The sequence below is a fragment of the Gordonia sp. HS-NH1 genome (genome assembly GCF_001418765.1).
Lineage (GTDB): Bacteria > Actinomycetota > Actinomycetes > Mycobacteriales > Mycobacteriaceae > Gordonia.
On sequence record NZ_LIYC01000004.1, the window covers coordinates 1 to 56,979 of the forward strand.

Here is a 56,979-nt window from a genome sequence, read left to right on the forward strand (position 1 = left end):
GGTCAGCATCAGTTGCGTGCGGGGACTGCTGATGCTGTCGATGCTCGCGCCGAGAGCAGCCTGGTCGAGGATCAACTCGAAGGCGTCGGCGCGGCGTTGCTCGGCGGTGCGTCGGTCGTCGGTGCCGTCGGGTTCGGTTCGTGGGCAGGAACGTTCGTCGATCATGGCCAGGGACTTCTCGCCGACGACTTGGGGGAGGTCGGCGCGGATGTCGATGCGGCCGTCGTCGGTGGTGTGGACGTTGACTGTGTTGAGGGATGCGTCGTCCGCCGCGGGGATGCCGCTGTCGACTGCTTCGGCCAGTGTGTTGGCGATCGTGCGGGCGTGTTCAAGCACCTGTGCCGGTGTCGCCCCGGAGAGTGCTCGGCCGAGGAGTTCGGTCTCGCACTCGGAGCGATCGTCGTCGGAAATGGCTGTCGCCGAGCGTTTGTCGATGTGATTCATTCCTCGAACAATGGCGTAGACGACTTCCGACGACAAGCGTCCGTCGGCGGCGTGACGTGCCAGGGCGGGCAGCGTGTGCAGGCCGTCGACGCTGCGCATGATGCGTGAGGCGACAGCTGGCGCGTGTCCCATCTCGATCAAGAGCTGCCGGGTGGTGCCACCTGCCTTGTGTGCGACTTCGAGTTCGTCGAGTTGTGCTGTGTGGGTGGTGATCTGGTGTTCGACGGTGTTGCGGATCAACCGGATCACGTTCAGTGCGTCGAATGTCGCTGTGCCCGTGGGGTCCTCGGCGGGCGGGGTGGTCTCGATGAGCTGATCGAGGAGGCTGGTGAGCTCTGGCATGGGCCCAAGTACATGAACATTCGTTCGATTTCGAGGAGTTTCCACAAGCCCGGAATCGCGAAATATTCGACTGTGCAGGCGATTTCGTCGACTGAGCGTCGATTTTCGTCGACTGTGCGTAAACCGTTGACAGTGGTGAACTTCAGTCACACCAGTTTCGAATTTTGACCCAGCAGCGGCGACCCGTCGTTGACTCTGCAACGCCCGCCTCGCCTCCCCGAGCACCGCGTGAAGCCGCCGACGCCCCCGCCGAACTCGGCGCACATCTCGAACCGCAACTACGAGTAGCGCGGACCGAACTGCCGGTCGCCCGCGTCACCGAGCCCCGGCACGATGTAGTTGACCTCGTTGAGGCCGTCGTCGACCGCGGCCACCACGAGACGGCACGGATGTCCCGAATTCTCGAGCGCGGCAACACCTTCAGGAGCCGCCACGACGCAGACCGCGGTGATGTCGGTGGCGTTGCGGGCAACCAGGAGTTCGATCGTGTGAAGCATCGAACCGCCGGTGGCGAGCATCGGATCGAGGACGAACACCGGCCGCCCCGCCAGATCCTCCGGCAGCGACTCGAGATAGGGCACCGGCTGCGCGGTCTCCTCGTCACGTGCGAGACCCACGAAACCGACATGCGCCTCGGGGACCATCGCGTGGGCCTGCTCGACCATGCCGAGCCCCGCACGCAGCACCGGCACCAGGAGAGGCGGGGACGCCAGCCTCGACCCCGTGTGCGACGTCATCGGCGTGTTGATCGCGACATCGGCGCGCGGCGCATCGGCGAGCGCCTCGTAGATCAGCATCTGAGTGAGGTCGGACAGCGCCGCCCGGAATCCGGCGTTGTCGGTGGTCTCGTCACGCATCGTGGTCAGACGCGCGGCCGCGAGGGGATGGTCGACGATCAGGGACTCCATGCCCATCACCCTATTTCCTCGGTGACGATCGCGTGCCTCTTGGGCGTGGCCGGCCCCGCCCGATCTCTCGCGCGTGCGAAACTCGATGGAACCCAACTCGGCCGCGCCGCGTCAGAATCCCATGAGCCCGTCCTCCCCGCACCCTGATCCTGCCCCCGCCCGTCCAGGCCTCGCGGCCGGCAACCGGCTGTCCGTCGATTCGACTGCGTTGCACGATTTCTCCGATACACATCGCACGAACGCCCGGATGCTCGACAGTGACGCCGGGGTCGACGACACCGGGATGGTCGACCTGGCCATCACCTTCGGACTGATCGGAATCGAGTTCCTCGCCGCCGTCGTCGAGTTCCTCGAGCTTCATCGCCGGAATGTCGCTGCCGCCGCGGCACGCGAGGAACGCGTCGGACTGACCACGAGTTCTGCCGCGACGTCCTACGCCGACTGTGACTGCGCGGCCGCCGACGGAATCACGGCACAAGGCGGGCTGACGCTGTGATCCCCGTCGAGCTCCTCATCGAACCGTTGCGTCAGCTGGTGGCCGCGCTGGGCACCGGCGTCCTGGCACCGGGCAACCCCGCGGAACGGGTCCGGGCCGACGCGTCCACCGTCGAGGAGGTGCGCCGCCGATCGGTGTCGGCCACCGAATCCGTCCACACCCGATGGGACGGGGCGGGGTCGGCCGGGGCCGATGCCGCGACCACGGCGATCCGGCAGCAGCTCGCCGAGGTCACCGGGTGCGCCACCGAGTTCGGCCGGCTCGTCGAAGACGCGAGTCGCACCGTCCACGCCGCGGCGACCGGGCTGACCGGACTCGTGGACTCCCTGGAGCGTCATGTGCGCGGCCTCGCCGGTGGACTGGCCACTCCGGCAGGACTTCTCGCGATCCTGCCGATCGCCGTCGAGCACCTGGGCCGGGGCGTGGAGATCGTGACCCGCGCCCGAGCCGAGCTCGGCTCGGACACCGAGGCGATGACCGGCCTCGCCCGGCGAACGGCGCCCGCCGAGGTCACCGGTGTCGCGAGCGGCCTCGAGCAGCTGTCGACGGCGCCCACCCCCGGCGGCATCCCGATCACTCTGCCCGATGGTTCGGTCGCATACGCACCGAATCAACGGGCGGCCACGGCGGTGCGTGCCGCGCTGAGTCAGCGCGGCGTCCCTTATGTATGGGGCGGCACCACTCCGGACGGATTCGATTGCAGCGGCTTCACCCAGTGGGCCTACCGCCAGGCCGGACTCGAGCTGCCCCGGCTCGCGCAGGAGCAGGACACCGCCGGAGTCCCGGTCTCGCGGGCGCACCTCCAGCCCGGGGACCTCGCGGTGTGGTCCGGTCACGTCGCGATGTACATCGGTAACGGTCAGATGGTCGAAGCCGGTGACCCGGTGGGCGTCTCGCCGGTACGGACCTCGAACCTCGACCAGGCGTTCGAGGGCTTCTTCCGTCCACGCTGAGAGCCGGGTGACGCTCGATCCACCAAGCCGGTGCGATGAGTTCATCGAAATGTCGTCGGCGCACCATCGACCGTCTGTGGGGGCACTACTGGATTCGCCGCCGACAATCGCTAGGCTGTGTCCCCATGGCCGGAGACATCGTCCCGATTGAGCTCGGACTCACCGACGGAAACAGCTTCACCCTGTGGGCACCCCGCTGGCGTGAGGGCGATGACGAGTGGGAGGCCTTCCTCGGACTGGACGAGGATCTGTATGTCCTGCCCGGCGTCGCCGAGCTCGCCGCGTTCATCCGGACCAACGAGGACAACGACCTCGTCGAACATCCCGCGTGGTCGACGGTGGTCGGACTGCAGGCCGAAGAACTGGTTCCCGACGAGCGTCACAGCTATGACCTCGTGGGCGTGCCCGAGCTCGCCGCCGAGGACCCGACCCCGGAGGTCATCGCCGAACTCGAGGACGCACTCGAGATCGTCCGCATCCTCGGCGAGGTCTGCGAACTGACGCCGGTCACCAAGTTCTTCAACGGCAACCCGATCCTGGGCGCCGTCACCACGGGCACCCGCAACTTCGACGGCCGCGAGGGCACCGACCTCTGGGTACGCATCGGCCGGCTGATCGCCAAGCACTGGGACGACGTGCTCGACGCCATCGACGGGGTCATCAGCACGCCGAAGGTCGACGCCAAGGCCGTCGAGACCGCGGAGGCCGAGCTGGAGGCCGCCGCATCCGCAGAGGACGAGGACGAGCCCACCGACGACGACATCGAGATCGTCGGTGCCACCGACACCGACGACGAGCCCGCGGAGTCCGACGACGACCTCGAGGACGACGACAAGGACGAACAGGCTGACGACGACTACGACGACGACGATTTCTGGGCGTCGGTCGGCATCGACCCGGTCAAGATCGTCACGAGCGCGAACGAATACCTGACACTCCGGTGCTACCTCGGCGACGATCCGGTCTTCCTCGGCAGCAAGGGCAAGATCTTCGTGTTCACCTCGGCGCGCGCACTGTCGCGGTTCCTCGCCGACGACAACACGCACGACCTCGCCGAGCTGTCCACGTTCGACGAGGTCCGCACCGAGGCCACCAACGGCTCCCTGGAATTCGACGTCATCGACGACAACGTCTACGTGCTGCCGGGGCTCGCCGACGACATCGCCGACGGTCCGCGTCGCATGGATCGTGACCAGCTCGACCTCGCCGTCGAATTGTTCACCGACGCGGCCGACTATGCCGGTGACGACACGGTCACCGAAGCCCTCGGCACCACCACCCCGCTGGGATGGTTCGTGGACTACACGGTCAACCCCGACCCCAAGCGCATGGCGCCGAGCGGCCCGTTCGACAACGAGGCCGAGGCGTGGCGCGCACTCGAGCACGACTTCGAGGCCCGCCTGACCAAGAAGGGCTGACGGGCCGGTCGGCTCCCGTTGCCACGCCGGCCACGACGGTGCTGCTCAGCCGAGCAGCACCGCGTAGCCGGGCTTGATGACGTCGTCGATGAACGCCAACCGCTCGTCGAAGTGGATGAACGCCGATTTCATCGCGTTCACGGTGAACCGTTCGAAATCTGCCCAGCCGTATCCGAACTGATCGGCGAGCAGACCGAACTCCTTGCTCATCGTGGTGTCGGACATGAGCCGGTTGTCGGTGTTGACGGTGACGCGGAATCGCAACCGTGCCAGCACGTTGAACGGATGCTCGGCGAGTGAACCGACCGCGCCGGTCTGGACATTCGAGCTCGGGCACAGTTCCAGCGGAATCCGCTTGTCCCGCACGACGTTCGCCACCTGTCCCAGCTTCGCGCCGGCGAACGACCCCGCCGCGAGATCGACCCCGGCGGGGAGTTCGATGTCGTCGAAGACGCGGACGCCGTGGCCCAGTCGGTCCGTCCCGCAGAAACCGATGGCTTCGTGGATCGACGGAAGGCCGAACGCCTCGCCCGCATGGATCGTGAACGGTGCGCAATTGGCTCGCATGTACTCGAACGCATCGAGGTGACGGGTCGGCGGATGTCCGGCCTCGGCACCGGCGATGTCGAAGCCCACGACGCCCCGCTCGCGGTAGCGGACCGCCAGCTCGGCGATCTCGCGCGACCGGGCGGCATGGCGCATCGCGGTGACCAGACAACGCACGGTGATGCTCCGGCCCTGCTCCGCCGCGACGGCCTCCCCCTCGGCGAACCCCCGCAACACGGCCTCGACGACCTCACCGAGCTCCAGGCCACCTTCGAGATGCTGCTCGGGCGCGTAACGGACCTCGGCGTAGACGACACCGTCTGCGGCGAGATCCTCCACGCACTCCCGCGCCACGCGTTGCAGAGCGCCGGCGGTCTGCATCACCGCGACCGTGTGGGAGAAGGTCTCGAGGTAGCGCTCGAGCGAGCCGCTGTCGGCCGCCCGGCGGAACCACTGCCCCAGTGTCTCGGCGTCGTCGATCTGCCTGCCGTTCTCGTCCGACGGCAGGTCCTCGTAACCCACCTCGTGGGCCAGTTCGAGGACCGTCGCAGGCCGGAGTCCGCCGTCGAGGTGGTCGTGCAGCAGCACCTTCGGGGCGAGGGAGATGTTCGCCGGGGTCAGCGTCGTCATGGAGTGAACCTAACGCGGTCGATGATCAGTGGTCGGGTGCCCGCGCCGACCGCGTGTCCAGGGGCGTCGGGTTCGACCGTCGCCGCCCCGGCCAGACACGAGCGCGCGCCGGCGATCCGGCCCTCATCCTGCGTGTGCAGGGTGAACAACGGTTGACCGGCCCGCACACGATCCCCCGGTTTCGCATGGATGATCACTCCGGCCTCGGCCGCGACCGCCTCCCCCGGTTTCGACCTGCCACCCCCGAGTCGCCATGCGGCGTCGCCCACCGCGCGCGCATCCATCTGGGTGACGACACCGTCACGCGCCGCGGTCACGGTGTCGTGATGGCGCGCCCGCGGTAGCGGCGCGTCCGGGTCGCCGCCCTGCGCGGCGATCATCGCCCGCCAGGTGTCCATCGCCCGGCCGTCGGCGAGGTGGGTTGCCGGATCGGCGTCGACGAGCCCCGCGGCGTCGAGCATCTCCCGAGCCAGGGCCAGGGTGAGCTCGACGACGTCGGCGGGCCCACCGCCCGCGAGGACCTCCACCGACTCGGCCACCTCGACGGCATTGCCGACCGCGAGTCCGAGCGGTGTGCCCATGTCGGTGATCACGGCACGGGTGTCGACACCGGCGTCGTGACCGAGTTCGACCATCGTCGACGCGAGTTCGCGCGCGTCGCTCTCCTCGGGCAGGAAGGCACCCGAACCGGTCTTGACATCGAGGACCAGCGCACCGGTCCCCTCGGCGATCTTCTTGCTCATGATCGACGAGGCCAGCAGCGGAATGGATTCGACCGTTCCGGTGACGTCGCGCAGTGCGTAGAGCTTGCGGTCGGCCGGCGCCAGGTCGGCACCCGCGGCGCAAATGACCGCGCCGACGCGTTCGAGTTGGTCGAGCATCTCGGCCGTGCTCACCTCGGCCCGCCATCCCGGAATGGACTCCAGCTTGTCCAACGTCCCGCCGGTGTGACCGAGCCCCCGGCCGGACAGCTGCGGCACGGCGACACCGAAGGATGCGACCAGCGGTGTGAGCGGGAGGGTGATCTTGTCACCGACGCCGCCGGTCGAGTGCTTGTCGACGGTCGCGAGCGTCTTCCCGTTCCGTCGCAGACCGGACAAATCCATCCGCCGCCCGCTGTCGATCATCGCGTGCGTCCAGGACGCGATCTCCCGGCGATCCATACCGCGCAGGTACACCGCCATCAGCAGTGCCGACATCTGTTCCGGCGCCACCTCGCCACGGGTGTAACCGTCGACCATCCACGCGATCTGCGCGTCGCTGAGTTCGTGTCCGCCGCGCTTGGTGGCGATGACCGACACCGCGTGGATGATCTCGCGGTCCTCGACCGTCATGAGCGGACCGCGTCGAGATCGTCGGGTCCGAAGGCGTCCGGGAGCAGATCCGCGAGCGGCCGGGGACCCTGCGGATGGTCGACGAGGAGCCCGCGCCCGCCGTGTTCGAGGAGCACCTGCCGGCACCGGCCGCACGGCATCAGCACCGCCCCGCGCGAGTCGCAGACGCTGACCGCCCGCAAAGCCCGGTCGCCGCCGTTCACCAGGGCCGCGACCAGCGCCACCTCGGCGCAGATACCCAGCCCATATGAGACATTTTCCACATTGCAACCAGCGATGACACGCCCCTCGGCGGTGATCCCGGCAGCCCCCACCGGGTACTGCGAGTACGGCGCGTAGGCGCGTTCGATCATTGATTTGGCCTTGTCCCGCAACGTATTCCACTCGATTTCAGCAACCACGTGAATCTCCTGTCGCACGGCGTCACCGGCCGTTCATCTGGATTTCATCACCGCAAAGCTTGGGTAAGGCAAACCTAAGTCGTAATGTCTTGTCGCTCAGATCGGTTCGGGCAATTTACCACCGGAATGGGCATGGGTTTAGAGTCTCTTCCTATGGGTCCATGGTCGAGTCGGAGCATGCCGATTCGACGCGTCCATCGACGATGTTGGAGGCCACTTTCCCGATGAGCACCTCGACCGAAGTCGCACCCGACCCGGTGCGCAGACGATCTCTTTATCGCGGCGATCCCGGCATGTGGTCGTGGGTCCTGCACCGCATCACCGGCGTCACGATCTTCTTCTTCCTGTTCGTACACGTGCTGGACACCGCGGTCATCCGCGTCGACCCGAATCAGTACGACGCGATCATCGAGACCTACAAGACGCCGATCATCGGCCTCATGGAGATCGCCCTGGTCGCCTGCGTCCTGTTCCACGCCTTCAACGGTGTGCGCCTGATCCTCGTGGACTTCTGGTCCAAGGGACCCAAGTACCAGCGGCAGATGCTGTGGGTGGCCATGACCCTGTTCGTCATCGCCTTCGGGGCCGGCACGGTCCGCCTGCTGCAGATCCTGTTCAGCCACCTGTAGGAGACACCAGAGATGACCACCTCGGAAGCCACCGGTGTCGCCAAGACCCTCGGCACGCAACACGACCGTCCCGCGAGCCTGGACAACCCGCGCTCGCCCCGCAAGCCCAAGGGCGGCAACTTCGAGAAGAACGCATGGCTGTTCATGCGGTTCTCGGGTCTGCTGCTCGTCGTCCTGACGATCGGCCACATGTTCATCATGCTGGCCTGGGACGGCGGCGTGCACCGCATCGACGCCTCGTTCGTCGCCGCACGCTGGAGCTCGCCCTTCTGGCAGATCTGGGACCTCACCATGCTGTGGCTGGCCCAGCTGCACGGCGGCAACGGTGTGCGCACCGTCATCGCCGACTACTCCCGCAAGGACTCGACCCGTTTCTGGCTGAACGTGCTGCTCGCCGTGTCGATGATCCTCGTCCTCACGATGGGCACCTACGCCCTCCTGACCTTCGACGTCAACAGCGTCGGCTAGAGGAGACCTAGAACATGCAGGAACATCGCTACGACGTCGTCATCGTGGGCGCCGGCGGCGCCGGAATGCGCGCGGCGATCGAAGCCGCACCTCGTGCCCGCACCGCGGTACTGACCAAGCTCTACCCGACCCGCAGCCACACCGGCGCGGCCCAGGGTGGCATGTGCGCGGCACTCGCCAACGTCGAGGAAGACAACTGGGAGTGGCACACCTTCGACACGGTCAAGGGTGGTGACTACCTCGCCGATCAGGACGCCGTCGAGATCATGGCCAAGGAGGCCATCGACGCGGTGCTCGATCTGGAGAAGATGGGCCTGCCCTTCAACCGGACCCCCGAGGGCAAGATCGACCAGCGGCGTTTCGGCGGTCACACCCGCGACCACGGCAAGTCCCCGGTCCGGCGTGCCTGCTACGCGGCCGACCGCACCGGTCACATGATCCTGCAGACGCTGTACCAGAACTGCGTCAAGCACGACGTCGAGTTCTTCAACGAGTTCTACGCCCTCGACATCTGCCTCACCGAGAACGAGAAGGGCGAGCAGGTCGCCACCGGCGTCGTCGCCTACGAACTCGCGACCGGCGAGATCCACGTGTTCCACGCCAAGTCGATCGTCTTCGCCACCGGCGGCTCGGGCCGCATGTACAAGACGACGTCGAATGCGCACACGCTGACCGGTGACGGCATGGGCATCATCTTCCGCAAGGGCCTCCCCCTCGAGGACATGGAGTTCCACCAGTTCCACCCGACGGGTCTGGCCGGCCTCGGCATCCTCATCTCGGAGGCGGTCCGCGGCGAGGGCGGCATCCTGCGCAATGCCGACGGTGAGCGCTTCATGGAGCGCTACGCCCCCACCATCAAGGACCTCGCGCCGCGCGACATCGTCGCCCGATCGATGGTGCTCGAGGTGCTCGAGGGTCGCGGCGCCGGGCCGAACAAGGACTACGTCTACATCGACGTGACCCACCTCGGCGAGGACGTCCTCAACGAGAAGCTCCCCGACATCACCGAGTTCGCCCGCACCTACCTCGGCGTCGACCCGGTCACCGAGTACGTGCCGGTGTTCCCGACCTGCCACTACGTCATGGGCGGCATCCCGACGAACATCAACGGCCAGGTGCTGCGCAACAACGACGAGGTCGTCCACGGCCTGTACGCCGCCGGCGAGTGCGCGTGCGTGTCGGTCCACGGAGCCAACCGCCTGGGCACCAACTCACTGCTCGACATCAACGTCTTCGGACGCCGGGCGGGCATCGCCGCGGCGGACTACGCGAACTCGGCCGAGTTCGCCGAACTCCCCGAGACGCCCACCGAGATGGTCGATTCGTGGCTCGAACTGCTGCTCAGCGACCACGGCCACGAACGCGTCGCCGACATCCGCACCGAGCTGCAGGCCTCGATGGACGCCAACGCCTCGGTGTTCCGCACCGAGGAGACCCTCAAGCAGGCGCTGACCGACATCCACCGGTTCAAGGAGCGCTACGCGCACATCCGGGTCCACGACAAGGGCAAGCGCTTCAACAGCGACCTCCTCGAGGCCATCGAACTCGGCTTCCTGCTGGAGATGGCCGAGGTGACGGTGGCCGGAGCCCTGAACCGCAAGGAGTCCCGCGGCGGTCACGCACGCGAGGACTACCCGGATCGTGACGACGTCAACTACAAGCGGCACACCATGGCCTACAAAAAGGGCACCGATCTCCTGTCAGACATCGAGTTGGACTACAAGCCGGTCGTGGAAACCCGCTACGAGCCGATGGAGCGTAAGTACTGATGACATCTGTTCTGGACAAGCCCGCGCCGTCCTCCGACGAGCCGCCGTTGCCACCGGTGCCCGACGAGGCCACCATGGTGACGCTCAAGATCTTCCGTTTCAACCCGGAGAACCCCGACGCCCAGGGCTTCGAGAGCTTCCGCGTCCCGGCGCTGCCGACGGACCGTCTGCTCAACCTGCTCCTGTATGTGAAGGGCTACCTCGACGGGACACTCACGTTCCGTCGTAGTTGCGCCCACGGTGTGTGCGGGTCGGACGCGATGCGGATCAACGGCGTCAACCGTCTCGCCTGCAAGCTCCTGATGAAGGACATGCTCCCCAAGGACAAGTCCAAGGAGATCACCATCACCATCGAGCCGATCCGCGGCCTGCCGGTGGAGAAGGATCTCGTCGTCGACATGGAGCCGTTCTTCGACGCGTTCCGCGCGATCAAGCCGTTCCTGATCACCTCGGGCAACGAGCCGACCCGCGAGCGCATCCAGAGCCAGGCCGACCGAGCTCGCTTCGACGACACCACCAAGTGCATCCTGTGCGCCTGCTGTACGACGAGCTGTCCCGTGTTCTGGACCGAGGGTTCGTACTTCGGTCCGGCCGCGATCGTCAACGCGCATCGGTTCATCTTCGACAGCCGCGACGAGGGCGCCGTCGAGCGTCTCGACATCCTCAACGACGTCGACGGTGTGTGGCGCTGCCGCACGACCTTCAACTGCACCGACGCCTGCCCGCGCGGCATTCAGGTCACCCAGGCGATCTCGGAGGTCAAACGCGCGCTGATGTTCTCGCGCTGACCCAATCGAACTTCTCTCTGCAGCCCGTCGACGGCCCGCACCCTCAGGGGTGCGGGCCGTCGTCGTCGGGGTCGATCGAGGTGATGTGCGGGCCGAAGACGCCGGCGACGATCGCCTCCGCGCTCCGCGCCTCCTCCTCGGGTTCGGCGGGCCAGAGCAGCATGCCCAGAACCGAGCGGATCACGAACCGTGCGCCCACCACGTCGTCGGGATCGACACCGATCAGATCCGCGGCCACCGCACGTACCGCCGGCGAGGACAGGACCGTCGGCGTCGCGTCGATCAGGTTCTCGGGCCGGAGGAACTGTCGGATGACCCGGTCGGCGCGTAGGGCTCGCAGGGTCTCGACGATCGCCGTCCGGGCACGCTCACGCCCCGTGAGGTCTGAGATCGAGGCCCGGATGGCATCGAGCACCGGCGCCGAGGTCGAGGCGAGCACGGACTCGATCAGCACGGCCCGTCCGCCGGCGTGGCGGTAGATCGTCGCCCTCGAGCAGTGCGCCCGGCGTCCGAGTTCGTCGAGATCGAACGCGTCGAGCCCGCGCCGGGCGATGAGTGCCGCCGCGTGCGCGATGAGGCGTTCGCGCGCGGCGTCTCGCCGTTCGCCGCCGACCAGCCAGTCCTCCGCCACCCATCCTCCGTTCTCATCATGAGACGAATCGCGCCTTGGTTGTGGCCACTCTCTGCTGGTCACGACCATACGTTGAGACATCGATCCGTGATGCTCAATCCTCCCGATCTCGACTTCCGGGAATCGCGTGCCATCGTGACCGATGTCGCCGACGCTGGTGTCATGGACACCACCGAGGACCCCACGACGTTCTACTCGCGCCTGCACACCGACTCCCCGGTGCAACGGATCGGGGACTCACCGTTCTTCGCCGTCGGCTCCTGGGACCTCATCGCCGAGGCGGTCCGCCGGCCCGAGGACTTCTCGTCGAACCTGACCGCCACGATGGTGTGGCACGACGACGGCACGGTCTCGGAGTTCCCCGTCGCCGGTCTGGGCGATGCGATGCACGTACTCGCCACCGCCGACGGTGCCCGGCACCGGGACCATCGCAAGCTCGTCATGCCGTCGGTCGCGCCGGCTCGCATCCGTGAACTCGAGCCCGGCATCCGCCGACTCCTCGACGAGTCGTGGACCGCGAATCTGCACGACGGCCGGATCGACTGGGTGAGCGCTGTCGCGCAACGGATTCCGATGGCGGTCGCCTGTGAACTGCTCGGGCTGCCGCCCGACGACCGAGCCGTCCTCACCCGGTGGGCGATCGCGACCAACGTCCTGATCGACGGGGTCATCACGCCGGAGCAGCTGACGACGGCGACCGCGGCGGTCGGCGAGTTGACGGCGTACCTGTCGGCGGCGTTGACCGGCGCCGGGAGCGGAGCGAGCGGGACCGGGTCTGCGCTGGTCGAGGTGGCCGCGCGCGTCGCGGACGGCCGTCTCGACCACGCTTCCGCCGTGATGATCTTGTTCCAACTGGTCGCCGCGGGCGCCGAGTCCACCACGAGCCTGCTGAACAGTGTCGTCTGGCTCTTGGACCGTCACCCCGAGGTCCTCGAGCGACTGCGCCGGGACCCTGATCTCATCCCGGTGTTCGTGGAGGAGACCCTTCGACTCGAGACCCCTTTCCGTGGACACTTCCGGCACGTCGTCACCGACACCACGCTCGGCGACACACACCTGCCCGCCGGCTCGCATGTCTTCCTGATGTGGGGGGCGGCCAACCGCGACCCGGCCCATTTCGACGATCCCGCCGCGATCGACCTCGACCCGGCGGCCCGCAGGTCGCACCTCGCGTTCGGCAAGGGCCTGCACCTGTGTGTCGGGGCCGCGCTGGCGCGCCTGCAGGCGCGACTGGCGGTCGAGCATCTGCTGCGCGTCGCCACGACCTTCCGGATCGATCTGGGGCAGACACAATGGGAGCCAGGGATTCTCGTGCGACGTTTCACCACGTTGCCGCTGACGGCCACCACCTGACGACGCATCCGACTATCCGAGGGAACCGATCAGCCGCTCGATGCGTCGAAGAGAGACCGAAGGCGACCGGCTGGTCGCCGTCGACCGGCGCTCGTCCACCGAAACGGAGTTTCCATGGCCCGCACCCTGCTGTTCCGGCTGCTGTTGACGTTCGCGGTGAGTGTGCTCGCGTGCCTCCTCGTCTTTGCACCGGCTGCGGCTGCGCCCACCACCGACACCCAACGGATCACGATCACGTTGACCTCCGACCGGCAGCACAACGGCGCGGCAGCCTGGACCGACGCGGACGGACGGTTGCGCACGCAGACCGATGTACCACTGACGCAACGAGATTCGCACGGGAACTGGTCGGCGTCCCTGGTGTACACCCGACTCGCGGGCGATCTTCCGCTCGATGCCCTCTTCCAGTCCGGCGGGCGTCTCGCGCGGTGCGAGATCCGGATCGACGGCAAGAAGGTCGCCGACCACACCGCACACGGCCCCCGCCCCACGAGTTCGTGCCGCACGGGTTGATCCCGGCCGGTTCACTCCGGCACCGCGTCGACGAGAGGAATGGCCGCCGGAACCGTACGCTTGCCACGTCATGAGCACGAGAACAGAGCAGGCCGGGGCCTCGCCGCAGCGACCGCGGGTCCTTGAGATCCGACACGCGGAATCCGAGCCGCCGGGCGCGTACGGTCCCGCGTTGGACGAGACCGCCGAGACGACGACCCTACGGATCTGGCGCGATCCCGCGTCGATCGATCTGACCGACTTCGACGCCATCGTCGTTCTCGGCGGCGCGATGGGAGTGGGTGACGCCGACCGCATCCCATGGATCGGCGACGAGCTCGACCTGCTCCGTCGAGCCCGTGACCGAGGTATGCCCATCTGGGGCGTCTGCCTGGGTGCGCAGATGCTGGCGGCGGCTCTGGGTGGGGAGGTGTACACCAGTGACACACCGGAACTCGGCGTGCACCGGGTGAGCCTCACCGATGCGGGGATGGCCGACCCGGTCTGGGGTGGTGCGGTCACGGCACCCACACCCCGCGAGATCGACACCGTGCAATGGCATTTCGACACCGTCATCCTGCCACCCGGGGCGACCCTGCTCGCGTCATCGGAATCCTGCGTCAATCAGCTGTTCCGCGTGGACAACTGCTATGGCGTGCAGTTCCATCTCGAGGCCGGCGGCGATCTCGTCACCGACTGGCTGTCACACCCGGATTCACGGTCCGCGGTCGCCGGGGTCCTGGGCGAATCCGCCACCGATCGTTTCCCCGGCGACGCGGCGGCGGAGGAGGGCATCACCGCGCCGATGGCGGATGCGGTGATGCGGCGGTGGTTGCGCGAGGTCGTCGGCCACGGGCGATCCCGCTGGTAACGTGCGGCCGATGACCTCGACGTGGACTCGTCGCACCGCGTGCGCGCTCGTCGCCGTGCTGACCTTCGGGGTCCTCGGCATGCTCGTGCGCACCGGCCCGGCGGTCGCCGTCCCGCTCCCGACCCCGCCGCCTGCCGTCACCACCCCGGTCACCGATCACTGTCCGCACAAGGTCGCGACGCCGCCCGCCGTCGACGAATCCGAGGTCGTCGCACCCGGATCGGCGACCCCTACTCCCCTCCCGGTTCCGACCCCGGCCCTCGGAGGTGACGCGCTGGCCGGTTGCGGCGTCATCGCCGACCCGGCCGCCGGCCCTGTTCCGCCGCGCCTGACCTCGGCGGGCTGGCTGATCGCCGACCTCGAGTCCGGGCGGGTCATCGCCGCCAAGGACCCCCACGGCCGTTACCGGCCGGCGTCGACGATCAAGGTGCTGCTCGCACTCGTCGTCCTCGACGAACTCGACCTCGCCGCACACGTCGTGCCGACCGCCGAGGACTGGAGTACCGAGGGCGACTCCTGCGGCATGGGGCCCGGCGGCATCTACACCGTCCGTGACCTGCTCACGGGTCTCCTACTGATCTCGGGTAACGACTGCGCCAATGCGCTGGCGCGTGAGCTCGGCGGCGTCGACGCCGCTCTCGAGAAGATGAACGATCGGGCGAAACTGCTGGGCGCGCACGACACGCGGGCCGCGAGCCCGTCCGGACTCGACGCTGCCGGGATGTCGTCGTCGCCCTATGACCTCGCGCTGTTCTTCCGGGCTGCGCTCGCCGAACCGACCTTCCGCGAGTTGATCGCGATGCGCACGTTCCGCTTCCCGGGGTATCCGCGGCGCCCGGACGTACCGGGTGACAAGGACCATCCGCCCTACGACATGTACAGCACCAACCGCCTTCTCATCGACGGGTACCCGGGGATCATCGGCGGTAAGACCGGCTACACCGACGACGCGCGCAAGACGTTCGTGGGCGCGGCCGAGCGGGACGGTCGGGCGGTGATCATTGTGCAGATGTTCGGTCTGTCCGTCGACGGCGACCTGTACTGGGATCAGGCCGAAGCGATGTTCGACTACGGCTTCCGGACCGACCCCGCCATCTCGGTGGGCCGCCTCGTCTCACCGTCGGCCGACACACCCGTCGTGTCGTCGGCACCGTCACCGCCGCAGAGCGAGAATCGTGCCGCGGCAACGGGTTCCGATCAGGCGTCGTCGACCTCGGTCCAGATCCTCATCGGCCTCGTGGCCGCGTTGGTGGCGGTCGTCCTGCTGCTCCTCGGGCTGCGGCTGTCCGGTCGGCGCTGAGCCCCCACGAGCGACCCCGCTCCAACGGTCCCGGGCGTCACCGTCGCCGGAGGACGCCGACCAGAGCGGCTGCTGCCGCGCCCACTCCGGCAGCCGCCGCGAGTGCACCCGCCCGGGGCGTCGGGTTCACCTCCACGGTCGGCGAGATCACCACCGGCCGGTGGAGTTCGGCGTCGGGCTCCTCGACCACCTGGTAGCGGCTGTTGATCGGGTCGGTGGCACACCACGCGCTGGCGTACAGCACGATGCGCGAAGCCAGGTAGGCGAAGACGAAGACACCGAAGATCGGACCGAACGCAACTCCGGCCGGCGACCCGAGCACCGATTGAAGATACAGTCCGCCAAGCGATTTCATGAGTTCGAATGCGATCGCGGTGACCAGGCCGGCCTTCATGGCATGCGTCATCGGCAACGGCACCAGCGGCAGCCGCGCGAGTACGAAAGTGAAGAGCAGCCAGCTGGCGAACACGGATACGACGATGGCGACCGCCCGCACCACGATCGGCGCCCACGACGCGTCGTCGAGTCCAACCCAGGACAGCATCGTGGTGGTGAGTCCGCTGTTGCCGAGGGTGGTCAGCCCCATGGTCGCCGCGAAGGCCAGGCCCAGTAGAGCGAACGTGAGCAGATCCCACACCTTCGACAGCACCGGGTTGCGGTCGACGCGACCCCCGTACATCTCGGTGAAGGCCACCCGGACGCCGGAGATCCACCCGATCCCCGTGAAGGCGGCACCGATCAGACCGACGATCCCGACCGCTGCGCGTGAGGCGATCGCCGAGTCGATGACCTCACTGAGCTGCTCACCCATCTTGCCGGGCGCGGCCTCCACGACGGCCTTCTGCAGGTCCTCGAGCAGCTGGGGCTGGTTGGCGAGCACGAACGCCGCGATCGAGAACACCACCATGATGATGGGGACGAGCGCCAGGATGCCGTTGAAGCTGATGGCCGCGGCATACACATTCCCGCGCCGGTCGTTGTACCGTTCGACGGTCTGCACCAGATGCTCGACGGCCGGCCACTTCTCGCGCGCCGCAGCGAAGGCCGACTTGCCCTTCTCCACGGTCGACTTCCCTTTGTCCACAGCCGACTTCGCGGTGTCTGCCGGTGATTTCGCCGTGCCTGGCGCGGAGGTCATGCGTGCCTTCCTCGTCGGAGCGCGGGACAGGCGTCCCTGTCAACATCCCGTGCAGGCGTCCTGCGGGTCCGGTCTCACCGGCCAGGCGCCAGGAATCCCACCTTGTCATAGACCGATGCGAGCGTCTCGGAGGCGACGGCCCGGGCGCGAGCCGCGCCCCGGGCCAGGACCGCGTCGAGCTCGGCCGGGTCGGACAGGTACTCGTCGACCCGTCCGCGCAGCGGTGTCACGAACTCGGTGAGCACCTCTGCGGTGTCGACCTTCAGATCGCCGTATCCCTTGCCTTCGTATTTGGCGACCAGATCGTCGACACCCACGCCGGAGAGCGCCGACTGGATGGTCAGCAGGTTGGAGACGCCGGGCTTCTCGGCCGTATCGAAACGGATCTCCGAGCCGGTGTCGGTGACAGCGGAGCGGATCTTCTTTGCCGAACGCTTCGGATCGTCCAGGAGGTTGATCAGACCCTTGTCGGTCTCGGCGGACTTGCTCATCTTGGCGGTGGGGTTCTGCAGGTCGTAGATCTTCGCGAACTCCTCGACGATGTGCGCCTGGGGCACCTTCAGCACCTTGCCGAACCGGGAGTTGAATCGCTGCGCGAGATCGCGGGTCAGTTCGAGGTGCTGACGCTGGTCCTCCCCGACAGGCACTCGATCGACCTGGAACGCGAGGATGTCGGCGGCCATCAGGATCGGGTAGGTGAACAAGCCGACACCCGCCGCGTCCACGCCCTGTTTGGCCGACTTGTCCTTGAACTGCGTCATGCGGCTGGCCTCGCCGAAACCCGTGATGCAGGACAGGACCCAGGTCAGCTGAGCGATCTCGGGGATGTGGGACTGCACATAGATGGTCGAACGCTCGGGATCCACGCCGACGGCCAGCAGCTGGGCAACGCTCAGGCGGGTGCGTTCGGCGAGGACCTTCGGATCGAATGGCACCGTCAGGGCATGCATGTCGGGGATGAAGTAGAACGCCTCGAAGTCGTCCTGCAACGCCACCCACTGTCGGACCGCGCCGAGATAGTTTCCGAGGTGGAAGGAATCGCTGGTCGGCTGGATACCCGACAGCACACGCGGGCGGGTCGGCACCGCCTCGGCCGCCGGGGCTCCGTTGCGCTCTACGTCGCTGGTCATGACGCCCAGTTTGTCAGACCCGGTCACTCGTACCGCACGGTGACCGGGGCATGGTCGGACCAGCGGAGGTCGTACGCCGCGGCACGTTCGACCTCGGCCTTGTTCGCCCGGGCAGCCAGCGTCTTGTTGGCGAGCTGATAGTCGATGCGCCACCCGGAGTCGTTGTCGAAGGCCTTCCCGCGCCACGACCACCAGGAGTAGGGCCCGGCGTCGTCGGGGAACAGTTCGCGCACGACGTCACGCCAGCCCGACTCCAGCAGGTCGGCGACCCAGGCCCGCTCGTGCGGGAGGAAACCGGGGCTCTTGAGATTGCCCTTCCAGTTCTTGATGTCGGCCTCGGCGGGCGCGATGTTCCAGTCACCGCCGACGACGACATGGCGACGCCGGCGGACCAGCCGGCCGAGATGGGCACCGAACTCGTCCATGAAGCGGACCTTCTCGTCGTGCTTGGCGATGTCCTTCTCCGCCTCGGTGAGCGCGGCACCCTTGGGGAGATAGAGACTCGCCGCGGTCAGCGACCCCAGATCGGTGTCGACGTCGACCTCGAGGTAGCGGCCGAGGTCGTCGAACTCGGCGCTCCCGAACCCGACCCGCACCGCCGACGGCGCCTCGCGCGTCAGCACACCGACACCCGCGTGGCCCTTCACGACCGACTCGCACATCGTCAGATGCCACCCGTCGGCGAGGGCCGGGGCCAGCGCCTCGCGCGCGAGCTCCTCGTCGGCGCGGACCTCCTGCAGCAGGACCACATCCGGTCCCGACGCATCGAGCCATGGCAGGAAGCCGCGGTTGGCCTCCGACCGGTGTTTGACCGCTGCGCGGATTCCGTTGACGTTCACCGTGGAGATCGTGAGTGGCACGGGGCCACATCCTACTGACGGGATCCGACAACCCGTGCCCCGGCGATCGGCCACCCAGAGAAAAATAAAGGTAAGGCAACCCTTGTGCGTACCACCCAAGGTATGTAAGCATTACCTAATCCAGGCACGAAGGTGAGTCCGAAGATGTTCGTTTGCATATGCCGCGCCGTGACGGTCGACGAGGTTCACGCACACTGCGACGCAGGTGCGTACACCGTCGATGCGATCAGCGACCGATGTGGCGCAGGCGAAGGCTGCGGAACCTGCCTGGACCAACTGCACGACATCCTGAGCGAAAGGGCGTCAACCGCGACGACCGCTGCATGACCTGACACAGGAAACCGACGAACCTCGCGCGAGACCGCGCGCGGGGGTTTTTGTCGTGTTACGGTTCGATCGGACATCCACGGCGAACCGGAGGCTCACCCATGCGTGGCGACGACGAGGTCATCGAACTGCTCAACGAACAGCTCACCAGTGAGCTCACGGCGATCAATCAGTACTTTCTGCACGCGAAGATGCAGCAGAGCTGGGGTCTGACCGAGATCGCGGCGAAGACCCGGGCCGAGTCGATCGAGGAGATGACGCACGCGGAGATCCTCACCGACCGAATCCTGTTCCTCGACGCGCTCCCCAACTACCAGCGCCTGCTGCCGCTGCGTATCGGGCAGTCGATTCGGGAGCAGTTCGAATCCGACATGGCGATCGAGGTGGAGGTCGTGGAGCGACTCCGGCCCGGCATCGCCCTGTGCCGGTCGAAAGGCGACGTCACGAGCGCGAATCTGCTCGAGCAGATCCTCGCCGACGAGGAAGAGCACATCGACTACCTCGAGACGCAACTCGAGCTGATCAACAAGCTCGGCGAACAGCTCTACCTGTCGAAGACGATCGCCACCCCGCCGACCAACGGCTGAGCACACCCACTCGACACCACGAGGGCCGACCGGAACTTTCCCGGTCGGCCCTCGTCGTCGTCGAGCCGGTCATGCTCCGGCTCAGGAGCCGACGGGATGGTGTCGTGCCTGGCGCCGGGAGGCGGCGAGGGCCAGGACGGTGACCCCGATGCCTGCCACCGCCAGCAACACCCCGACGACCGATGGCGCGAGATAGCCGTAGCCTGCGCCGACCACGACACCACCGAGCAGGGCTCCGGCCGCGTTGGCGATGTTCAGGGCGGAGTGGTTCAACGCCGCGGCCAGCGTCTGCGCATCGGCGGCCACGTCCATCAGTCTGGTCTGCAGGGCAGGCAGCATCGTCGACCCGGTGAGCGCCACGAGGTATGTGAGAATCAATGCCGCCCAAGCATTCTGCGCCAGCACCGCGAAGGCGCCGAGGGAGATCGCGCTGGCCGTGAGTCCACCGAGGATCGCCACCGACACGCTGCGGTCGGCGACGTAACCGCCGACGAAGTTGCCGGTCACCATGCCCAATCCGTAGAGCATGAGCGCGAACGGTACGACCGAGACCGACAGCCCGGTATCGGTGGTCAGCGCGGAGTTGAGATAGGTGTAGAACGCGAACATCCCGCCGAACCCGACGGTTCCGATGACGAGGGTGAACCAGACCTGGGAACGACGCAACGCACCGAGTTCGGTGAGCGGGTCGGTGGTCGTCATCCCGGTGAGCGCGGGCAGCGCACGCATCAGCGCGATGACGGTGGCGACTCCGATGGCGACGACGATCGCGAACGCCGACCGCCAGCCGAACGTCTCCCCCAGCCAGGCGGCAGCCGGCACGCCGAACACATTGGCGACGGACAGCCCGAGCATCACCTGGCCCACGGCTTTGGCGCGATTCCGGGGACCCGCGAGATGCGCGGCGACCAGCGCCGCGACGCCGAAGTAGGCACCGTGCGGCAGGCCCGCCACGAATCTCGCCACCAGCAGCAGTCCGTAGTCCGGCGCGAGGACCGTGGCCAGGTTACCCACGGTGAACGCCACCATCAGTCCGATCAGCAGCGTGCGTCGCGACATCCTCGCGGTGAGCGCCGCGATCAGCGGAGCGCCCACCACCACACCCATCGCGTATGCCGAGATGACGTGTCCGGCTGTCGGTTCGGACACCCCCAGCGATCCGGCGATGTTGGGCAGCAGCCCCATCGCGACGAACTCTGTCGTGCCGATCCCGAAACCGCCCAGCGCGAGGGCGAGAATCGTCCAGCGACGCACCCGCCGGGACACGCCGCCCGAGACGGTACCCCCGGGGTTGGCCTCCGGGGCGGTGGACCGATTCGTCAGCGAGACGTCGGCCGGGGCATCGGTGGTCGAAAGAGCGTCAGACACGGTTCATGCCAACCCTGGCCGGCCGGCACTGATTCCTCACCCGCCGGTGAGTTCATTCACAGGCCCATGCCCGCGAGGTGGTCCCGGCGCCGGCCGGCGTCGAATCAGGCGGTGGCTTCGAGCGGCGGGTCAGGCGCCGCCCTCGGACCCCGTGACCTCGAGGTCACTGCGCTCCGCGCCGGCACCCTGCCCGGACGGCTCCGGCTCGTTCCCCGACGTCTCGCCCCCTGAGGTGTCCTCTTCTGAGGTGTTGTCTCCTGAGGTGTCCTCCGCTGACGGATCGTCCACCGTCGGGTTGTCCGCCGACGGATCGGTGGTGGCCGGAACCTCGTCGGCGCGCGAGGGCGGAGCGGGCTCCTCTCCGGGCTCCTCGTCGCTCCCGGATGCGTCGGCGGGCGCACCGGACGGATCGGCGGTCGGATCGACCGCCGGAGCCGGATCGGTCGGGCCGGGCTGCGCGGTCACCGGTGCAGCCGGGGAGCCGGACCCGGTCGGCGATTCGGCGCGAACCGGCTCGGTGGCGCCGTCGGTCGCGGTCGCGAGCCGTGTGAACGTGGACGATCGCACGCTCGTCGTATCTGCCGCGAGGACCGTGACCGTGCCGGCCCGCGGTGCCACCGGCCCGACGATCGCGCCCGCCCAGTACCGCACGAAGTTCACCGGCAACCAGACGATGCTTCGGAGGCTCGCAGCCAGTGCGGTCGCACCGTCGACGAACCGCGCCGGCGACAGCGTGAGAATCCCCTGGAGGATGTCCTCAAAGACGAAGAGGTCCGGTAGGTAGGCGCCGTACCCGAGTTTCGGCAGCGGCGGCAGCAGACCCTGCACGAGCCTGATCACCGGCTGCAGGTTCGCGAGTTCGATCCCGTACGGCAGCTCGATCGTCGGACGCCCGGACAGGAAGTCCCCGATCGCTCCGCCGTACCCGGCATCGCGCGCCCAATCCCGCACGAGTTCGGCGAACGCGGAATCCGCGGCGACCATACAGACCGCGGACTCCGGCTCGCATCGGACGCTCCGACCGTCGTTCCAGGTCGTTTCGTGGGGGTCGCGATACATCTGGAACGGGTACAGGTTGTGCTTGGTGAAGTAGCCGAGGAGGCCGTCGATGGCGCCGATCGGGTCGTGGATCGGGTCCGGCAGATCACAGATCGGATCGCCGTCGATGCACACGGACACCACCCTGCCCTCGAGCTCCCCGAACCCGCCGTCGGTCTCGGACCCGCCTCGCGACCCCGCCATCGTCAGACCGGGGATGATCCCGATCAACGACAGTTCGATGCCGCGGCCCGTCTTGTCCCCGGCCTGTCGAGGGTCGGCGTAGAGCTCGCCGGAAATCCCGTCCGGATCGATGGTCACGAGGACCGGAGCGCCGTTCTCGTCGAGCATGACCTCGCCGTTCTCGTCGGTCGCGACGACCTCGTCGACATTCCGGCCGTTGCCGATGTCGGCGAGGACGTCGCCGGCGACACGGGCGCCCTGCGAGTACCCGGCGACCACGATGTCGGACTCGGCGCCGCATCGCTTCTGGTACCCCGCGATCGCCGACGCCGTCGCACTCCTGCCCTGGGCGGTACTGTCGTCGTACCCCGCGGCACCCAGGGGCCACAGTGTGGTCGGGTAGTCGACGTGGATCACGTCTTTCGGCTCTGCGAGGTAAGCACTTCCGGGGTCGTCGACGACGACCACCTCACCGTCGCGCACCGTCGGCATCTTCCCGGTGTACCGCTGCTCGACCCCGACGAGATGGGCGCTCTCCGGGTCGTTGGTACCGGCGACGATGACCACCGCGCCCGAGTCGCTGCACTCGGCAGCCGCCGCCGGGGCGGTACCCGACAGACTGAGAGCCGCCACGACCGCGACGGCGGTGACGGCGGCGATCACGAGCGAGGCGCGTCGGGTTCGGAGGTGAGCGATCGCGGACATGGCGCTCCTGGGCGAACCCGGACCACCCGATCGGAACGTTCCGACGCAGCCGGGGCTGGTTCGACGCTAGATCCGCGACCGGGGAACCGACAGCACGCTGAGGGCCGCTAACGACCGTGACCAGGCACTATTGATCTGATCACGCCTGATTTCACTCGGTCGGAGGACAGCACACTCCACCCTCGCGGCGGCCTTCTCAAGTGTTGGGCGCGGTGTGACCGGGACGGTTCTCAGGCCCTCACATCCGTGTTATATCCTTGTCGCCAGGTCATGAGTATCAGCGTCAAGCCCCGGCTGGCTGATCGGCAACCCTCCATCCGCGGTGGGGTGCTCCGGGTGATGACCGGGTTGCGGGATCGCGCTGACGATCCCCGGCAAGCGCGGGTCCGAAGGTCGGACCCCAACAGGGTCGAGTGGGCCCTGCCGACCGTAGAAAGTGATGAATTGCCATGTCTGATGTCCCTGACGGCACCCTCGACAGCAACGATCCCAGCGAGAACTGGAGCTTCGAGACGAAGCAGATCCACGTCGGGCAGTCCGCGGACGCGGTGACGAACGCCCGTGCGCTGCCGATCTACCAGACGACGTCGTACGTCTTCAACGACACGCAGCACGCGGCCAACCTCTTCGGACTCGCCGAACCGGGCAACATCTACACCCGCATCATGAACCCGACACAGGATGCCGTCGAGCAGCGGATCGCCGCGCTCGAAGGCGGCGTCGCCGCATTGCTGGTGGCATCGGGTCAGGCCGCAGAGACCTACTCGATCCTCAACATCGTCGAGACCGGCGGTCACGTGGTGTCGAGTCCGCGGCTGTACGGCGGCACCTTCAACCTCTTCCACTACACGTTGCCCAAGCTCGGCGTCGAGGTGAGCTTTGTCGAGGATCCCGAGGATCCGGCGTCGTGGCAGGCCGCGGTCAAGGACAACACCCGCGCGTTCTTCGGTGAGTCGATCTCCAACCCCAACAACGAGATCCTGGACATCAAGGGCATCTCAGAGGTCGCGCACCGCAACGGCATACCGCTCATCATCGACAACACCGTCGCCACCCCGTACCTGATCAACCCGCTCGCCCACGGCGCCGACATCGTCGTGCACTCGGCCACCAAGTACATCGGCGGACACGGCACCGCGATCGGCGGCGTGATCGTCGACGGCGGCACCTTCGACTGGCGGGTCCAGCGCGACGGGAAAGACCTGTTCCCCGGCTTCACCACCCCTGACCCGAGCTACCACGGCGCGGTCTTCGCCGACCTCGGCGCACCGGCGTACGCGCTCAAGGCGCGCGTGCAGTGGCTGCGCGACACCGGTGCGGCCATCTCACCGTTCAACGCGTTCCTGCTCGCCCAGGGCCTGGAGACCCTGAGCCTGCGCATCGAGCGCCACGTCGCCAACGCACAGAAGGTCGCCGCGTTCCTGGAGAAGCACGACCAGGTCGAGTCCGTCGCCTACGCAGGCCTCGAGTCCTCGCCGTGGTTCAAGCGCGGTCAGGAGCTCGCCCCCAAGGGGCAGGGCGCGATCATCGGTTTCGAGATCACCGGCGGCGTCGACGCGGGCAAGAAGTTCGTGGACGCACTCAGCCTCCACAGCCACGTCGCCAACATCGGCGATGTGCGGTCGCTGGTCATCCATCCGGCCTCGACGACGCACAGCCAGCTGACCCCCGAGGAACAGCTCGCCGCCGGCGTGACCCCCGGACTGGTGCGCCTGGCCGTGGGCATCGAAGGAATCGACGACATCTTGGCCGATCTCGAACAGGGATTCGCGGCGGCCAAGTGAAACAGGTGAGGCAGCTTTGTCGGTGAGTATCGACCTGAACGCGACAGCGTCTGATCAGCCCGACTGGGAGTCACTCCCGGACGGGGAACTCGTCGGCATCCCCATCGGATCGTTGCCTCTCGACAGCGGAGCACGGATCGACGACGTCACCCTGGCGTTCCAGCGCTGGGGGACGTTGTCGCCCTCCCGCGACAACGTGATCCTCACGCTCCATGCGCTCACCGGCGACTCGCACGTCACCGGACCCGCCGATGCCGACCACGACTCGGCCGGGTGGTGGGACGGCCTGATCGGACCCGGTCAGGCGATCGACACCGACGAGTGGTGCGTCATCTCGGCCAACGTTCTCGGCGGATGCAAGGGATCGACGGGTCCGGCGTCCCTGGCCCCCGACGGCCGTCCGTGGGGATCACGCTTTCCGCAGATCACCGTGCTCGATCAGGTCCGCGCCGAGGTGGCACTGCTGGACCGACTCGGAATCCGCAGCGTCGGAGCGGTTCTCGGCGGCTCGATGGGTGGCGCCCGCGCCCTCGAGTGGGCCATCGAGTACCCCGACCGGGTGCGCAGCGCGCTCGTCCTCGCCGTCGGCGCCCGCGCGACCGCCGACCAGATCGGTATCCAGTCCACACAGATCGCCGCGATCAAGGCCGATCCGGACTGGTGCGGCGGCGACTACCACGGTACCGGCCGAGCCCCGTTGCACGGCATGGGAATCGCCCGCCGAATCGCCCACCTCATGTACCGCAGCGAGCCAGAGCTCGACAGTCGATTCGCCAATGACGCCCAGGGCGACGAGAATCCCCTGACCGGCGGGCGCTACGCCGTGCAGAGCTACCTCGACCACCAGGCGTCGAAGCTGATGTCCCGCTTCGACCCGGCGAGCTATGTCGTCCTCACCGAGGTCCTCAATCACCATGATGTCGGTCGCGGTCGCGGCGGAGTCGCGAAGGCGCTCAACGAATGCACCGTTCCGGTGATCGTCGGGGGCATCGACTCCGATCGCCTCTACCCGATTCGGCTGCAGGTCGAACTCGCCGACGAGCTGGGCAACTGCGTCGGCGGTCTCCAGGTCGTCCATTCCGACACCGGCCACGACGGATTCCTGACCGAGTTCGACGCCATCAGCGACCTCCTCAAGCGCACGGTCGAACTCGCCCGTCGCGACGCCTGACCGCGCCTCCGACAGTTCGGCCGCTCTCGTCAGCGAGTCGGGGTCAGCCGGTGTGATCAGCGGCCTCGCAGGCGCGGTTCTGACAGGGCGGTTCGGTCAGCGCGGCGCGGGAACCGTCGGGACCGGACTGCTGGGCGGGGGCGGCGGCGGAACCTGCGACTCCCCTTCCGTGACAACGGTTTTCCCTGATTCGGGAGCGGCGGGGAGCTGAGTCGACCCCTGTGCGCGCGTGCTGCTCGGCCGCACCGAGCCACCGCGCGGAGGCGCCGGTGTCGACGTCGAGTACGTCGGCGGGGGTGGCGTGGGCGCCGCACTGGGCGGACGCAACCCCGGCGGCAACAGGTCCGGCGGTATCGTCGGCGTCGAGCCCGGCGGGAACGCCAGGTCCGGCCATGGGAACGGCGACAGCGTGCGGGTGCTGGTACCCGTCGAGGGTCGCGTCGGCGGCAACTCCGTGGTCGCCCATGCCGGCGGGTCGTTCGACCCGGTCTGCGGTAACGGTTGTTGTGTGGGAACAGGATCCACGACGGTCGGCTCGACGGGTTCGGCCGGGATCCTGGTGATCGGCTGAGAGGTCGGCGTCGGGGTGACCGGCTCGGTGTCACTGGTCGCCGCGGCCGGCGGCACGCTGCTCACCGCGGGCTGCGGATCGACGGTCGGCCGATCGGCGAAGGACGAGCTCACCGCATAGATCGTCATCAGCGTGGCGGCGATGACGGCCCCGGCCACCGCGATGGGTGTCGCGGAAAGCCATTCACGTTGCGGTTTGCCGCCGATGAACGCGAGACGTGCTGCGCCCGAGTAGCTCTCGAGGGCGAGCAGCGCCGCACCGGTGGCCACGACCAGCTCCGGAGCCGTCGGACTGACGACCTCCAGATCATGCTCCGACGCGATCGCGCGCACCGCGGGGAGATTGGCGAGTCCGCCGATGAACACCACGGCGTCCGGTTGCACGCCCCGCGACCGGGCGGCCGCGACGTACCGGGCGAACACTTCTCGCGCGTCACGGATCATCGGCTCGATCGCCTGCTCGACGTGCGTGGCCGACAGCGATACGCGTTCGGAGTTGGCCGACACCGCGACCACGGACTCGGTGGCGGAGGAACCGCCGTAGGCGATCTCCTCCTTCGCGGTCCGGCAGGCGCTGCGCAGTTCACTGCGATCGGCACGTGTGCGGGTGGCCTCGCCGAGGGCCGGGTGGTCGGCGGTCAGCTGATTGACGATCGACCGGTCGAGATGACGCCCACTCAGGACCGTCGAGTGCTCGGGATTGCCGATCCTGCCCTCGCGGGGGTCGACGGTGTAGAGCGACATGCCGGTGTCGCCACAGTCGACGACGACGGCGGCCGAGAAGCGGTCGATCTCCCCGGTGTCGGCGAGGTAGGCGAGGACGGCCTCGTCCTCACCGACGAGACGGACCTGACGTCGCGGGCCACTGCCCCTCGAGCGCAACTGCCGACGCTGGCTGCCCGTGCGTGCGGCGACCCCGATCGGGCCCACCCTCGTCCCGGTCTCGCGGGCGGCGGTCAGCATCACGTCGACGCCTGCGTTCACGCGGCCGGCGGAGTCGAGACCGTCGGTGGGGTCGACGTCGATGACGCGCGAGTCGATCACACTGCGACCGAGATCGTCACGTGTCAGGAGGACGTAATGGATCATGCCAGCACCTGCTGACACGCCCATGGACGTCACTTCACTCACGGTGTCGTCGGTTGGTGATGCAGTGATACAAACTCCAGCGGTCGGTGCGTCTGCGGCAGGGCAGCGGAAAAGTGCCTGGTTGAGCGAACGACCACCTGTCAGGTCACGCTCAGGTCTCTATTGTAATCAATCCGTGCCCAAAGAGTCGATCGACGCTGCCAGCCACAGCATCACGGCGCCGACTGTCGCCATCACCGTGACGTCGAACGGCTTGCCCCTGACCTGCAGCAACCCGGCTTGCGATGACGGGATGAAGGCGCGAAGCACGGCGCCGACGAGCAGTGCCGCCCCGAAGACGAATGATCCGCGCCGCCAGCGGTCGAACATCACGAGCAGCGCTGCGGCCAGCACACCGGCCATCACCAGCAGATATGGGAGTTGGACGAGCACCGCCCGCAGACGCGTGCCGTCGGTGGAACCGTGTTTCCGGCCTCCTGGACGGGATCGGTCGGCACCGCGCGGCTCGGAGTGAGCGGACTCACTCTGGTGCTCGTCTCGGGTCACGCGCCGCTGCCGCTCCCGGAGGCGAGCATCTGCTCCGCGCGTTCGACGACGTTGACGAGCAGGAACGCACGGGTCAGCGGCCCCACCCCACCGGGATTCGGCGAGACGTGGCCCGCCACCTCCCAGACATCGGGATGCACGTCACCGACGAGACGACCCTCGTCGGTGCGGCTGACACCCACGTCGACCACCGCGGCACCCGGCTTGACCATGTCGGCGGTGATGAGATGCGGCACTCCCGCGGCCGCGATCACGATGTCGGCGCGCTCGATCTCGGAGGCCAGATCGGTGGTGCCGGTGTGGCAGAGGGTGACCGTGGCGTTCTCGCTGCGGCGGGTCAGGAGCAGACCGATGGGCCTGCCGATGGTGACCCCGCGACCGACGACGGTCACCCGGGCGCCGGCCAGCGGGACGTCGTAGCGACGCAGCAGATGGATGACACCGCGGGGGGTGCAGGGCAGGGTCGACTCCTTGCCCAGCACGAGTCGCCCGAGGTTGATCGGGTGGAGGCCGTCGGCATCCTTGAGCGGGTCGATCCGCTCGAGGGCGGCGTTCTCGTCGAGCTGTCGCGGCAGCGGCAACTGCACGATGTAGCCGGTGCAGGCGGGATCCGCGTTGAGTTCGTCGATCGCGGAGTTGAGCTGTTCGGTGGTGGCATCGGCCGGGAGATCCTTGCGGATCGAGGCGACACCGATGCGGGCGCAGTCGGCGTGCTTGCCCTTGACGTAGGAGTGCGAGCCCGGATCGTCGCCGACCAGAACAGTCCCGAGACCAGGGGTGACACCCGCCAGCCGGAGCTTCTCCACCCGCTCGGCCAGATCGGCGAAGATCTCGTCGCGCGTGGTCTTCCCATCGAGTCGTATCGCGGTCACGCCCGACATTCTTCCACTCGTCTCCGCGGTTTCCGACATCGGCGGATGGACGCGCCGTTCACCGCCGCCCGCGATCGACGTTTCGCCGCCCTCGGGCGGCCGACCACTAGTGTCGGAGTGGTGACCGTGGTGCCCGTCGACATCGATCTCGCCCGCGCGGCGATCACTCCCCATCTCCGTCGTACGCCGACGCTGCGCACGGTCATCGACACCGTCGACGGCCCGCTCGAGGTGGTCCTCAAACTCGAGTACACCCAGCTCGGCGGGTGCTTCAAACCGCGAGGCAGTCTGTGGGCGACCCTGCACGCGCGCGATCAGGGGGTCCTGACCGACGCCGGTGTCCTCGTCGCCTCCGGCGGCAATGCCGCGATCGGTGCCACGGTCGCGGCGCGGATCGTCGGTGTGCCGGTGACCGTGGTGATCCCCGAGACGGCACCACCGGTCAAGATCGACGCGCTGCGCGCCGCGGGTGCGCGGATCCATCTCATCGGACAGCGCTATCAGGAAGCCGCCGACGCGGCCGAGGAACTCGCGGAGCAGACCGGCGCGCTCGCGCTGCACGCCTACGACCTCCCCGACGTCGTCGCCGGCGCCGGCACGATCGGTCTCGAGATCATCGACGACGTACCCGGTCCGCTCACGACGGTCGTCTGTGTCGGCGGCGGCGGACTGCTGGCCGGCCTGACCGCGACGCTGCGCCCGGGCGACCGCCTCGTCGGCGTCGAACCGCTCGGTGCGTCGAGTCTGCATCAGGCACTCGCCGCGGGGACTCCCGTTCCCGTCGAACTCGAGAGCGTGGCCGCCGACTCCCTCGGCGCGACCCGGGTCGGGGATCTCTGCTGGGACGCCGTCGCCGGGAACCCGGCCGTCGACAGCGTGCTGGTGACCGACGACCAGATCATCGCGGCACGGCGGATGCTCTGGGACTCCCACCGCATCCTCGTCGAACACGGCACCGCCACCGCGGTCGCCGGGGTGGTCTCGGGACGGATTCGACCGCAACCCGATTCGACGCTGTGCATCGTGCTGTGCGGGGCCAACACCACGGTGGCGGTGTGAGGACACGGTCGGGCGAGATCCGCTCCGCATGGCACCGACTACGCTGGCACCATCATGTTCCGAATCATGTTCTACCAGCCGTGCATCCCGCCGAACACGGGCAATGCGATCCGGCTGGCCGCGAATACCGGGTGCGAACTCCACCTCATCGAACCGCTCGGTTTCTCGATGTCCGACGCGCAGGTCAAACGCGCGGGACTCGACTACCACGAGATGGCCAACGTCACGGTGCATCCCAACCTGGTGACCGCCTGGACGACGCTGAAGCCGGAGCGGGTCTTCGCGTTCACCGCCCACGCCGAACGCTTCCACACCGACGTCGACTATCAGCCCGGCGACGTGTTGCTGTTCGGCCCCGAACCGACCGGACTGCCGGCGGAGGTCCTCGACGAACCCGAGGTGACCGACCGGGTGCGCATCCCCATGCTCGCCGGTCGTCGTTCGCACAACCTCGCCAACGCCGCGAGCATCGTCGTCTACGAGGCGTGGCGGCAGCACGGCTTCGACGGTGCTGTCTGACTTGTCAGCCGACGCGGTAGCGCTTCGTGCGTGCTGTGGCGCCGCCGATGAGCGCGACCTTGCTCTTCGGAACCCCGAGGTGGGCGGCGAGCAGTTCGGAGACGGCCCTGTTCGCCCTGCCCTCCGTGGCGGGCTCACGGACGTAGATGGTGATCGCGCCGTCGGGACCCGTCTCGACCAACGGGCCCTTGCTGCTCTTCGGTTTGACGGTCACCACGACCTGTTGCGGCATCGGTTCTTTCCTTGATTCGTCTCGAACACCCCGGCGCATTCCCCGGTCGGGGATCACTGCCAGTCCCTGGATCTGCTCCCCACCCGAAGATCCATGCGCTGCAGACGATCTGCGACGACGGTCACAGCACCTTCGGCGTTCTGCACCCGTCCGCGGACCAGCAGTGCGGGTGCCGTCTGGGCCAGTACACGGTACCGCGCCCACAAACCGACCGAACACACCACGTTGACCATCCCGGTCTCGTCCTCGAGGTTGATGAACGTCACCCCGGACGCGGTGGCCGGTCGTTGGCGATGGGTCACCGCCCCGCCGATCAGCACCCGCGAACCGTCGGGCACCGACAGGAGCCGGTCGGCGGCCAGAACGCCCATCGCGTCGAGCCGGGGACGCAGGAACTGTGTCGGATACGACGTGGGCGTGATCCCGGTGGCCCACGCGTCGGTGGCCGCGAGCTCGACGTCGGAGAGCCCCGGGAGCGTGGGCGTCGCCTGCGCCGACTCCAGGGCGAGCTGGTCGTCGCGCACCGTCGCCGCGGCGCCCGCCTCCCACAGGGCCTGACGCCGGCTGAGACCGAACCCGTCGAAGGCGCCGGCGCCGGCGAGTCCCTCGAGTTCCTTGGTCGTCAGCCGGGCGCGGCGGGAGAGATCGGTGATGTCGAGGTACGGTCCCTCGGCCCGTCGTTCGACGATGCGCTCCGCCGTCTCCGTTCCGACCCCGCGCACCCCGTCGAGACCCAGCCGGACGTCGAGCCCCTCGTTCTCCAGGGTGGCGTGCGCGAGCGAAGCGTTGATGTCGGGACGATGGACCGCGACACCGTGCCGCCGGGCATCGGCGACCAAGGTCTGCGGTGAGTAGAACCCCATCGGCTGAGCCCGTAGCAACGCGGCGCAGAATGCCGCGGGATGGTGCAGCTTGAACCACGACGAGTAGAACACCAGTGACGCGAAGCTCTGCGAATGGCTCTCCGGGAAACCGAAATTGGCGAACGCCGCCATCTTCTCGAAGATGCGGTCGGCGGTGTCCCCGGTGATGCCGTGCAGGTTCTCCATGCCTTCGTAGAAGCGCTGCCGCAGGCGTTCCATCTTCTCCGGCGACCGTTTGGAACCCATCGCCCGGCGCAACTGATCGGCCTCGGAGGCGTCGAATCCGGCCACGTCGACGGCCAGCTGCATCAGCTGCTCCTGGAACAGCGGCACACCCAGGGTGCGCTCGAGCGCCTTGCTCATCGACGGGTGCTCGACCGTCACCGCCTCCTCCCCGTTGCGCCGCTTGATGAACGGATGCACCGAGCCGCCCTGGATGGGGCCGGGCCGGATCAGTGCCACCTCGACGACGAGGTCGTAGAAGCAGCGCGGCTTGAGCCGCGGAAGTGTGGCCATCTGCGCGCGTGACTCCACCTGGAACACGCCGACCGAGTCTGCGCGACAGAGCATCTCGTACACGGCGGGTTCGCCGAGGTCCAGGGTGGCGAGGTCGACGTCGATCCCCTTGTGTTCGGCGACCAGGTCGATCGCGTAGTGCAGCGCGGAGAGCATGCCGAGACCCAGCATGTCGAACTTGACCAGGCCGATGGCGGCGCAGTCGTCCTTGTCCCACTGCAGCACGCTGCGGTTCTCCATCCGCGCCCACTCCGTGGGGCAGACATCGGCGATCGGCCGGTCGCAGATCACCATGCCGCCGGAGTGGATACCCAGATGCCTTGGCATACCGAGGATCTCACCGGCCAGCTCGGCGACGTCGGACGGTGCCGTGTCGGGCATCTTGGCCCAGGCGTCCTGCTGGCCGGGCGCGTACCCGAGCGCCCGGGCCATGTCCCGGATCGCCGACTTCCCGCGGTAGGTGATGACATTGGCGACCTGCGCGCTGCGGTCCCGGCCGTAGTGGCGGTAGACGTACTGGATGGCCTCCTCGCGACGATCGGATTCGATGTCGACGTCGATGTCGGGCGGACCGTCGCGTTCCGGGGCCAGGAACCGTTCGAAGAGCAGGGTGTTGGCGACCGGGTCGACATTGGTGATGCCGAGGGCGTAGCAGACGGCCGAGTTGGCCGCACTCCCCCGGCCCTGACACAGGATGTCGTTGGCCTTGCAGAAGTCGACGATGTCGGCGACCACGAGGAAGTAGCCGGGAAAGGTGAGCGCCTCGATGATGGCGAGTTCGTGCTCGATCTGCCGGTAGGCCTGGGGATGTTCGGCCGGGGTGCCGTACCGCCGGCGTGCCCGGGTCATGGTGAGTTCGCGCAGCCAGCTCGCCTCGGTGTGACCGTCGGGAACGTCGAACGGCGGCAACTGCGGCGCGATGAGGCCCAGATGGAATGCACAGTCCGCGGCGATGCCCACCGCGTTGTCGATGGCGTCGGGATGCGCGGGCAACAACCGGGCCATCTCGTCGCCGCTGCGCAGGTGCGCTCCGGCAACCCCCGGCATCCACCCGGAGATGGTGTCGATGTCGGTGCGGGCCCGAACGGCGGCCATGGCCATCGCCAGGCGTCGGCGCCGGGGTGCGGCGAAGTGCGCGCCGGTGGTGGCCACGGCCGGCACGCCCGCTCCGGCGGCGAGGCCGGCGAGCACCGCGTTGCGTTCGTCGTCGTCGGCCATGCCCTGCGCGGTCAGCTCGACGACGACGTTGTCGTGGCCGTAGGTCTCGATCAGTTCCCGCAGCGCCTGCTCGGCGGCCGGGACGCCGCCGCGATCGAGGGCGCGACGGAGTGCGCCCTTCCGGCAACCGGTGAGGATGAGCCAATGTCCGTCGCCGGCACCGGCCAGGGCCTCGCGGTCATAGCGGAGCAATCCCTTCTCCCCGGCGACCATGTGCGCGTCGGCGATGGTCCGGGACAGGCGCCGATAACCCTCCCCGTCTCGGGCGAGAACCAGCAGATGCTCTCCCGGCGGATCGTTCTGACCCGTCCGCGCGACGTCGGGCTCCAGTGACAGCTCGGCACCGAAGACCGTCGGCATCCCGAACTCGCGGGCCGCCTCGGCGAAGCGCACGATGCCGTAGAACCCGTCGTGATCGGTGACGGCCAGGGCACGGAGCCCGAGTCGTTGCGCCTCCTCGACCAGTTCTTCGGGCATCGACGCACCGTCGAGGAAGCTGTACGAACTGTGCGCGTGGAGTTCGGCATAGGGCACCGCCGAGGAGCCACGGGAGATGTCTTCGGCCTGATAGGCCCCGCGCTTGCGCGACCAGGCCGGGCTGTCGCCGCCGTCGCCGGGGAACGGCGCCCATTCACTGAGGTCGGGGCCGAATTCGGTGCCGGGCCGGTCGGTGCTGCCGGGCGCTCGACCTGCGAGCACCCGCTCCATCTCCGACCACGTCGGTGGTCCTTGATCCCAGCCCACACCCCGAGCTTATCGAACATCCGTTCGATGGGCACCCGCGGCCGGTGGATCGGCCCTCAGCCGGCGGACTTCGGGCGCTCGGCGAGCCCGAGACGCAGGTGTTCGCTGTGGTAGACGGCCTCGTCGAGCAGTTGGGCGACATGGCTGTCATAGAGGCTGTAACTGATCGACCGCCCGGAACGAGTGCCGGTGACCAGCCCGAGATTGCGCAGCAGCCGGAGCTGATGGGACACCGCGGACTGCTCCATGCCGACGGCGTCGGCGAGATCGGTGACCGAGCGCGGACCGGACCGCAGCTCGGTGAGGATGAGCAACCGGCTCGGAGTCGCCAGCGCCTGCAGCGTGGTGGCGACATGCACGGCCGATTCCGGATCGAGCCGTGCAGCCGGCCGCATCCCCTCGTCGATGCCGTGTCCCATGCAGCGAGATGCTACCGGTTCACCATCACATGAAAACCTCTTCATATGAACTGTTACTGTCGGGGCTGACGGTCCGCAACACGACGGGAGACATGATGGACACGGCGGAGGCGACCGGCGCGACGGACAGGGCGGCGCGTGACACCGTCCCGAGACCGGGAGGCGAACGCGGGATCACCGCCCCGCGATCGATCTTCCGGACCGGGCTCCGACTACCCGAGGTGCGCTGGGCGGGCATCGCGCTGGCACTGTTCCTCGCCGGATGGCTGCTTCAGCTCTGCGAGGCACCCGAATGGGCCTGGTGGACCGCGTATCTCGCGTGCTACCTGAGCGGCGGATGGGAACCGACCCGGTCCGGCCTGCAGGAACTGCGGCAACGACGACTCGACGTCGATTTGCTCATGATCGTCGCCGCCATCGCCGCCGCGTCGATCGGGCAGGTCTTCGACGGCGCGCTGCTGATCGTGATCTTCGCGACCTCGGGCGCGCTGGAGGTCGTCGTCACCCAGCGCACCGCGGACTCGGTGACCGCCCTCCTCGGCCTGGCTCCCGAACGGGCGACCCGGTACCACGACGACGGTTCGACCGTCGAGGTCGACTGCCGCGATCTCGAAGTGGGACAACGCATCCTCGTCCGCCCCGGCGAGCGGATCGGTGCCGACGGAGTCGTTCTCCGGGGGCGCAGCGAGGTCGACCAGCAGGCCGTGACCGGCGAGTCGATCCCCGTCCTGCGCGACGCGGGTGACGACGTGCTGTCCGGCACCGTCAACGGCACCGGCGCGCTGATCGTCGAAGTCGCCCGCCCGGCGTCGGAGTCGGTGATCGCCCGGATCGCGACACTCGTCGCCGAGGCCTCCGAGACGAAGGCCCCGACCCAGCTCTTCCTCGAGAAGGTCGAGCAGGCGTACTCCGTCACCGTCGTGGTCGCCACGCTTCTGGTACTGGGCGTTCCGATGGTGTTGTTCGACAACACCTTCGACGAGGCGCTGCTTCGAGCCATCGTGTTCATGATCGTGGCCTCACCCTGCGCCGTCGTCCTGTCGACGATGCCGCCGCTGCTGGCGTCGATCGCCAACGCCGGTCGTCACGGCGTGCTGGTCAAGTCCGCCGCGGTGATGGAGTCCGTCGGACGGACCTCTGTCGTCGCCTTCGACAAGACCGGCACCCTGACCGAGGGACGCCCGCAGGTCGTCGACGTGACAGCACTCGACGGACGCGAGCCGTCGGAGGTGCTGGCGCTCGCCGCGGCCGTCGAACACCCCAGCGAACACCCGCTGGGACGCGCGATCGTGGCGGCCGCGATCGACCGTGGGCTGGACATCGAGACGGTCGAGGACTTCCGGGCACTTCCGGGCCGCGGCGTGACCGGCGCCGTGCGCGGTCACCGGATCACCGTCGAGCGCGCCGACGCCGACTCGACCGGAACCGTGGTGGGCGTGCTCGTCGACGGATCGGAGGTCGGCCGGATCGAACTCGTCGACCGTCTTCGGGACGACGCCGCCGAAGCAGTGCGGCTGATCGGCGACGTGACCTCCGGGCCGGTCCTGCTGCTGACCGGCGACCGTCCGTCCGTCGCGGCGGATGTGGCAGACCGGACCGGTATCGAGGCGGTACACGCCGACCTCCTGCCCGAGGACAAGGTCCGAATAGTCGGCGAGACCGGCGGCCACGTGCTCGTGGTCGGCGACGGCATCAACGACGCACCGGCCCTCATGGCGGCCGGCACCGGCGTCGCCATGGGTCGTCGGGGCGCGGATCTCGCGGTCCAGACGGCCGACGCGATCATCGTGCGCGACGACCTCACCGCGGTCGCCGCGCTGATCCGGCTGTCCCGGCTCGCCCGCCGCTACGTGATCGCGAACCTCTGCATCGCGGGCACCATGATCGTCACCCTGGTGACCTGGGATCTCGTCGGAACCCTTCCCCTCCCGCTGGCCGTCGCCGGCCACGAGGGTTCCACCGTGCTCGTCGCACTCAACGGCGCGCGCCTGCTCCGGCGGTCGGCGTGGTCGGGTGCACAGTCGACGTGATCGGGCGCACAGTCGACGTGTTTGGACGCACGGTCGACGGCGGCGCGGTCATTGCCTTCGATGCAAGTTAGTGTCACCCTGAGTACCAGACACATCCGCGACCCTGCGGGCGCGGACAGCCGGCGGGTCATCGGCCCGCCCATCTGATGGGATCTCTCACATGACGAGCTACTTCATCACCGGGGGCAGCGGGTTCATCGGGCGACGCGTTCTCGAACGCCTCCTGACCGTCTCTCCCGATGCCACGGTCCACGCGCTGGTACGCGAGTCGTCGCTGGCGGCCTTCGTCGCCATGCTCGACGACATGGACGCCGACGACCGGGTGACCCCCGTGGTCGGAGACCTGACCGCGCCGGGACTCGGCATCGCACCGGACGCCGTTCCCGCGATCGACCATGTCATCCACCTCGCCGCCATCTACGACATGGCCGCCGACGCGGAGTCACAGCGCGCCGCCAATGTCGTCGGGACCTCGCGCGCCGCCGACTTCGCGATCGCACACGACGCGCTGTTCCACCACGTCTCGTCGATCGCGGTGGCCGGCGACCACCGCGGTCGCTTCACCGAGATGGACTTCGAAGTCGGACAAGGGTTCCCGACCCCCTACCACCGCACCAAGTTCGAGGCCGAGCGCGTCGTCCGCGAACGCGAGGGACTCCGCTGGCGCGTCTACCGGCCGTCGGTCGTGGTCGGCGACTCCAGAACCGGGGAGATGGACAAGATCGACGGCCCGTACTACTTCTTCGGTCATCTCGGGATGCTCGGCCGGTTGCCCTCGATGCTGCGGCTGCCGATGCCCGACCTGGGCACGCTCAACATCGTGCCCGTCGACTACGTCGCCGCCGCGATGGTCGCCCTCATCGGCGTCAATCCCACACGCAGCGGGCTGGTGTTCCATCTCAGCGACCCGAAGTCGCTCACCACCACCGAGATGTACAACGCCCTCGCACCGGCCTTCGACGCCCCCAAGGGCTTCGATGCCATCCCGCGCTCCGCGGTCGAACCCGTGATGGCGTTGTCCGGCATGGGGATCGCGCGTGTCGGACGCAACCTCGTCGCCGCTCAGCAGGGCATTCCCGGGGCACTGCTCGACGCGGTGACGCTGCCGGTCGACTTCCGCGCCGACACCACCGTCGCGGTCCTGCACGACCTCGGCATCACGATCCCCGACTTCACCGAATACGCCCCGCGGCTGTGGACCTACTGGTCACGGCATCTCGACCGGGCGCGCAACCGTCGCACCGATCCGCGCGGCCCCCTGGTCGGCAAGAACATCCTCATCACCGGTGGGTCGAGCGGCATCGGCAAGGCCACCGCCCGGATGTGTGTCGCCCGCGGGGCCAACGTCATCATCGTCGCCCGCAATGCCGCGGAACTCGATTCGGCGACAGAGGAATTGAACTCGACGACGAGCAAGAAGGGAATCCCGCCCGGCCAGGTGACCTCGTACCAGTGCGACATCACCGACGAGGAATCGGTCAACGCGCTCGTCAAGACCGTCCTGGCCGCACACGGCTATGTGGACGTGCTGGTCAACAACGCCGGTCGGTCGATCCGCCGCGCCACGCTCAATTCCGTGGACCGGTCACATGACTACCACCGGGTGATGGCGGTCAACTACTTCGGCGCGGTCAACCTCGTCCTCGGACTGTTGCCGCACATGGTCGCCAGGCAGGCGGGCCACGTGGTGAACGTGACCTCGGTCGCGGTGCAGTCACGGGGGCCGCGATTCGGGGCGTACGCGGCGTCGAAGGCCGCCCTCGAGGCCTTCAGCGACGTGACCGGCACCGAGACGGTCTCCGACCACGTCACTTTCTCCAATGTTCGTCTGCCCCTGGTGAAGACGCGGATGATCGCACCCACCGAGGCCTACGACAACCAGCCCGGCGCCTGGAACGTCGACCGCGCCGCGGCGCGCGTCCTGCACGCCATCGTCGACCGGCCCAAACGGGTCGACTCGCTCGTCGGGCTGGTCGCCGAGATCGGGCATCGGATCACGCCCGGACTGACCACCCGCATCCTGCACCAGGAGTATCTCGTGTTCGGCGAATCGGCGGCAGCTCTTGGTCGTTCGGACCACGGCGCCGACAGGCGCGACACGTGATCGACACCCCTTATCTCGAGGTCGACGTCGATCGCATGACGCGTAACCTCGCGTCGCTCGCCGATCGTGCGCGATCGACCGGCGTCGAGGTGCGCCCGCACGCCAAGACCCACAAGAGCGCCGAGATCGCCCGCATGCAGATCGATGTCGGCGCCGTGGGCCTGGCGGTGGCGACCATCGGCGAGGCCGAGGCCTTCGCCGATGCCGCCGAGATCACCTCGTGCACCGACATCTTCATCGCCTACCCCGTCTGGCCGACCCCGGCGAAGGCCGCCCGGTTGCGTGCTCTGGCGGCCCGGGTGTCGCTGCGGGTGGGTGTCGAGTCGGTCGAGGGCGCCCGGCATCTCGGGGCTCTGCTCGATGGGCAGCGGATCGAGGCTCTCGTCGAGGTCGACTCCGGGCAGCACCGCACCGGGGTGACGCCCGGGGGTGCCGGCGAGGTCGCGGCCGCAGGAACGGCAGCCGGACTCGACGTCGTCGGCGTGTTCACCTTCCCCGGCCACGGCTACGGCCTCGGCGACACCCGACGGCGTGCGGCGGAGCAGGAGGTGGCGGCGCTTCGCGCGGCCGCGGAGAGTCTCCGGGAACACGGGATCGATCCGCGCGTACGCAGCGGCGGGTCCACGCCCACCATCGAATTCGTCGGCGACCCGGCTCACGCGGGCGTGCTCACCGAGGTCCGTCCGGGCGTGTACCCCCTCAACGACGCCCAGCAGGTCGAGATCGGCGCCTGCGGATTCGACGACGTCGCGCTGACCGCGGTCGCGACCGTGGTACGCAGCGAGCCCGGACGAATCGTCGTCGATGCCGGCAGCAAGATCCTCGGCGCCGACCGAGCTGCCTGGGCCACCGGGCACGGACGGCTCCTCGACCACCCCGACGCCCGTGTCGTGCAGTTGTCCGAACACCATGCCGTCGTCGACTTCCCGGCGGACTCGACGCCGGTCCCGCGGTTGGGCGACGTGGTCCGGGTGGTACCGAACCATGTCTGCACCGCGGTCAACCTCGTCGACGAACTGGTGGCGATCGACGGATCGGACAGCCGGTGGCCGGTCATCGCGCGGGGACGCAACAGTTGAGTCAGGTCGGCCGGATTCCGTGCCGGACCAGGGACTCGCGGGCCCGTCCGAACTTGCGGTCGGTGGAGAAGCCGTACCACTGCTGACTCACACCCGCCTCGTGGACGACATCCCGAAACCGACGGAACGCGCCGCGTCCCTCGATGGCACGCTCCAGACGGCTCCGCAGGTCGGGATCGGAGGTTCGCGTGGCGAAATCGGCCATGTCCAGCCAGCTGTCACGCGAACCGATGCAGTCGAAGCGTAGCCAGCGGTCCGGGTCCTCCTCGACGTCGATCTCCTCATCGAGCACGCCCGGGTCGAGCATCTCGTCGTTGTACACGAAGCCGGTGCTCAGGTCGATGAGTCCGCCGGTTGACCGGTTCGGATCACCCTCCATCTCGTCGCTGAGCATCTCGAGATCCACCGCGATCGGCCGTCCCGGCGCGGGTTCCCCGCGCAGGATCGCGAGTAGTTCCTCGGCGAGTTCGGCGTCGCCGGCCTCTCCCCGTCGATCGAGTTGTTCGACGATCGACGCGGCCACCGGTTCGGCTCGCTCGCGGCGCTTCTGCAGTGCCATCGACACCCCGGCGCCGACCTGCTGGAGTGCGTCGCTTGGGCGAGGTACGCGGGTCGATCGCGTCCTCGGACCCGGATCGATTTCTCGACGCGGTCACCGGGTGCGATGTGCCTGGCGATGTCCACGGGCTCGGAGATCGGGCCGCCGATACCACCGGCCATGTCGGCACCGAGCGCAGCGTCGGCGACCACCCTGCCGTCGTCCAGGGTGAAGTGACAGATGGGAACGATCCCATCGGGCAAACGCGTCGTCGACGGCGGTCGCCAGATCCTTGAAGGTATGCGCCGGTCCGACCGCGAAAACCCTTCCGGGGCAAGGCCATAACTCAATACCACGACCACCGAGCAGTTCCACGGTCACCGACAACCACGTGCGCGCCATGCGGCGTTTCTTCCCGAAGGCCACTCCGCGAGACGCAGTCACTCGTAGACCCCTTCGACGATCCACTCCCCGGCGCGATAGCACAGCAACAGGGCTCGTGAATCGTCGAGCAGCACCTGCGCCCGGGCGATCAGTCCCGTCTCGCCGGCTCCGGCCGACACCGGCGCGCCGGCGGGGCGGTCGGCGCTCCCGACCGGCCAGGGCCCGGCCCACCAGTACAGACCCCAGCTCGATCGGCGGCCCCGGGACGATGCCAGCGCCACGGTCACCGGCTCGGCGGTGAACGCCCCGCGTTCGGTCACCTTCACCGGTTGTCCTGTGGCGTCGAGCACGTGGATCGCGGTTTCCACCAGCACCGTCGGGCTGGGTTGCGGCAGACGCCCGGGCCACGGCGCCAGCGGATCCCGGCGAGGAGCCGGCTCGTCGCCCAGGGAGACCATCGTGATCCGTTCGGCGGGACCGCGGCCACCGCTCAGCACGGGAATGCGAACCGCGTCCCCGCCCAGCAACCCCTGTATCCGCACCAGTGAACGCCGTGCGCGCTCCTCCACGTCGGGCTCACCGGCCGACCCGCCACGGGCGAGATCGTCGGTGAGCTGGTAGTGCAGAGCACCGGCCTCGACGACCTCGACCGGCTCGAGGCGCAACCGGACGATCGGCGAGTCGGGCCGGGTATCCCGGGCCCTTCTCCCCTGCGCTTTGCCTCCGTAGGGGGCTTCGACTCGACTCCTCGCTGCGCTCGGTGCCGGCTCAACCCGCGGGGTAGGCCGCGCCGCGCCGGTCAGCCACCCCTCCAGTTGCCATCGGATGCGGTCCGCGGTCGTCTCCGGCGTCAGCGGCTGGGCACAGCGCCAGGTTCGCGAATGCTGTTGTCCGCGTTCGGTGGTCGCGATGATGGTGAGTCGCGTACAGGCCACTGCGGCATCACGCAGGCGTCGGTGCAGCGCGTCGGCGAGGGTACGGCCGATGAACGCCGCGACGTCGATGCGGTCGACCGGGGGGTCGCAGGTGTGGTCGACGTCGAGTTCGGCAGGCACACCGCGGGACGATGGGACGCGCCCCGGCAACGCGTTGGCGAGCCGATGCGCGACGACCGCATCCCTGGCGAACCGAGTGGCGACATCGGTGACGGACATGTCGGCGAAGGCCCCGATCGTGCCGATCCCCAATCGGCGCAGCAACTCGACGAGATCGGCACGGGACGGATCGCTCATGCTGGGTTCGACGGCGAGATCGGCGACGGGCCGGCCGGCGAGGTACTCCCGGTCGCCGCCGGGCTCCACCTGATGTCCGTGCCGGGCGGCGAGGACGGCGGTGAAGATCTCGTCGGCGATGCCGACCTGCGACTCGATGCCACATGCCGACACCACGTCGACGAGTTCCTCCGCGAGGGACTCCATCCCCCCGAAATAGCGGGCCGCACGGTCGCCGGCGATCACCAGGAGACCTGGCCGGAGCACTTCGAGAGCGGGTATCACCTCGGCGACCGCGGCGACCACCGGTTCGAACAACCGTCCGTCCCGGTTCTCGTCGGCGGTGACCACGGTCATCTCCGTACACGCCGCCTGCGCCTGACGCTTGCGCATCCCGCGACGGACACCGGCCGCACGGGCCGACGCCGAACAGGCCACCACCCGATTCGCCGACAGCACCGCCACCGGATGCAGTGGGGGTAGATCCGCCTCGGCCGATGCCGCCATCGCCGGCCAGTCCGGGCACCAGAGCGCGAGGATACGCCGGGACCCCGGCTCCCCGGGGGGCATCAGTTCGCCACCGCGAGCACCGGTGAGACACTCGTCGCCGCGACCATCTCGACCGTGCGATCGGGGCCGTGCCCCACCGCCCGGAGCTCGACCTCGGTGCTCTCGGATCGCCGGCCGCGGCCGGACACCGTGACCTGCAACCGCATCCCGCCGATGCGGCCGTAGCCACTGCGCGCGGAATCGAGACCGGCTGCGCGGGAAGCGGACCGGCCGGGCAGGTGTGGACTGTGCCGGTAGGTGAGGACACGGGCTTCGACGGCCAGCTGCGCACCCGGCCAGGTGCCACCGGTCACCAGCAGCACCGACGACTGCTTGCGCACGCGGCCCATGACCACCCGCGCACGCGACGGGGCCACCGTCTCGCCCCGCGGGCGTGTCCCCTCCCCGTCGCTTGCAAGGTCCAAGATCACCAGGTCCATACCGTCGAGCAGAACCGCCGCCACCTCGACCGGATCGGGACCGGGCTCGGGGATGGTGGCGATACGGGACAGGTCGGCACCCATCTCCGCCGCCGACAACAGACTCAACCGTGGCAACCCGACGATCCCCACCTGCCCACCCGCACGGGTCACCGCTGCGATCATCGCGACCAGCACCGAGCGGGCACCGTCGAGCCGGGCGACCGTACCGCGAGGAATCCCGTTGTGCGGCAGCACCTCCGACAGCGATTCCGGCATCGGAAGTACGCCCACCGCCTGATCGCGGACCTCGACCACCCGCTGGTCGGGCCGGCCGGACATGGCCGCCATCCGCCGGCGCAACCCCGCCAGCTCGTCCGCCCTGCCACGGGTCGCGACATCGGTCACGACAACACCAGCTGACACATCCATTTCCGGACACCCTCCAGTCGACATGAGGTACTCGAGCGAGCCGGGAAGGTGCGCGCATCAGGGTTCTCGAACTGCCATCCGAAGTGATCCCGAGGGGCACCCTCGGCCGCAGATCGTTCGAACACAGTTTCGATGATTTGAGAGTAGAACCAACCACCGACAAGCGTCAAACGAAGACGAGATCCGTTGTACGACAAAGCATGTGCGTTCCCACGCCGAATCGACGCAGCTCAGCGCGGTGCCGGTTCAGAACGGCAGTGATCAGAACAGGGTGAGTGCGTGCTGCAGCTCGGGCTCGGCGACCGTCGCCGGCGCGTCCCGGCCCGACTGCCGGAGACCACCGGACCCCGCCAGGCCGTGCCGGTGCACGAGAGGTTTCATCCGGTCACGCAGCCACGACGAATACTCCGGGGTGACATAGGCGCCACGTCCGTACAAACCCCGGTAGCGGCGGATGAGCGCCGGATGTTCCTCGGCCAGCCATTCGAGGAACCAGGGCTTGGTCGAGGATCGCAGGTGCATCGGGAACGCGGTCACACCCGAGGCGCCCGCCTCGGCGAGAGCCTCGAGCAACGAATCGAGATGCGAGGTGGAGTCGGTGAGGTAGGGGATGACGGGGGCCACCATCACATGCGGCGCGATGCCGGCATCGGCCAGATCCCGGATCAGCGCGAGCCGCGCCTGCGGCGAGGGTGTCCCCGGCTCGATCTTCTTCTGCAGATCCGGATCGAGGATCGCCAGTGAGATCCCGACGCTGACCGACACCTCGCCCGCGGCCTGACGCAACAGCGGCAGGTCACGACGGATCAACGTGCCCTTGGTGAGGATCGAGAACGGCGTCCGGGACTCGGTGAGCGCGGAGATCACCCCCGGCATGAGCCGATAACGCCCCTCGGCGCGCTGGTAGGGATCGGTGTTGGTCCCCAGTGCCACCGTCTCCCGGGTCCACGACCGGCGTTTGAGCTCCTTGCGCAACACCGCCGCGACATTGAGCTTCACCACTACCTGGGTGTCGAAGTCGTTGCCCGCGTCGAGGTCCAGGTACTCGTGCGTCGGACGGGCGAAACAGTAACGGCAGGCATGCGTACACCCGCGAAAGGTGTTGACCGTGAACTGGAACGGGAGCTGCGAGGCCTCCGGGATGCGATTGAGCGCACTCTTGGCCAGCACCTCGTGGAAGGTGATGCCCTCGAAGTCGGGCGTACGCACCGACCGCACCAGGCCCGAGCGGCTCAACCCGGGAAGCGACCCGTCGTCGACCCCCACCGCCTGATCGGACCATCGCATGGAGCGAGTCGAACATACGTACGAGACGGCTGTCAAGTGCGGCGCCCGCCCCGATGGCCTCGCCGCTATCATCGCCCTATGTCGACCACCGCCGGACACCGTCATGCACCAGGTCCCCAGTACCTGGTGGCCGGCCGATACCGCCTGAAGTCGCGGATCGGCGGGGGCGGCATGGGAACCGTGTGGCTCGCACGCGACCAGCTCCTCGACCGCGACGTCGCCGTCAAGCAGGTCGTCTCCACCGAGGGTCTCACCGAGGAATCCGCGGACAACGTGCGCCAGCGGGCGATGCGAGAGGGACGCATCGCCGCGAAGCTCTCCCATCGCAATGCGATCGCCATGCACGATGTCGCCCTCGACCGGGGTGAGCCCTGGCTGGTCATGGAATACCTACCCTCGCGCAGCGTCGCCCAGATCCTGCATGCCACACAGACTCTCACGCCTGCCGAAGCCGCCCAGATCGGCGCCCAGGTGGCCGATGCGATGGTCGAGGCCCACGCCGCGGGGATCGTGCACCGCGACATCAAGCCGGGCAACATCCTGATCGCCGAGGGCGGCCGCCACACGGGACTGGTCAAGATCACCGACTTCGGGATCTCGCGAGCGAAGGACGATGTCACGCTCACCCAGACCGGCGTGATCACCGGGACACCGGCATATTTCGCCCCCGAGGTCGCGCGCGGAGCCGATCCGCAAGAGGCGTCGGACGTGTACTCGCTGGGTGCGACCATCTACACGATGGTCGAGGGTCAGCCGCCGTTCGGTGTCGACGACAATTCGATCGCCCTGCTGCACAAGGTCGCGCGTGCCCGCATCACTCCCATGAAGAACGCCGCCGAACTCGAGCCGGTCCTGCTGCGACTTCTCGAACCCAGTCCCACCAAACGCCCCACGATGAGTCAGGCACGAGACCTGCTCACCTCGTTCGCGGCCGGCTCACGCGGCACCCGCGACCAGGTCCTGACCGGCCTCATCACCCGACCGGGGACGGGAACGCCGGTGTGGTCGCAGCGGACCAACCGGTCCTCGACGACCGGTACACACCGCCCCGCCGCAGCCACCCTGCCGCCGTACGCCCCGACGATGTCCGCCGATCGCGGCTCCCGCGACCTCCCGCGCACTCGTCAGGGCATGTCCCCGACTCTCATGTCGACGCCGCAACCGCACTCGTCCACATCGAGACCACCTGTCGGACAGTCACAACCGTTTGATCGGCGACAGCCGTCGTACAATCCGCCCCCGCAGCCGCCGGGCACGTCGAGCACCGCACTCGCGGTTTCGATCTTCGTCTTCTTCGCGGTACTCGCGGTAGTCGTCGTCCTCGCCATCGCGCTGTTGCGCTGAGGTGCGAGAGCGGTGGCCCGTCAACCGATGTGACGGGTGGCCGCCCACCGCGTGAGCGCGTTGCGGTTGGACTGCTGGGTCTTGCGCAGGACATTCGACGCATGTGTCTCGACCGTCTTGATCGAGATGAACAGCTCCTCGGCGATCTCGCGATAGGTGTATCCGCGCGCGAGCAGACGCAAGACCTCCAGCTCTCGCCTGGTCAGCGAGTCGAGTTCGGGGTCGAGGGGCGGTTCGGGCGCCGACGACTTCCCGGTGAACGAGTCGAGGACGAAACCCGCGAGCCGCGGACTGAACACCGCGTCGCCGTCGGCGACCCGCCGGACCGCATCGGCGAGTTCAGGCCCGGCGATCGTCTTCGTCACGTAACCCCGCGCGCCGGCACGGATCGTCGCGATGACGTCCTCGGCGGCATCGGACACACTCAACGCGAGGAACACCGGCGGTGTCGAACCGGGCCGTGTCGAACCGGGCCGTGTCGAACCCGGTGCGGCCGAAGCTGGTACGGCCGAAGCTGTTGTGGCCGAGGCGATCCGATCGAGCACACCGCGCAACACCGCCACCCCGCCGCCCGCCGGCATGTGCACGTCGAGCAGGACCACGTCCGGAGCCGTCGAGACGATCCCGTCGATCGCCTCGGGCACCGCACCCGCCTCGCCGACGACGCGCAGACCCGGCTCGTCGGCCAGTTCGGCACGGACCCCGGAGCGGAAGACCGCATGGTCGTCGACCAGGTAGACGGTCACGGGACCGGAGGGGTCGGGACTCGTCGAACTCGCTGTCATCGTGCCTTCCTGTTGTCAGTCGGGGCCACTGCGTGCATGGTCATCTCGGCTGTGCGTTCGGCGTGTTCCGATCTCTCCGCGTCCGATCTCTCCGCGTCCGGTCGCTCCTCGATCGAACCGCCGTCACCGCGCGGCATCATGAGACCGACGTTGGTTCCGCGTTCGGGACTCGAGGTGATCCGCACGTGTCCGCCCATGCGTTCCACCCGCGCGCGGATCGAGCGCGAGATGCCCTGGCGGTCGTCGTCGACGATCTCGGGGTCGAAGCCGACACCGCGGTCGCGCACATACACCTCCACCTCGTCGTCGGTGATCTCGCCGTACACGTCCACCGTGCGCTCGCCGGAGTGCTTGGCGGCGTTGACCAACGCTTCGCGGGTGGCGCCGACGAGGGCCGCCCAGCGTCTGGCGTCCCGGGTGTTGGTGGGGCGCAGATCGCCGACGGTGATGATCTCCACCTCGATTCCGTAGGCGTCCTCGACCTCGGCTCCCACACTGCGCAGCGCTGCCGCGAGGGAACCTCGTTCGGTCGCCGGGTCGCCGAACAGCCACGCCCGCAGTTCGCGTTCCTGGCTCCGGGCCAGCCGCGCCACCTCCTCGGGCCGGCCGGCCTTCTTCTGTATCAGCGCCAGGGTCTGCAGGACCGAGTCGTGGAGATGCGACGCGATCTCCTCACGCTCGGCGTTCCGGATCCGGGCGGCGCGCTCCTCGTCGAGGGTGCGCAGCAACCGCATCCACAGCGGCACGGTCAGCAGGACGACGCCGATGAGCGTCGCCCCGACCGCGAGGATCGTGGAGTTGAGTCCGCCGAAGCTGCGGTCCCCTGCCACCACCACGACGACCAGTCCCCCGACGACGAGCGCGACCCCACCGATCAGCCGGGTCCAGGTGAGCGCCGGGGTGCGCGGTGCCCGAGGGGACGTGTCGAACTCGCGCCACACCAGGCTGGCACCGAGCGCGATGAAGACGAACGGGACCAGGTATTCCGCCGGGGTCCCCGACGCCGCGAAGCCCACCACGGCCATCGCCACCAGCCCGATCATCGCGAGGCCGAGGGATTGCCGGCGTTCACCCCGCGCCGGCGAGGCGGTGTCATCGCCCTGCGGGCAGAAGAACCAGAGCAGTCCGTAGGCGGCGACCCCGGCACCGGCCAGCGCGGCCAGGACCACGAAGACGATCCGCACGCGGAACACCTCGACCCCGAGATGATCGGCGATTCCACCGGCGACACCGGCGACCACGCGGCCGCCGTCCCGGCGCACCAGCCTGGGGACCGGCTCGACCTCCATTCGATTCACTCCTCGATCGTCCCATGCGTTCGGCTCCGCGACATCGGGGTCAACCCCGGTTCATGGGTCTCGATCTCAGGGTGTGTCGCTTCACCACCCCCACGAACCGGGTTCTTCCGGGGGACAATTCAGGGGATCACCCGATGTGTCCGGGGGCGTGCGAGCGGCACGATGATCGTCATGGACACGAAGCAGTTCCAGCAGCAGCTCCAGGGCTTGTGGTCGACCCGCCCGTACCGGCGCGACGATCGGACGATCGCCGGCGTGTGCACCGGCATAGCCGCTCGCTACCGCGTCGACCCGACCCTGGTGAAGGTCGCATTCGTGGTGGCGGCGTTCTTCGGCGGCAGCGGACTCATCCTCTATCTCGCGGCCTGGGTCGCGTTCCCGGGCGCCGGTCGCGCTCGCGCCGACGCGCTCCGCGCAGATTCCTCTCGCGCCGGCCACACCGCGTCGCACAACTCGATGCACGGACTGGGCAACCCGCAGGTCATCGTGCTGGCCGTCCTCGCGATCGTCATCGTCACCTCCATCGGGCCCAACCGCACCTGGGGGTCGGGCGGACTCGTCGGCGCGATCCTGATGCTCGGCGGCTGGTTCCTGCTGTACCTGCGGACCCCGACCCCACCGGTCGGCACCAGCATCGACACGGCGGCGGTCACCGACATCGTCGTCCCGCCACCGGCGGCCGGCCAGTTCGAGCGGTGGGTGCCGCGAGCCATGACCAACCCGACCGGCGGTGGGTCCGTCACCGCGCCCGGTCTCCAGACATCAGGAGCGCCCATGACGGGAACACCGACCACATCCCCGACCACCGGGGACTCGCCCGCCGAACACCCGGCCACAGCAGCGCCACGGGTCGACCTCGAGAAGAGCGCAGCACTCGACGCGACCCCGCCGGCGTGGGATCCGCTGGGGGCGGCACGGTTCGCCTGGGACCTGCCCGAGCCGACCACCCCGGCCGACCCCGCCGTCCGCAGGCGCCGGCGCTCACCTCTCACCCTGATCGTGATCGGTCTCGCGATCATCGTGGGCGCCGTCGGCGCGGGCCTGCACCAGATGGGCGTCGACTGGTTCACCGTGCCGCACATCCTGTCGCTCTCCCTCGCCGTCGTCGGCGCGGGACTCCTGGTCGCGGCGTTCATCCGGCGCCGCACCGGCGAGCACAGCACCGGCCTCGTGCCGATCGCGGTCACCCTCGGGGCAGCCGTCGTCGTCACCACCGTGATCTCCGGCGTGAACGGCCTGTCCAGTCCCCTGCCGCCCGGCGGAGCCGGCGACCGCGAGTGGAAACCATTGAGCGAGAACGACATCGAGGCCGAGTACACACTCGGCGTGGGTGAGATGACCCTGGATCTGCGCGAGGTGGACCTCACCGCCGACCGCACGGTGCGACTCGAGACCGGTGTCGGGACGATCAAGGTCCACGTCCCGGACACGATGAACGTGCGCGCCGACTGCCAGACCGGCATCGGTGACTACACCTGCCCCACCGGACTCGACGGCGGGCGTGACGGCACCGACGGCCCGGTCCTGCAGATCGATGCCCGCACCGGGATGGGAGAGGTTCAGGTCCTGCGATGAACACCCACGACGACGCCTACGGCGCGGACAACCCGGCGGCCGCCGACACCGCCGATCACCAGGGATGCGTGTCCACTCATCGCGCGCCGGGTCTGGGGCTCCTGGGAATCTCCGCCCTCGCGGTGGCCGGATGGGGACTCGCCGACGGGCCGGCACTACCCGATGCCGCCGACCTCGGGTGGGTCGCGGTCGGGATCGGCCTGCTCGTCGGGATCGTGCTGATCGTGTCGGGGACGCGATCTCGAGGCTGACCTCGACTCGCCGCCGGACTCGAGGCGGGCAGTCAGAAAAGCGGCCGGTGGCAGATGCCACCGGCCGCTCTCGTTCGGGTCATTCCCACTCGATGGTGCCCGGCGGTTTACTCGTCACGTCCAGGACCACGCGATTGACCTCGGCCACCTCGTTGGTGATGCGGGTCGAGATGATCTCCAGCACCTCGTAGGGCACACGGGTCCAATCGGCCGTCATCGCGTCCTCGCTCGACACCGGGCGCAGGACGATCGGGTGACCGTAGGTCCGGCCGTCGCCCTGGACGCCCACGCTGCGCACGTCGGCGAGCAGCACCACCGGGCACTGCCAGATCTGGGAGTCGAGTCCGGCGGCGGTGAGTTCCTCGCGTGCGATCAGATCGGCCTTGCGCAACGTCTCCAGACGGTCGCCGGTGACCTCGCCGACGATCCGGATCGCCAGGCCGGGCCCGGGGAACGGCTGACGCGCGACGATCTCCTCGGGGAGTCCCAGTTCGCGACCGACCGCGCGCACCTCGTCCTTGAAGAGCAGCCGCAGCGGTTCGACCAGGCTGAACTCGAGGTCGTCGGGCAGACCGCCGACGTTGTGATGGCTCTTGATGTTCGCGGTTCCACTCCCGCCGCCGGACTCGACGACGTCGGGATACAGCGTGCCCTGCACCAGGAACTCGACCTTCTCCCCCGCCTCGGCCTCCTCGCCGAGGACCTCGCTGACCGCGCCCTCGAACGACCGGATGAACTCCCGGCCGATGATCTTGCGCTTGGTCTCGGGGTCGCTCACGCCGGACAGCTCACGCAGGAAGGTGTCCGCGGCGTCGACGGTGACGAGTTTGGCGCCGGTAGCGCCCACGAAGTCGTGCTGCACCTGCTCGCGCTCACCCGCACGCAGCAACCCATGATCGACGAAGACGCATGTCAGCCGGTCGCCGATGGCCCGTTGCACGAGCGCCGCCGCGACCGCGGAGTCCACACCGCCGGAGAGCCCGCAGATGGCCCGTCCGTCACCGATCTGATCGGCGACCGCGTCGATCAGGGCATCGGCGATGTTGGCGGCGGTCCAGGTGGCCTCGAGGCCTGCGATCTCGTAGAGGAAGCGCGTGAGGATCTGCTGGCCGTGCGGCGTGTGCAGCACCTCGGGGTGGTACTGCACACCGGCCATGCGGCGCTTCAGGTTCTCGAAGGACGCCACCGGCGCGCCGGGGGTCGATCCGGTGACGGTGAATCCCTCGGGCGCGCTCTGGACGGCGTCGTTGTGGCTCATCCACACCGGCTGGGTTTCCGAGAGACCCTGATGGAGCACGCCTTCGCCGTTGGCCGTCAGCGTCGTGCGACCGAACTCGCGTCCACCGGTGTTGGCGACCTCGCCGCCCAGCGTGTCCGCCATCGCCTGGAACCCGTAGCAGATGCCGAACACCGGGACGTCGAGGTCGAAGAGGGCGGGATCGAGGTCGGGTGCGTCCTCGGCGTACACCGACGACGGACCGCCCGACAGGATGATCGCGACCGGGTCCTTCTCCTGGATCTTCTCGATCGGGACGTCGTGGGAGATCACCTCGGAGTAGATGCGCGCTTCGCGCACCCGGCGGGCGATCAGCTGCGCGTACTGCGCCCCGAAGTCGACGACGAGCACCGGCCGCGGGCCCTCGAGGAAATCCTCGGCAGAGGACGAGTTCGCAGAAGAAGTGTCTGTCACCGGGCCGAGTCTAGTGGGCGTGCCGGGGCCCGTACCTGGTCACCCCGCCCGGCGGGTGCGGACCCGCGATGCCCGCGTGAAATACTCCGGAATCGACATGACTGCATCGCCGAAATCCCCCAACCGCTGGTCGCTGAGCATCGGCGACCTCACCCAGGCCGCCGTGTTCGCCGCGCTGATCGCCGCGCTCGGTCTGCCGGGAACCATCAACATCGGCACCAGCGGTGTGCCCATCACCCTCCAATCGCTCGGGGTCATCCTCGCCGGCGCCGTCCTGGGCCCGAAGAAGGGCACGCTGGCCGTGATCATCTTCATGGTCCTCGCGATCGCCGGGCTCCCGATCCTGTCCGGCGGGCGCAACGGCCTGACCGCGCTGTCGTCCCCGACCGCCGGATACTTCATCGGGTTCCTGCCCGCGGTGATCGTCATCGGCGTGCTGACCGCGATCATGATCTCGACGGGCTCAGGCAAGTACCGCGTGCTGTGGGGCATCGGCATCAACGCGTTCGGCGGCATCGTCGTGCTGTACGCGTGCGGGGTCCTCGGCCTGCTCATCCGCACCGACCTGACCGTGTGGGCGGCGATCACCACCAACGGCCCGTTCATCCCCGGCGACATCGCCAAGGTCGTCGTCGCAGCCCTGGTCGCCGCGCAGGTCCACCGCGGCCGCCCCGGTCTCATCGAACCCCTGCGCCCGCGCCGCGCCGGTTCTGTGGCCGGCTGACCGTCCCGCCCCGCCGGCGATGATCGAGTTCACCGACGTCTCCCACGCCTACGGCGACCGCGTCGTCCTGCGCGAGGTCTCGCTGACGTTGGCGGAGAAGCGGATCGGCATCGTCGGCGCCAACGGGAGCGGCAAGTCGACGCTGGCGCGGATGATCAACGCCCTCGTCATCCCGGACTCCGGGACCGTCACCGTCGACGGGCTCACCGTCGCGAAGAACAAGCGCGAGATCCGACGCCGGGTGGGGTTCATCTTCTCCGACCCCGACCGTCAGATCATCATGCCGACCGTCCGTGAGGACATCGAACTGTCGCTCCGCCGAACCGATCTCGGCAAGGCCGCACGCGCCGACCGTGCCCTCGAGGTACTCGCGCGCTTCGGACTCGGCGACCACGCCGACCATCCCGCGCAGCGGCTGTCGGGCGGACAGAAGCAACTCCTCGCCCTGGCCTCGATCTTCGTGACCGACCCCGCGATCATCGTCGCCGACGAGCCCACCACCCTGCTCGACCTGCGCAACACCCGCATGCTCACCGACGTGTTCGCGACACTCGACGAGCAACTAGTCGTCGTCAGTCACGACCTCGACATCCTGGCCGATTTCGACCGCGTCATCGTCGTCGACGAGGGACGTGTCGTCGCCGACGACGAACCCCGACCCGCGCTCGCCGCCTACCGCGAGATGATGTCGTGAACGTCCTCGGAGTCTACCGCCCAGGCACCACCGTGCTGCACCGCCTGCCGGCGGGCGTCAAGTTCGTCGCGATGGGCGTGCTGATCCTGGTGCTCTCACTGACGGTCCGCTCGCTGACCGCGCTCGGCATCGCCACGGTCGCAGTCGCGTGCGTCTACGCGCTGGGAGGCATCGGTCCCCGCGAGGCCTGGCGTCAGCTGCGACCATTGCTGTGGCTGCTGCTGTTCATCTTCGCCTTCCAGGTCGTCTTCACCGACTGGCGACGGGCGGTGGTCGTCTGCGGCGTGCTCGCACTGTCGGTCGCGCTCGCGGCGGTCGTCTCGCTGACCACCCGCACCACCGACATGCTCGACACGATCGTCCGTGCGCTCGGTCCCCTCGCCCGTCTCGGGGTGCGCGTCGACCTCATCGCCCTCGCACTGGCGTTGACCATCCGGGCGATCCCGCTGATGGTCGAGGTGGTGCGGGAGGTCGACGAAGCGCGCAAGGCGCGCGGGCTGAGGCCGGGTCCGCGCATCCTCGTCGCCCCGGTCGTACTCGCCGCGCTGCGTACCGCCGACGGCTTCGCCGACACGCTGACCGCGCGCGGACTGGACTGAGGCGACCCGGGATTCCGTAGTCACAGTGCGCGTCATGTGCGCCTTGTTGCTACGAGATCCGCTGGGCGGTGACCGGTGTGAGCGGGATGATCGGCAACCGCAGAGCGCCCGGTGCGTCGGCCGGGACCACCGGCGACGTCGGCGTGATCGGCTCGATGCGGCGGTACGGCTCGCCCTGCGCCGGACGACGATCCTGTTCACCCTTGTTCGGCCACAGGGCCGCCGCCCGCTCCGCCTGCGCACAGATCGTCAGCGACGGGTTGACACCGAGGTTCGCCGACACCGACGCACCGTCGGCGATGTGCAGTGTCGGGTAGTTCCACACGCGCTGGTATGGGTCGATGACGCCGTCGTCCGGGTCGTCGGAGATCGCGCAGCCGCCGAGATAGTGCGCGGTCAGCGGCATGTTGACGATGTCGCCCCAGGTCCCGCCGGCGACGCCGCCGTTCAGTTTCGCCGCGATCCGGCGAGTTGCCTCGTTGCCCTTGGGAATCCACGTCGGGTTCGGCTCCCCGTGACCCTGCTTGCTGGTGACATAACGCAGCGGTCCGCGCTTGCGGACGAACGTGGTCAACGAATTGTTGTTGTTCTGCATGACCAGCGCGATCACGGTCCGCTCGCTCCACTGCCGCACCACGAGCAACCGCACCAGCAGGAACGGGTTGCGGGCGACCTGACGCAGGAACTGGCCGAACCGGTCACGCCGGCTCCCCCCGTCGGTGAGCAGGGTCTGCAGGTACGCGATCGCGTTGGAGCCCTTGCCATATCGCACCGGCTCGATGTGCGTGTTCGGCTCGGGATAGAACGACGAGGTGATCGCGACACCGCGCGAGTAGTCGTTCTCCGGGTCGATCCGCGAACCCATCGCACCCAGAATCGACTCCGAGTTGGTCCGCGTGAGCCTGCCCATCGCATCCGAGATCCGGGGCAGCGAACCGAGTTTCGCGTGGTGCAGGAGTCGTTGGGTGTTGAACGTGCCGGCCGCCAGGATCACCTGACCAGCGGTGATCGTGCGCCGACGACGTCCGAGCGGCCCCCACGAGGACGAGTGATGCGTGCCCACCTCCCAGACACCGTCGGCGCGCTGGTGCAGCGAGTCCACCGTGGTGCGGTCGATGATGGTGGCGCCGTTGCGTTCCGCGAGACCCAGGTAGTTCTTCAGCAGGGTGTTCTTGGCGCCCACCCGGCACCCGGTCATGCACGCTCCGCATTCGGTGCAGGCGGTCCGGTCCGGGCCCGCACCGCCGAAATACGGGTCGCGGACGGTCTCACCGGGCGCCCCGGCCAGACCCGTCTTCGCACCGAAGAACACACCGACCGGGGTCGGGGTCACCGTGTCGCCCACACCCATCTCGGCGGCGACTTCGGCGACCACGCGGTCGGAGGCGGTGACCGTCGGGTTGGTGACCACACCGAGCATCCGGCGCGCCTGGTCGTAGTACGGACCGAGCTCGTCCTCCCAGTCGGTGATGTGGTTCCACTGGGGATCGGTGAAGAACGGTGTCGGGGGCTTGTACAGGGTGTTGGCGTAGTTGAGTGATCCGCCGCCGACCCCCGCGCCGGCCAGGATCATCACGTCCTTGAGCGCGTGGATGCGCTGGATGCCGTACAGACCCAGCTTCGGGGCCCACAACCACCGGTTGAGGCGCCAGCTGGTCTTGGCGAAGTCCTCGTCCTCGAAACGACGCCCCGCCTCGACGACGCCGACGCGATACCCCTTCTCCACGAGACGCAACGCACTCACACTGCCGCCGAAGCCGGAGCCGACGATCAGGACGTCGAAGTCGGTGGCGCGTTCGGTGGACCTGTCGAAACCCATGGTGACCATACTAACGCGCATTGTCACATAAAGAGACCCAGGTCACCCTAACCCTTCGAGGCTCGTCGCCAGCGCTCCTCGCACCTCAGGGAGCAGACGTGGCTGCGCTGGCGCTCCTCGCACCTCAGGGAGCAGGCGAGGCTGCGCTTACGCTCCTTGCACCTCAGGGGCAGGCACGGAGATCAGGCGTGGACGGACAACCCCACGCGCTGGAACTCTTTCAGATCGCAGTACCCGGCCTTCGCCATGGCGCGACGCAACGCACCGACGACGTTGAGCTCACCGTACGGATCGTCGGACGGCCCGTTGAGGACCCGCTCGAGACTCGGACGGTCCTCACCCGCGGCGACCTGCAGAAGGGCACCGCGCGGGGTGTCGGGGTGCGCGGCGGCCGACGGCCAGTACCAGCCGTTGCCGGGTGCCGAACTCGTTGTGGCGAGCGAGGTTCCGAGCACCGCGGCGTCCGCTCCGCAGGCGATCGCCTTGATCAGGTCGCCCGAGCTGTGGATGTCGCCGTCGGCGATGACGTGCACGTAGCGACCACCCGTCTCGTCCAGGTAGTCGCGACGCGCGGCGGCGGCGTCGGCGATGGCGGTCGCCATCGGGACACCGATGCCGAGGACCTCGCCGGTCGTGGTGGCCCCGGCGGCCGAACCGTATCCGACGATCACGCCCGCCGCGCCCGTCCGCATGAGGTGCAGCGCGGTGCGATGGTCGTGCACGCCACCCGCGATGACGGGTACGTCGAGATCGGCGATGAAGGTCTTCAGGTTCAGCGGTTCCCGCTGGGTGCCGTCGGCGTCGACCTGCGCCACGTGCTCGGCCGAGATGATCGTCCCGTGGACCACCAGGATCTCCACCCCGGCCGCCAACAGAGCCGGGGTCAGTTCCGGCGCGTGCTGGGGGCTGACCCGAACGGCCGTGGTGACGCCGGCCTCGCGGACCTGCGCCACGGCCTCACCCAACAGCCCGCTGTCGAGCGGAGCCGCATGCAGCTTCTGCAGATGCCGAACCGCCGCATAGGGATCCGGATCCCCGGCCGCGATCGCGACCAGTTCCTCGATCTTCGCCTCGACGTCGCGGTGACGGGCCCACAGCCCCTCACCGTTCAGAACACCGAGCGCACCGAGCCTGCCGAGCTCGATCGCGACCGACGGCGACACCAGCGCATCGGTCGGATGACTCAGGATCGGTGAGGAGAAACGGTAGGCATCGATCTGCCACGCCGTGGAGACGTCCTTGGACGAACGGGTCCGACGGGAGGGGACGATGCTGATGTCGCCCAGTTCGTAGGTCCGTCGGGCCGTCCGGCCCATGCCGATTTCGACGAGGTCACGCACCACTGCGCCTTTCTGCGGGGTTCAGCTGCACAACGACCATACGGCCTGGCCCGCCGGACGAATCCGGCGGGAACGACCTCGGGGAGTTCAGCGGGAATAGTAGTTGGGCGCCTCGG

General features: G+C 68.5%; 53 protein-coding genes and 1 riboswitch (1 of these 54 only partly in view). Of the genes, 26 read left to right on the forward strand and 27 right to left on the reverse strand.

The features are described 5' to 3' along the window. Together AMD30_RS04595 and upp are read right to left on the reverse strand one after the other, a co-directional pair. The coding region (locus AMD30_RS04595) for a DUF222 domain-containing protein (protein WP_156354150.1) at positions 1-786 on the reverse strand (786 nt) is incomplete at its 3' end. 278 nt (positions 787-1,064) lie between these two features. After that, entirely contained in the window at positions 1,065-1,694 is a 630-nt protein-coding gene (gene upp / locus AMD30_RS04600) for a uracil phosphoribosyltransferase (protein WP_010841919.1), read from the reverse strand. A gap of 187 nt (positions 1,695-1,881) precedes the next feature. Between upp and AMD30_RS04605 the strand changes: the two genes are divergently transcribed. The 3 genes from AMD30_RS04605 (at position 1,882) to AMD30_RS04615 (ending at position 4,561) form a co-directional block, all read left to right on the forward strand. Then, positions 1,882-2,190 (forward strand): type VII secretion target, encoded by a 309-nt coding sequence (locus AMD30_RS04605; protein WP_269432747.1) that lies wholly within the window; start codon positions 1,882-1,884, stop codon positions 2,188-2,190. Next, positions 2,187-3,143, forward strand: a complete 957-nt coding sequence (locus tag AMD30_RS04610) for a C40 family peptidase (RefSeq protein ID WP_055474833.1) — start codon at positions 2,187-2,189, stop codon at positions 3,141-3,143. The genes AMD30_RS04605 and AMD30_RS04610 overlap by 4 nt, the downstream gene beginning before the upstream one ends. A gap of 125 nt (positions 3,144-3,268) precedes the next feature. Continuing rightward, positions 3,269-4,561, forward strand: a complete 1,293-nt coding sequence (locus AMD30_RS04615) for a hypothetical protein (RefSeq protein ID WP_055474834.1) — start codon at positions 3,269-3,271, stop codon at positions 4,559-4,561. Between the two features lie 45 nt (positions 4,562-4,606). Here the strand turns inward: AMD30_RS04615 and AMD30_RS04620 are convergent, their stop codons facing one another. The 3 genes from AMD30_RS04620 to AMD30_RS04630 are packed head-to-tail and all read right to left on the reverse strand — an operon-like array spanning position 4,607 to position 7,472. Next, positions 4,607-5,737 carry an adenosine deaminase gene (locus AMD30_RS04620; protein WP_010841915.1) on the reverse strand — a complete coding sequence of 377 codons (1,131 nt, stop codon included), beginning with the start codon at positions 5,735-5,737 and terminating at the stop codon, positions 4,607-4,609. Next, the gene (locus AMD30_RS04625; RefSeq protein ID WP_055474835.1) at positions 5,734-7,071 is read right to left on the reverse strand and encodes a thymidine phosphorylase; all 1,338 of its coding nucleotides are present in this window, start codon (positions 7,069-7,071) and stop codon (positions 5,734-5,736) included. Before AMD30_RS04625 ends, AMD30_RS04620 begins: the two co-directional genes overlap by 4 nt. Further along, on the reverse strand, positions 7,068-7,472 hold the full coding sequence (locus AMD30_RS04630) for a cytidine deaminase (RefSeq protein ID WP_035717124.1): 405 nt from the start codon (positions 7,470-7,472) through the stop codon (positions 7,068-7,070). The genes AMD30_RS04625 and AMD30_RS04630 overlap by 4 nt, the downstream gene beginning before the upstream one ends. 224 nt (positions 7,473-7,696) lie before the next feature. Between AMD30_RS04630 and sdhC the strand changes: the two genes are divergently transcribed. From sdhC to AMD30_RS04650, 4 genes are read left to right on the forward strand one after another with little or no spacing between them, the layout of a single operon-like run. Next, the gene (gene sdhC, locus AMD30_RS04635; RefSeq protein ID WP_014926226.1) at positions 7,697-8,101 is read left to right on the forward strand and encodes a succinate dehydrogenase, cytochrome b556 subunit; all 405 of its coding nucleotides are present in this window, start codon (positions 7,697-7,699) and stop codon (positions 8,099-8,101) included. A 12-nt stretch (positions 8,102-8,113) separates the two neighbouring features. Beyond that, on the forward strand, positions 8,114-8,569 hold the full coding sequence (locus AMD30_RS04640; protein ID WP_004021682.1) for a succinate dehydrogenase hydrophobic membrane anchor subunit: 456 nt from the start codon (positions 8,114-8,116) through the stop codon (positions 8,567-8,569). 14 nt (positions 8,570-8,583) lie between these two features. Next, the gene (gene sdhA / locus AMD30_RS04645; RefSeq protein ID WP_014926225.1) at positions 8,584-10,338 is read left to right on the forward strand and encodes a succinate dehydrogenase flavoprotein subunit; all 1,755 of its coding nucleotides are present in this window, start codon (positions 8,584-8,586) and stop codon (positions 10,336-10,338) included. Further along, positions 10,338-11,126 (forward strand): succinate dehydrogenase iron-sulfur subunit, encoded by a 789-nt coding sequence (locus tag AMD30_RS04650; protein WP_004021684.1) that lies wholly within the window; start codon positions 10,338-10,340, stop codon positions 11,124-11,126. Before sdhA ends, AMD30_RS04650 begins: the two co-directional genes overlap by 1 nt. Before the next feature lie 43 nt (positions 11,127-11,169). Here the strand turns inward: AMD30_RS04650 and AMD30_RS04655 are convergent, their stop codons facing one another. Continuing rightward, the gene (locus AMD30_RS04655; protein WP_055474836.1) at positions 11,170-11,757 is read right to left on the reverse strand and encodes a TetR/AcrR family transcriptional regulator; all 588 of its coding nucleotides are present in this window, start codon (positions 11,755-11,757) and stop codon (positions 11,170-11,172) included. A gap of 162 nt (positions 11,758-11,919) precedes the next feature. Between AMD30_RS04655 and AMD30_RS04660 the strand changes: the two genes are divergently transcribed. The 4 genes from AMD30_RS04660 to AMD30_RS04675 all read left to right on the forward strand — a co-directional run bounded on the left by AMD30_RS04660 (position 11,920) and on the right by AMD30_RS04675 (position 15,773). Continuing rightward, positions 11,920-13,110 (forward strand): cytochrome P450, encoded by a 1,191-nt coding sequence (locus tag AMD30_RS04660; protein WP_055474963.1) that lies wholly within the window; start codon positions 11,920-11,922, stop codon positions 13,108-13,110. Between the two features lie 114 nt (positions 13,111-13,224). Continuing rightward, positions 13,225-13,623 carry a hypothetical protein gene (locus AMD30_RS04665; RefSeq protein ID WP_055474837.1) on the forward strand — a complete coding sequence of 133 codons (399 nt, stop codon included), beginning with the start codon at positions 13,225-13,227 and terminating at the stop codon, positions 13,621-13,623. A 70-nt stretch (positions 13,624-13,693) separates the two neighbouring features. After that, on the forward strand, positions 13,694-14,473 hold the full coding sequence (locus AMD30_RS04670; protein ID WP_055474838.1) for a type 1 glutamine amidotransferase: 780 nt from the start codon (positions 13,694-13,696) through the stop codon (positions 14,471-14,473). Positions 14,474-14,483: 10 nt separating this feature from the next. Continuing rightward, complete coding sequence (locus tag AMD30_RS04675; protein WP_055474964.1) at positions 14,484-15,773, forward strand: D-alanyl-D-alanine carboxypeptidase family protein; 1,290 nt, start codon at positions 14,484-14,486, stop codon at positions 15,771-15,773. Between the two features lie 37 nt (positions 15,774-15,810). Here AMD30_RS04675 and AMD30_RS04680 read toward each other — a convergent pair whose 3' ends face one another. The 3 genes from AMD30_RS04680 to AMD30_RS04690 all read right to left on the reverse strand — a co-directional run bounded on the left by AMD30_RS04680 (position 15,811) and on the right by AMD30_RS04690 (position 18,901). Beyond that, complete coding sequence (locus tag AMD30_RS04680) at positions 15,811-16,911, reverse strand: YhjD/YihY/BrkB family envelope integrity protein (RefSeq protein WP_055474839.1); 1,101 nt, start codon at positions 16,909-16,911, stop codon at positions 15,811-15,813. 74 nt (positions 16,912-16,985) lie between these two features. Further along, complete coding sequence (gene trpS, locus AMD30_RS04685) at positions 16,986-18,041, reverse strand: tryptophan--tRNA ligase (protein WP_055474965.1); 1,056 nt, start codon at positions 18,039-18,041, stop codon at positions 16,986-16,988. 23 nt (positions 18,042-18,064) lie between these two features. Continuing rightward, complete coding sequence (locus AMD30_RS04690) at positions 18,065-18,901, reverse strand: exodeoxyribonuclease III (protein WP_010841903.1); 837 nt, start codon at positions 18,899-18,901, stop codon at positions 18,065-18,067. 144 nt (positions 18,902-19,045) lie between these two features. Here AMD30_RS04690 and AMD30_RS04695 point away from each other — a divergent pair, with 144 nt between their 5' ends. Together AMD30_RS04695 and bfr are read left to right on the forward strand one after the other, a co-directional pair. After that, positions 19,046-19,228, forward strand: coding sequence for a (2Fe-2S)-binding protein (locus tag AMD30_RS04695; protein WP_010841902.1), 183 nt, complete (start codon positions 19,046-19,048; stop codon positions 19,226-19,228). Positions 19,229-19,329: 101 nt separating this feature from the next. Beyond that, positions 19,330-19,815 carry a bacterioferritin gene (gene bfr / locus AMD30_RS04700; protein WP_010841901.1) on the forward strand — a complete coding sequence of 162 codons (486 nt, stop codon included), beginning with the start codon at positions 19,330-19,332 and terminating at the stop codon, positions 19,813-19,815. Positions 19,816-19,896: 81 nt separating this feature from the next. On the opposite strand, the gene AMD30_RS04705 is transcribed toward bfr, so the two are convergent. After that, complete coding sequence (locus tag AMD30_RS04705) at positions 19,897-21,183, reverse strand: MFS transporter (protein WP_055474840.1); 1,287 nt, start codon at positions 21,181-21,183, stop codon at positions 19,897-19,899. Between the two features lie 129 nt (positions 21,184-21,312). After that, positions 21,313-23,109 (reverse strand): cutinase family protein, encoded by a 1,797-nt coding sequence (locus AMD30_RS04710; RefSeq protein ID WP_055474841.1) that lies wholly within the window; start codon positions 23,107-23,109, stop codon positions 21,313-21,315. 266 nt (positions 23,110-23,375) lie between these two features. After that, positions 23,376-23,496, forward strand: a riboswitch (SAM riboswitch). 62 nt (positions 23,497-23,558) lie between these two features. Here AMD30_RS04710 and AMD30_RS04715 point away from each other — a divergent pair. Further along, the gene (locus AMD30_RS04715) at positions 23,559-24,893 is read left to right on the forward strand and encodes a bifunctional o-acetylhomoserine/o-acetylserine sulfhydrylase (RefSeq protein WP_055474842.1); all 1,335 of its coding nucleotides are present in this window, start codon (positions 23,559-23,561) and stop codon (positions 24,891-24,893) included. Positions 24,894-24,909: 16 nt separating this feature from the next. After that, positions 24,910-26,064, forward strand: a complete 1,155-nt coding sequence (gene metX, locus AMD30_RS04720) for a homoserine O-acetyltransferase MetX (RefSeq protein WP_055474843.1) — start codon at positions 24,910-24,912, stop codon at positions 26,062-26,064. A gap of 96 nt (positions 26,065-26,160) precedes the next feature. Here the strand turns inward: metX and AMD30_RS04725 are convergent, their stop codons facing one another. The 3 genes from AMD30_RS04725 to AMD30_RS04735 form a co-directional block, all read right to left on the reverse strand. After that, positions 26,161-27,723, reverse strand: a complete 1,563-nt coding sequence (locus tag AMD30_RS04725; RefSeq protein WP_055474844.1) for an Hsp70 family protein — start codon at positions 27,721-27,723, stop codon at positions 26,161-26,163. Positions 27,724-27,891: 168 nt separating this feature from the next. Then, positions 27,892-28,125: a DUF3017 domain-containing protein gene (locus AMD30_RS04730; protein WP_331456812.1), complete on the reverse strand. Its 234-nt coding sequence runs from the start codon at positions 28,123-28,125 to the stop codon at positions 27,892-27,894. Positions 28,126-28,265: 140 nt separating this feature from the next. Then, positions 28,266-29,141, reverse strand: coding sequence for a bifunctional methylenetetrahydrofolate dehydrogenase/methenyltetrahydrofolate cyclohydrolase (locus AMD30_RS04735; protein ID WP_010841894.1), 876 nt, complete (start codon positions 29,139-29,141; stop codon positions 28,266-28,268). A 45-nt stretch (positions 29,142-29,186) separates the two neighbouring features. Between AMD30_RS04735 and AMD30_RS04740 the strand changes: the two genes are divergently transcribed. Then, the gene (locus AMD30_RS04740) at positions 29,187-30,200 is read left to right on the forward strand and encodes a serine/threonine dehydratase (RefSeq protein WP_231632644.1); all 1,014 of its coding nucleotides are present in this window, start codon (positions 29,187-29,189) and stop codon (positions 30,198-30,200) included. Between the two features lie 54 nt (positions 30,201-30,254). Further along, on the forward strand, positions 30,255-30,719 hold the full coding sequence (locus AMD30_RS04745; protein WP_010841892.1) for a tRNA (cytidine(34)-2'-O)-methyltransferase: 465 nt from the start codon (positions 30,255-30,257) through the stop codon (positions 30,717-30,719). A 4-nt stretch (positions 30,720-30,723) separates the two neighbouring features. Here AMD30_RS04745 and AMD30_RS04750 read toward each other — a convergent pair whose 3' ends face one another. From AMD30_RS04750 to AMD30_RS04760, 3 genes are read right to left on the reverse strand one after another with little or no spacing between them, the layout of a single operon-like run. Continuing rightward, positions 30,724-30,951: a DUF167 domain-containing protein gene (locus AMD30_RS04750; protein ID WP_010841891.1), complete on the reverse strand. Its 228-nt coding sequence runs from the start codon at positions 30,949-30,951 to the stop codon at positions 30,724-30,726. 53 nt (positions 30,952-31,004) lie between these two features. Further along, the gene (locus AMD30_RS04755; RefSeq protein ID WP_014926209.1) at positions 31,005-34,292 is read right to left on the reverse strand and encodes an error-prone DNA polymerase; all 3,288 of its coding nucleotides are present in this window, start codon (positions 34,290-34,292) and stop codon (positions 31,005-31,007) included. A gap of 56 nt (positions 34,293-34,348) precedes the next feature. Beyond that, positions 34,349-34,711 carry an ArsR/SmtB family transcription factor gene (locus AMD30_RS04760; protein ID WP_010841889.1) on the reverse strand — a complete coding sequence of 121 codons (363 nt, stop codon included), beginning with the start codon at positions 34,709-34,711 and terminating at the stop codon, positions 34,349-34,351. 92 nt (positions 34,712-34,803) lie between these two features. On the opposite strand from AMD30_RS04760, the gene AMD30_RS04765 reads away from it, so the two are divergent. The 3 genes from AMD30_RS04765 to AMD30_RS04775 all read left to right on the forward strand — a co-directional run bounded on the left by AMD30_RS04765 (position 34,804) and on the right by AMD30_RS04775 (position 39,924). Beyond that, the gene (locus AMD30_RS04765) at positions 34,804-36,741 is read left to right on the forward strand and encodes a heavy metal translocating P-type ATPase (protein WP_055474967.1); all 1,938 of its coding nucleotides are present in this window, start codon (positions 34,804-34,806) and stop codon (positions 36,739-36,741) included. Positions 36,742-36,901: 160 nt separating this feature from the next. Next, positions 36,902-38,845, forward strand: coding sequence for an SDR family oxidoreductase (locus tag AMD30_RS04770; RefSeq protein ID WP_055474845.1), 1,944 nt, complete (start codon positions 36,902-36,904; stop codon positions 38,843-38,845). Beyond that, positions 38,842-39,924 carry an alanine racemase gene (locus AMD30_RS04775; RefSeq protein ID WP_055474846.1) on the forward strand — a complete coding sequence of 361 codons (1,083 nt, stop codon included), beginning with the start codon at positions 38,842-38,844 and terminating at the stop codon, positions 39,922-39,924. The genes AMD30_RS04770 and AMD30_RS04775 overlap by 4 nt, the downstream gene beginning before the upstream one ends. Before the next feature lies 1 nt (position 39,925). Here AMD30_RS04775 and AMD30_RS25695 read toward each other — a convergent pair whose 3' ends face one another. The 4 genes from AMD30_RS25695 to AMD30_RS04795 form a co-directional block, all read right to left on the reverse strand. Beyond that, positions 39,926-40,483 carry a UPF0158 family protein gene (locus AMD30_RS25695; RefSeq protein WP_269432740.1) on the reverse strand — a complete coding sequence of 186 codons (558 nt, stop codon included), beginning with the start codon at positions 40,481-40,483 and terminating at the stop codon, positions 39,926-39,928. A 419-nt stretch (positions 40,484-40,902) separates the two neighbouring features. Beyond that, on the reverse strand, positions 40,903-42,627 hold the full coding sequence (locus tag AMD30_RS04785; RefSeq protein WP_014926204.1) for a DNA polymerase Y family protein: 1,725 nt from the start codon (positions 42,625-42,627) through the stop codon (positions 40,903-40,905). Continuing rightward, complete coding sequence (locus AMD30_RS04790; RefSeq protein ID WP_055474847.1) at positions 42,627-43,457, reverse strand: hypothetical protein; 831 nt, start codon at positions 43,455-43,457, stop codon at positions 42,627-42,629. Before AMD30_RS04790 ends, AMD30_RS04785 begins: the two co-directional genes overlap by 1 nt. A 261-nt stretch (positions 43,458-43,718) precedes the next feature. Then, positions 43,719-44,744, reverse strand: coding sequence for an Rv2578c family radical SAM protein (locus AMD30_RS04795; RefSeq protein ID WP_055474848.1), 1,026 nt, complete (start codon positions 44,742-44,744; stop codon positions 43,719-43,721). A gap of 78 nt (positions 44,745-44,822) precedes the next feature. Here AMD30_RS04795 and AMD30_RS04800 point away from each other — a divergent pair, with 78 nt between their 5' ends. Further along, a complete protein-coding gene (locus AMD30_RS04800; RefSeq protein ID WP_044506368.1) occupies positions 44,823-46,088 on the forward strand; it encodes a serine/threonine-protein kinase in 1,266 nt (421 codons plus the stop codon). A gap of 20 nt (positions 46,089-46,108) precedes the next feature. Here the strand turns inward: AMD30_RS04800 and AMD30_RS04805 are convergent, their stop codons facing one another. Together AMD30_RS04805 and AMD30_RS04810 are read right to left on the reverse strand one after the other, a co-directional pair. Then, positions 46,109-46,873, reverse strand: coding sequence for a LuxR C-terminal-related transcriptional regulator (locus AMD30_RS04805; protein WP_035717102.1), 765 nt, complete (start codon positions 46,871-46,873; stop codon positions 46,109-46,111). Continuing rightward, the gene (locus AMD30_RS04810; RefSeq protein ID WP_055474849.1) at positions 46,870-48,162 is read right to left on the reverse strand and encodes an ATP-binding protein; all 1,293 of its coding nucleotides are present in this window, start codon (positions 48,160-48,162) and stop codon (positions 46,870-46,872) included. The genes AMD30_RS04805 and AMD30_RS04810 overlap by 4 nt, the downstream gene beginning before the upstream one ends. Positions 48,163-48,333: 171 nt before the next feature. On the opposite strand from AMD30_RS04810, the gene AMD30_RS04815 reads away from it, so the two are divergent. Next, the gene (locus AMD30_RS04815) at positions 48,334-49,746 is read left to right on the forward strand and encodes a PspC domain-containing protein (RefSeq protein ID WP_035717101.1); all 1,413 of its coding nucleotides are present in this window, start codon (positions 48,334-48,336) and stop codon (positions 49,744-49,746) included. Beyond that, the gene (locus tag AMD30_RS04820; RefSeq protein WP_055474850.1) at positions 49,743-49,997 is read left to right on the forward strand and encodes a hypothetical protein; all 255 of its coding nucleotides are present in this window, start codon (positions 49,743-49,745) and stop codon (positions 49,995-49,997) included. The genes AMD30_RS04815 and AMD30_RS04820 overlap by 4 nt, the downstream gene beginning before the upstream one ends. A 79-nt stretch (positions 49,998-50,076) precedes the next feature. Here AMD30_RS04820 and guaA read toward each other — a convergent pair whose 3' ends face one another. Then, positions 50,077-51,687: a glutamine-hydrolyzing GMP synthase gene (gene guaA / locus AMD30_RS04825; protein WP_442902688.1), complete on the reverse strand. Its 1,611-nt coding sequence runs from the start codon at positions 51,685-51,687 to the stop codon at positions 50,077-50,079. 97 nt (positions 51,688-51,784) lie between these two features. Between guaA and AMD30_RS04830 the strand changes: the two genes are divergently transcribed. Genes AMD30_RS04830 through AMD30_RS04840 form a run of 3 tightly spaced genes read left to right on the forward strand, consistent with a single transcriptional unit; the run spans position 51,785 to position 53,704 of the window. Next, positions 51,785-52,411 (forward strand): biotin transporter BioY, encoded by a 627-nt coding sequence (locus AMD30_RS04830; RefSeq protein ID WP_055474851.1) that lies wholly within the window; start codon positions 51,785-51,787, stop codon positions 52,409-52,411. 19 nt (positions 52,412-52,430) lie between these two features. Further along, positions 52,431-53,105: an energy-coupling factor ABC transporter ATP-binding protein gene (locus tag AMD30_RS04835; RefSeq protein WP_055474852.1), complete on the forward strand. Its 675-nt coding sequence runs from the start codon at positions 52,431-52,433 to the stop codon at positions 53,103-53,105. Continuing rightward, positions 53,102-53,704, forward strand: coding sequence for an energy-coupling factor transporter transmembrane component T family protein (locus tag AMD30_RS04840; RefSeq protein ID WP_055474853.1), 603 nt, complete (start codon positions 53,102-53,104; stop codon positions 53,702-53,704). The genes AMD30_RS04835 and AMD30_RS04840 overlap by 4 nt, the downstream gene beginning before the upstream one ends. Before the next feature lie 49 nt (positions 53,705-53,753). Here the strand turns inward: AMD30_RS04840 and AMD30_RS04845 are convergent, their stop codons facing one another. The 3 genes from AMD30_RS04845 to guaB all read right to left on the reverse strand — a co-directional run. Next, the gene (locus tag AMD30_RS04845) at positions 53,754-55,532 is read right to left on the reverse strand and encodes a GMC family oxidoreductase N-terminal domain-containing protein (RefSeq protein WP_084817198.1); all 1,779 of its coding nucleotides are present in this window, start codon (positions 55,530-55,532) and stop codon (positions 53,754-53,756) included. 173 nt (positions 55,533-55,705) lie between these two features. Further along, on the reverse strand, positions 55,706-56,863 hold the full coding sequence (locus AMD30_RS04850) for a GuaB3 family IMP dehydrogenase-related protein (RefSeq protein ID WP_010841871.1): 1,158 nt from the start codon (positions 56,861-56,863) through the stop codon (positions 55,706-55,708). A gap of 87 nt (positions 56,864-56,950) precedes the next feature. After that, positions 56,951-56,979: the final stretch of an IMP dehydrogenase gene (guaB, locus tag AMD30_RS04855; RefSeq protein ID WP_010841870.1), read on the reverse strand. It continues 1,483 nt past the right edge of the window; 29 of the gene's 1,512 nt are visible here — the last part of the coding sequence; the start codon falls outside the window, past its right edge — the gene reads right to left on this strand; it ends in the stop codon at positions 56,951-56,953.

Excerpts from the sequence above, each read along its gene's own strand:
- upp (WP_010841919.1), bottom strand. The coding sequence starts at position 1,694 with ATGGAGTCCCTGATCGTCGACCATCCCCTCGCGGCCGCGCGTCTGACC.
- AMD30_RS04615 (WP_055474834.1), top strand. The coding sequence starts at position 3,269 with ATGGCCGGAGACATCGTCCCGATTGAGCTCGGACTCACCGACGGAAAC.
- AMD30_RS04620 (WP_010841915.1), bottom strand. The coding sequence starts at position 5,737 with ATGACGACGCTGACCCCGGCGAACATCTCCCTCGCCCCGAAGGTGCTG.
- AMD30_RS04625 (WP_055474835.1), bottom strand. The coding sequence starts at position 7,071 with ATGACGGTCGAGGACCGCGAGATCATCCACGCGGTGTCGGTCATCGCC.
- sdhC (WP_014926226.1), top strand. The coding sequence starts at position 7,697 with ATGAGCACCTCGACCGAAGTCGCACCCGACCCGGTGCGCAGACGATCT.
- AMD30_RS04640 (WP_004021682.1), top strand. The coding sequence starts at position 8,114 with ATGACCACCTCGGAAGCCACCGGTGTCGCCAAGACCCTCGGCACGCAA.
- sdhA (WP_014926225.1), top strand. The coding sequence starts at position 8,584 with ATGCAGGAACATCGCTACGACGTCGTCATCGTGGGCGCCGGCGGCGCC.
- AMD30_RS04650 (WP_004021684.1), top strand. The coding sequence starts at position 10,338 with ATGACATCTGTTCTGGACAAGCCCGCGCCGTCCTCCGACGAGCCGCCG.
- AMD30_RS04660 (WP_055474963.1), top strand. The coding sequence starts at position 11,920 with ATGGACACCACCGAGGACCCCACGACGTTCTACTCGCGCCTGCACACC.
- AMD30_RS04665 (WP_055474837.1), top strand. The coding sequence starts at position 13,225 with ATGGCCCGCACCCTGCTGTTCCGGCTGCTGTTGACGTTCGCGGTGAGT.
- AMD30_RS04670 (WP_055474838.1), top strand. The coding sequence starts at position 13,694 with ATGAGCACGAGAACAGAGCAGGCCGGGGCCTCGCCGCAGCGACCGCGG.
- AMD30_RS04675 (WP_055474964.1), top strand. The coding sequence starts at position 14,484 with ATGACCTCGACGTGGACTCGTCGCACCGCGTGCGCGCTCGTCGCCGTG.
- AMD30_RS04680 (WP_055474839.1), bottom strand. The coding sequence starts at position 16,911 with ATGACCTCCGCGCCAGGCACGGCGAAATCACCGGCAGACACCGCGAAG.
- trpS (WP_055474965.1), bottom strand. The coding sequence starts at position 18,041 with ATGACCAGCGACGTAGAGCGCAACGGAGCCCCGGCGGCCGAGGCGGTG.
- AMD30_RS04695 (WP_010841902.1), top strand. The coding sequence starts at position 19,046 with ATGTTCGTTTGCATATGCCGCGCCGTGACGGTCGACGAGGTTCACGCA.
- bfr (WP_010841901.1), top strand. The coding sequence starts at position 19,330 with ATGCGTGGCGACGACGAGGTCATCGAACTGCTCAACGAACAGCTCACC.
- AMD30_RS04710 (WP_055474841.1), bottom strand. The coding sequence starts at position 23,109 with ATGTCCGCGATCGCTCACCTCCGAACCCGACGCGCCTCGCTCGTGATC.
- AMD30_RS04715 (WP_055474842.1), top strand. The coding sequence starts at position 23,559 with ATGTCTGATGTCCCTGACGGCACCCTCGACAGCAACGATCCCAGCGAG.
- AMD30_RS04725 (WP_055474844.1), bottom strand. The coding sequence starts at position 27,723 with ATGATCCATTACGTCCTCCTGACACGTGACGATCTCGGTCGCAGTGTG.
- AMD30_RS04730 (WP_331456812.1), bottom strand. The coding sequence starts at position 28,125 with ATGGCCGGTGTGCTGGCCGCAGCGCTGCTCGTGATGTTCGACCGCTGG.
- AMD30_RS04740 (WP_231632644.1), top strand. The coding sequence starts at position 29,187 with ATGGACGCGCCGTTCACCGCCGCCCGCGATCGACGTTTCGCCGCCCTC.
- AMD30_RS04745 (WP_010841892.1), top strand. The coding sequence starts at position 30,255 with ATGTTCCGAATCATGTTCTACCAGCCGTGCATCCCGCCGAACACGGGC.
- AMD30_RS04750 (WP_010841891.1), bottom strand. The coding sequence starts at position 30,951 with ATGCCGCAACAGGTCGTGGTGACCGTCAAACCGAAGAGCAGCAAGGGC.
- AMD30_RS04760 (WP_010841889.1), bottom strand. The coding sequence starts at position 34,711 with ATGGGACACGGCATCGACGAGGGGATGCGGCCGGCTGCACGGCTCGAT.
- AMD30_RS04765 (WP_055474967.1), top strand. The coding sequence starts at position 34,804 with ATGATGGACACGGCGGAGGCGACCGGCGCGACGGACAGGGCGGCGCGT.
- AMD30_RS04770 (WP_055474845.1), top strand. The coding sequence starts at position 36,902 with ATGACGAGCTACTTCATCACCGGGGGCAGCGGGTTCATCGGGCGACGC.
- AMD30_RS25695 (WP_269432740.1), bottom strand. The coding sequence starts at position 40,483 with ATGGCACTGCAGAAGCGCCGCGAGCGAGCCGAACCGGTGGCCGCGTCG.
- AMD30_RS04785 (WP_014926204.1), bottom strand. The coding sequence starts at position 42,627 with ATGCCCCCCGGGGAGCCGGGGTCCCGGCGTATCCTCGCGCTCTGGTGC.
- AMD30_RS04790 (WP_055474847.1), bottom strand. The coding sequence starts at position 43,457 with ATGGATGTGTCAGCTGGTGTTGTCGTGACCGATGTCGCGACCCGTGGC.
- AMD30_RS04795 (WP_055474848.1), bottom strand. The coding sequence starts at position 44,744 with ATGCGATGGTCCGATCAGGCGGTGGGGGTCGACGACGGGTCGCTTCCC.
- AMD30_RS04800 (WP_044506368.1), top strand. The coding sequence starts at position 44,823 with ATGTCGACCACCGCCGGACACCGTCATGCACCAGGTCCCCAGTACCTG.
- AMD30_RS04805 (WP_035717102.1), bottom strand. The coding sequence starts at position 46,873 with ATGACAGCGAGTTCGACGAGTCCCGACCCCTCCGGTCCCGTGACCGTC.
- AMD30_RS04810 (WP_055474849.1), bottom strand. The coding sequence starts at position 48,162 with ATGGAGGTCGAGCCGGTCCCCAGGCTGGTGCGCCGGGACGGCGGCCGC.
- AMD30_RS04815 (WP_035717101.1), top strand. The coding sequence starts at position 48,334 with ATGATCGTCATGGACACGAAGCAGTTCCAGCAGCAGCTCCAGGGCTTG.
- AMD30_RS04820 (WP_055474850.1), top strand. The coding sequence starts at position 49,743 with ATGAACACCCACGACGACGCCTACGGCGCGGACAACCCGGCGGCCGCC.
- AMD30_RS04830 (WP_055474851.1), top strand. The coding sequence starts at position 51,785 with ATGACTGCATCGCCGAAATCCCCCAACCGCTGGTCGCTGAGCATCGGC.
- AMD30_RS04835 (WP_055474852.1), top strand. The coding sequence starts at position 52,431 with ATGATCGAGTTCACCGACGTCTCCCACGCCTACGGCGACCGCGTCGTC.
- AMD30_RS04845 (WP_084817198.1), bottom strand. The coding sequence starts at position 55,532 with ATGGTCACCATGGGTTTCGACAGGTCCACCGAACGCGCCACCGACTTC.